The 56,650-nt window shown below is 60.9% G+C and carries 50 protein-coding genes, 1 tRNA gene, 1 pseudogene and 1 riboswitch (2 of these 53 only partly in view); of the genes and pseudogenes, 27 read left to right on the forward strand and 25 right to left on the reverse strand.

Annotated features, from left to right (window positions below; genetic code table 11):
- On the reverse strand, window positions 1–363 hold the 5' portion of the coding sequence (locus ASC90_RS02255) for a MerR family transcriptional regulator (protein WP_056534899.1). The gene continues 444 nt to the left of window position 1, outside the view; 363 of the gene's 807 nt are visible here — the first part of the coding sequence; it begins with the start codon at window positions 361–363; its stop codon lies off the left edge, out of view.
- Window positions 364–562: 199 nt separating this feature from the next.
- Here ASC90_RS02255 and ASC90_RS02260 point away from each other — a divergent pair, with 199 nt between their 5' ends.
- Both ASC90_RS02260 and ASC90_RS02265 read left to right on the forward strand, forming a co-directional pair.
- Window positions 563–1,876 (forward strand): 4-aminobutyrate--2-oxoglutarate transaminase, encoded by a 1,314-nt coding sequence (locus ASC90_RS02260; RefSeq protein WP_056534901.1) that lies wholly within the window; start codon window positions 563–565, stop codon window positions 1,874–1,876.
- A 1-nt stretch (window position 1,877) separates the two neighbouring features.
- On the forward strand, window positions 1,878–3,359 hold the full coding sequence (locus tag ASC90_RS02265) for an NAD-dependent succinate-semialdehyde dehydrogenase (RefSeq protein WP_056534903.1): 1,482 nt from the start codon (window positions 1,878–1,880) through the stop codon (window positions 3,357–3,359).
- A gap of 77 nt (window positions 3,360–3,436) precedes the next feature.
- On the opposite strand, the gene ASC90_RS02270 is transcribed toward ASC90_RS02265, so the two are convergent.
- Together ASC90_RS02270 and ASC90_RS02275 are read right to left on the reverse strand one after the other, a co-directional pair.
- Window positions 3,437–3,880: a PACE efflux transporter gene (locus ASC90_RS02270; protein WP_056535229.1), complete on the reverse strand. Its 444-nt coding sequence runs from the start codon at window positions 3,878–3,880 to the stop codon at window positions 3,437–3,439.
- A 115-nt stretch (window positions 3,881–3,995) separates the two neighbouring features.
- Complete coding sequence (locus tag ASC90_RS02275; protein ID WP_056535231.1) at window positions 3,996–4,205, reverse strand: SlyX family protein; 210 nt, start codon at window positions 4,203–4,205, stop codon at window positions 3,996–3,998.
- A 177-nt stretch (window positions 4,206–4,382) separates the two neighbouring features.
- Here ASC90_RS02275 and uxaC point away from each other — a divergent pair, with 177 nt between their 5' ends.
- Both uxaC and ASC90_RS02285 read left to right on the forward strand, forming a co-directional pair.
- Entirely contained in the window at window positions 4,383–5,798 is a 1,416-nt protein-coding gene (gene uxaC / locus ASC90_RS02280; RefSeq protein ID WP_056534906.1) for a glucuronate isomerase, read from the forward strand.
- Window positions 5,795–7,249 carry a mannitol dehydrogenase family protein gene (locus ASC90_RS02285; protein ID WP_056534908.1) on the forward strand — a complete coding sequence of 485 codons (1,455 nt, stop codon included), beginning with the start codon at window positions 5,795–5,797 and terminating at the stop codon, window positions 7,247–7,249. Before uxaC ends, ASC90_RS02285 begins: the two co-directional genes overlap by 4 nt.
- Window positions 7,250–7,324: 75 nt before the next feature.
- Here the strand turns inward: ASC90_RS02285 and ASC90_RS02290 are convergent, their stop codons facing one another.
- The 7 genes from ASC90_RS02290 to ASC90_RS02320 all read right to left on the reverse strand — a co-directional run bounded on the left by ASC90_RS02290 (window position 7,325) and on the right by ASC90_RS02320 (window position 16,042).
- Entirely contained in the window at window positions 7,325–9,775 is a 2,451-nt protein-coding gene (locus ASC90_RS02290; RefSeq protein ID WP_056534910.1) for an FAD-dependent oxidoreductase, read from the reverse strand.
- A 1-nt stretch (window position 9,776) separates the two neighbouring features.
- Window positions 9,777–10,652 carry a phosphotransferase gene (locus tag ASC90_RS02295; protein WP_056534912.1) on the reverse strand — a complete coding sequence of 292 codons (876 nt, stop codon included), beginning with the start codon at window positions 10,650–10,652 and terminating at the stop codon, window positions 9,777–9,779.
- 64 nt (window positions 10,653–10,716) lie between these two features.
- The gene (ugpC, locus tag ASC90_RS02300; RefSeq protein ID WP_056534914.1) at window positions 10,717–11,796 is read right to left on the reverse strand and encodes a sn-glycerol-3-phosphate ABC transporter ATP-binding protein UgpC; all 1,080 of its coding nucleotides are present in this window, start codon (window positions 11,794–11,796) and stop codon (window positions 10,717–10,719) included.
- Window positions 11,797–11,819: 23 nt separating this feature from the next.
- Entirely contained in the window at window positions 11,820–12,893 is a 1,074-nt protein-coding gene (locus ASC90_RS02305) for a Gfo/Idh/MocA family oxidoreductase (RefSeq protein WP_056535233.1), read from the reverse strand.
- Window positions 12,894–12,916: 23 nt separating this feature from the next.
- Window positions 12,917–13,801: a carbohydrate ABC transporter permease gene (locus tag ASC90_RS02310; protein WP_056534916.1), complete on the reverse strand. Its 885-nt coding sequence runs from the start codon at window positions 13,799–13,801 to the stop codon at window positions 12,917–12,919.
- Window positions 13,794–14,750 (reverse strand): sugar ABC transporter permease, encoded by a 957-nt coding sequence (locus ASC90_RS02315; RefSeq protein WP_056535235.1) that lies wholly within the window; start codon window positions 14,748–14,750, stop codon window positions 13,794–13,796. Before ASC90_RS02315 ends, ASC90_RS02310 begins: the two co-directional genes overlap by 8 nt.
- A 5-nt stretch (window positions 14,751–14,755) precedes the next feature.
- On the reverse strand, window positions 14,756–16,042 hold the full coding sequence (locus tag ASC90_RS02320) for an ABC transporter substrate-binding protein (RefSeq protein WP_056534918.1): 1,287 nt from the start codon (window positions 16,040–16,042) through the stop codon (window positions 14,756–14,758).
- Window positions 16,043–16,241: 199 nt separating this feature from the next.
- On the opposite strand from ASC90_RS02320, the gene ASC90_RS02325 reads away from it, so the two are divergent.
- Both ASC90_RS02325 and ASC90_RS02330 read left to right on the forward strand, forming a co-directional pair.
- A complete protein-coding gene (locus ASC90_RS02325) occupies window positions 16,242–16,919 on the forward strand; it encodes a TetR/AcrR family transcriptional regulator (protein WP_056534920.1) in 678 nt (225 codons plus the stop codon).
- A 158-nt stretch (window positions 16,920–17,077) separates the two neighbouring features.
- A complete protein-coding gene (locus ASC90_RS02330; RefSeq protein WP_056534922.1) occupies window positions 17,078–18,349 on the forward strand; it encodes a Gfo/Idh/MocA family oxidoreductase in 1,272 nt (423 codons plus the stop codon).
- Here ASC90_RS02330 and ASC90_RS02335 read toward each other — a convergent pair.
- The 3 genes from ASC90_RS02335 to ASC90_RS02345 are packed head-to-tail and all read right to left on the reverse strand — an operon-like array spanning window position 18,346 to window position 22,247.
- Complete coding sequence (locus ASC90_RS02335) at window positions 18,346–19,356, reverse strand: hydroxyacid dehydrogenase (protein ID WP_056534924.1); 1,011 nt, start codon at window positions 19,354–19,356, stop codon at window positions 18,346–18,348. The two genes, ASC90_RS02330 and ASC90_RS02335, sit on opposite strands and share 4 nt — an antisense overlap.
- Window positions 19,353–21,209, reverse strand: a complete 1,857-nt coding sequence (locus tag ASC90_RS02340; protein ID WP_056534926.1) for a DUF2264 domain-containing protein — start codon at window positions 21,207–21,209, stop codon at window positions 19,353–19,355. Before ASC90_RS02340 ends, ASC90_RS02335 begins: the two co-directional genes overlap by 4 nt.
- A gap of 18 nt (window positions 21,210–21,227) precedes the next feature.
- A complete protein-coding gene (locus tag ASC90_RS02345; RefSeq protein WP_056534929.1) occupies window positions 21,228–22,247 on the reverse strand; it encodes a LacI family DNA-binding transcriptional regulator in 1,020 nt (339 codons plus the stop codon).
- 141 nt (window positions 22,248–22,388) lie between these two features.
- On the opposite strand from ASC90_RS02345, the gene ASC90_RS02350 reads away from it, so the two are divergent.
- Window positions 22,389–23,681, forward strand: a complete 1,293-nt coding sequence (locus ASC90_RS02350; protein WP_056534931.1) for an ABC transporter substrate-binding protein — start codon at window positions 22,389–22,391, stop codon at window positions 23,679–23,681.
- Window positions 23,682–23,799: 118 nt separating this feature from the next.
- Here ASC90_RS02350 and ASC90_RS02355 read toward each other — a convergent pair whose 3' ends face one another.
- Entirely contained in the window at window positions 23,800–24,549 is a 750-nt protein-coding gene (locus ASC90_RS02355) for a type 1 glutamine amidotransferase (RefSeq protein ID WP_056535237.1), read from the reverse strand.
- Window positions 24,550–24,665: 116 nt separating this feature from the next.
- Here ASC90_RS02355 and ASC90_RS02360 point away from each other — a divergent pair, with 116 nt between their 5' ends.
- On the forward strand, window positions 24,666–24,962 hold the full coding sequence (locus ASC90_RS02360; RefSeq protein WP_056534933.1) for a SelT/SelW/SelH family protein: 297 nt from the start codon (window positions 24,666–24,668) through the stop codon (window positions 24,960–24,962).
- Between the two features lie 2 nt (window positions 24,963–24,964).
- Here the strand turns inward: ASC90_RS02360 and ASC90_RS02365 are convergent, their stop codons facing one another.
- Window positions 24,965–25,327, reverse strand: a complete 363-nt coding sequence (locus tag ASC90_RS02365; protein WP_244480285.1) for a BA14K family protein — start codon at window positions 25,325–25,327, stop codon at window positions 24,965–24,967.
- A 252-nt stretch (window positions 25,328–25,579) separates the two neighbouring features.
- Here ASC90_RS02365 and ASC90_RS02370 point away from each other — a divergent pair.
- The 4 genes and pseudogenes from ASC90_RS02370 (at window position 25,580) to fba (ending at window position 28,364) form a co-directional block, all read left to right on the forward strand.
- Window positions 25,580–25,666, forward strand: a tRNA-Leu gene (locus ASC90_RS02370).
- A gap of 323 nt (window positions 25,667–25,989) precedes the next feature.
- A pseudogene (locus ASC90_RS30330) lies at window positions 25,990–26,181 on the forward strand (sodium:proton antiporter); the annotation flags it as partial.
- A gap of 168 nt (window positions 26,182–26,349) precedes the next feature.
- A riboswitch (FMN riboswitch) is annotated at window positions 26,350–26,494 on the forward strand.
- 117 nt (window positions 26,495–26,611) lie between these two features.
- A complete protein-coding gene (locus tag ASC90_RS02380; RefSeq protein WP_056534937.1) occupies window positions 26,612–27,088 on the forward strand; it encodes a 6,7-dimethyl-8-ribityllumazine synthase in 477 nt (158 codons plus the stop codon).
- Window positions 27,089–27,299: 211 nt separating this feature from the next.
- Window positions 27,300–28,364: a class II fructose-bisphosphate aldolase gene (gene fba, locus ASC90_RS02385; protein ID WP_056534939.1), complete on the forward strand. Its 1,065-nt coding sequence runs from the start codon at window positions 27,300–27,302 to the stop codon at window positions 28,362–28,364.
- A gap of 6 nt (window positions 28,365–28,370) precedes the next feature.
- Here the strand turns inward: fba and ASC90_RS02390 are convergent, their stop codons facing one another.
- The 7 genes from ASC90_RS02390 to ASC90_RS02420 form a co-directional block, all read right to left on the reverse strand.
- Window positions 28,371–30,110, reverse strand: coding sequence for a glycerol-3-phosphate dehydrogenase/oxidase (locus tag ASC90_RS02390; protein ID WP_056534941.1), 1,740 nt, complete (start codon window positions 30,108–30,110; stop codon window positions 28,371–28,373).
- Window positions 30,111–30,155: 45 nt separating this feature from the next.
- Complete coding sequence (locus tag ASC90_RS02395; protein ID WP_056534943.1) at window positions 30,156–31,688, reverse strand: FGGY-family carbohydrate kinase; 1,533 nt, start codon at window positions 31,686–31,688, stop codon at window positions 30,156–30,158.
- Between the two features lie 34 nt (window positions 31,689–31,722).
- Window positions 31,723–32,565, reverse strand: coding sequence for a DeoR/GlpR family DNA-binding transcription regulator (locus tag ASC90_RS02400; RefSeq protein ID WP_056534945.1), 843 nt, complete (start codon window positions 32,563–32,565; stop codon window positions 31,723–31,725).
- Window positions 32,566–32,745: 180 nt separating this feature from the next.
- The gene (locus ASC90_RS02405) at window positions 32,746–33,693 is read right to left on the reverse strand and encodes a D-ribose ABC transporter substrate-binding protein (RefSeq protein WP_056534947.1); all 948 of its coding nucleotides are present in this window, start codon (window positions 33,691–33,693) and stop codon (window positions 32,746–32,748) included.
- Between the two features lie 110 nt (window positions 33,694–33,803).
- Window positions 33,804–34,856: an ABC transporter permease gene (locus ASC90_RS02410; RefSeq protein ID WP_056534949.1), complete on the reverse strand. Its 1,053-nt coding sequence runs from the start codon at window positions 34,854–34,856 to the stop codon at window positions 33,804–33,806.
- 23 nt (window positions 34,857–34,879) lie between these two features.
- The gene (locus ASC90_RS02415; protein WP_056534951.1) at window positions 34,880–36,424 is read right to left on the reverse strand and encodes a sugar ABC transporter ATP-binding protein; all 1,545 of its coding nucleotides are present in this window, start codon (window positions 36,422–36,424) and stop codon (window positions 34,880–34,882) included.
- Window positions 36,421–37,077, reverse strand: coding sequence for a DUF2291 domain-containing protein (locus ASC90_RS02420; protein ID WP_056534953.1), 657 nt, complete (start codon window positions 37,075–37,077; stop codon window positions 36,421–36,423). The genes ASC90_RS02415 and ASC90_RS02420 overlap by 4 nt, the downstream gene beginning before the upstream one ends.
- A 776-nt stretch (window positions 37,078–37,853) precedes the next feature.
- On the opposite strand from ASC90_RS02420, the gene ASC90_RS02425 reads away from it, so the two are divergent.
- From ASC90_RS02425 to ASC90_RS02455, 7 genes are all read left to right on the forward strand, one after another.
- The gene (locus ASC90_RS02425) at window positions 37,854–39,425 is read left to right on the forward strand and encodes an FGGY-family carbohydrate kinase (protein ID WP_056534955.1); all 1,572 of its coding nucleotides are present in this window, start codon (window positions 37,854–37,856) and stop codon (window positions 39,423–39,425) included.
- 36 nt (window positions 39,426–39,461) lie between these two features.
- The gene (locus ASC90_RS02430; protein ID WP_056534957.1) at window positions 39,462–40,973 is read left to right on the forward strand and encodes a glycerol-3-phosphate dehydrogenase; all 1,512 of its coding nucleotides are present in this window, start codon (window positions 39,462–39,464) and stop codon (window positions 40,971–40,973) included.
- Window positions 40,974–40,984: 11 nt separating this feature from the next.
- Window positions 40,985–41,917, forward strand: coding sequence for a TIM barrel protein (locus ASC90_RS02435; RefSeq protein WP_056535242.1), 933 nt, complete (start codon window positions 40,985–40,987; stop codon window positions 41,915–41,917).
- A 72-nt stretch (window positions 41,918–41,989) separates the two neighbouring features.
- Window positions 41,990–42,925: a sugar-binding transcriptional regulator gene (locus ASC90_RS02440; protein ID WP_056534959.1), complete on the forward strand. Its 936-nt coding sequence runs from the start codon at window positions 41,990–41,992 to the stop codon at window positions 42,923–42,925.
- Between the two features lie 102 nt (window positions 42,926–43,027).
- On the forward strand, window positions 43,028–43,804 hold the full coding sequence (locus ASC90_RS02445; RefSeq protein ID WP_056534961.1) for a DeoR/GlpR family DNA-binding transcription regulator: 777 nt from the start codon (window positions 43,028–43,030) through the stop codon (window positions 43,802–43,804).
- Entirely contained in the window at window positions 43,801–44,571 is a 771-nt protein-coding gene (locus ASC90_RS02450; protein ID WP_056534963.1) for a triose-phosphate isomerase, read from the forward strand. Before ASC90_RS02445 ends, ASC90_RS02450 begins: the two co-directional genes overlap by 4 nt.
- A gap of 10 nt (window positions 44,572–44,581) precedes the next feature.
- The gene (locus ASC90_RS02455; protein ID WP_056534965.1) at window positions 44,582–45,037 is read left to right on the forward strand and encodes an RpiB/LacA/LacB family sugar-phosphate isomerase; all 456 of its coding nucleotides are present in this window, start codon (window positions 44,582–44,584) and stop codon (window positions 45,035–45,037) included.
- A gap of 241 nt (window positions 45,038–45,278) precedes the next feature.
- Here ASC90_RS02455 and dhaL read toward each other — a convergent pair whose 3' ends face one another.
- From dhaL to ASC90_RS02470, 3 genes are read right to left on the reverse strand one after another with little or no spacing between them, the layout of a single operon-like run.
- Window positions 45,279–45,914 carry a dihydroxyacetone kinase subunit DhaL gene (gene dhaL, locus ASC90_RS02460; RefSeq protein ID WP_056534967.1) on the reverse strand — a complete coding sequence of 212 codons (636 nt, stop codon included), beginning with the start codon at window positions 45,912–45,914 and terminating at the stop codon, window positions 45,279–45,281.
- Window positions 45,914–46,924, reverse strand: a complete 1,011-nt coding sequence (gene dhaK / locus ASC90_RS02465; RefSeq protein ID WP_056534969.1) for a dihydroxyacetone kinase subunit DhaK — start codon at window positions 46,922–46,924, stop codon at window positions 45,914–45,916. The genes dhaL and dhaK overlap by 1 nt, the downstream gene beginning before the upstream one ends.
- Window positions 46,925–46,976: 52 nt before the next feature.
- On the reverse strand, window positions 46,977–47,681 hold the full coding sequence (locus ASC90_RS02470; RefSeq protein ID WP_056534971.1) for a transcriptional regulator NanR: 705 nt from the start codon (window positions 47,679–47,681) through the stop codon (window positions 46,977–46,979).
- A 149-nt stretch (window positions 47,682–47,830) separates the two neighbouring features.
- On the opposite strand from ASC90_RS02470, the gene oiaX reads away from it, so the two are divergent.
- The 8 genes from oiaX to ASC90_RS02510 form a co-directional block, all read left to right on the forward strand.
- Window positions 47,831–49,102 carry a 3-oxo-isoapionate-4-phosphate decarboxylase OiaX gene (gene oiaX / locus ASC90_RS02475; protein WP_244480276.1) on the forward strand — a complete coding sequence of 424 codons (1,272 nt, stop codon included), beginning with the start codon at window positions 47,831–47,833 and terminating at the stop codon, window positions 49,100–49,102.
- 5 nt (window positions 49,103–49,107) lie between these two features.
- The gene (locus ASC90_RS02480) at window positions 49,108–50,439 is read left to right on the forward strand and encodes a four-carbon acid sugar kinase family protein (protein WP_056535246.1); all 1,332 of its coding nucleotides are present in this window, start codon (window positions 49,108–49,110) and stop codon (window positions 50,437–50,439) included.
- Window positions 50,440–50,531: 92 nt separating this feature from the next.
- Window positions 50,532–51,359 carry a phosphogluconate dehydrogenase C-terminal domain-containing protein gene (locus tag ASC90_RS02485; protein WP_056534973.1) on the forward strand — a complete coding sequence of 276 codons (828 nt, stop codon included), beginning with the start codon at window positions 50,532–50,534 and terminating at the stop codon, window positions 51,357–51,359.
- A 135-nt stretch (window positions 51,360–51,494) separates the two neighbouring features.
- On the forward strand, window positions 51,495–52,436 hold the full coding sequence (locus tag ASC90_RS02490; protein ID WP_056534975.1) for a D-ribose ABC transporter substrate-binding protein: 942 nt from the start codon (window positions 51,495–51,497) through the stop codon (window positions 52,434–52,436).
- 78 nt (window positions 52,437–52,514) lie between these two features.
- Window positions 52,515–53,159, forward strand: coding sequence for a DUF2291 domain-containing protein (locus ASC90_RS02495; protein ID WP_056534977.1), 645 nt, complete (start codon window positions 52,515–52,517; stop codon window positions 53,157–53,159).
- Window positions 53,156–54,703 carry a sugar ABC transporter ATP-binding protein gene (locus ASC90_RS02500; protein ID WP_056534979.1) on the forward strand — a complete coding sequence of 516 codons (1,548 nt, stop codon included), beginning with the start codon at window positions 53,156–53,158 and terminating at the stop codon, window positions 54,701–54,703. Before ASC90_RS02495 ends, ASC90_RS02500 begins: the two co-directional genes overlap by 4 nt.
- Window positions 54,700–55,761, forward strand: a complete 1,062-nt coding sequence (locus ASC90_RS02505) for an ABC transporter permease (protein WP_056534981.1) — start codon at window positions 54,700–54,702, stop codon at window positions 55,759–55,761. The genes ASC90_RS02500 and ASC90_RS02505 overlap by 4 nt, the downstream gene beginning before the upstream one ends.
- 1 nt (window position 55,762) lies before the next feature.
- Window positions 55,763–56,650: the 5' portion of a Gfo/Idh/MocA family oxidoreductase gene (locus ASC90_RS02510; protein ID WP_056534983.1), read on the forward strand. It continues 147 nt past the right edge of the window; 888 of the gene's 1,035 nt are visible here — the first part of the coding sequence; its start codon is at window positions 55,763–55,765; the stop codon falls past the right edge of the window.

Genomic DNA, 56,650 nt, shown 5'->3' on the forward strand with positions numbered 1-56,650 from the left:
GAGCGTGGATGCGGTGATGCCCATGTCGCCGGCGACCTGATCCAGCGTCCTGCTCGCCGCGTGGCGCAGGCTGCGCAGCCGGCGCCCGATATCCGAGATGGCAGTTACTTCGGAATTATCGGGCGGTTCCTCGCCCTCCAGTGCCTCGCGGATCGCCGCCGGATTGAGGCCACGTTCGACGCGGTACCATGAGATTCGCTTCAACCGAGCCACGTCCTCGACGCTGAATTGTCGGTGGCCGGTTTCCGAGCGTCCGGGAACGACGAGGCCCTGGCTTTCCCACAGACGCAAGGTCGAAGCGGAAACGCCGGCCAACCTGGCCGCCTCGGCCACTTTGTAACGCACAGGCGCCTCGTTGCTCATCAACCAAAATTCCCGATTGCGTTTTATCTGGGGCTGCCGACACCCCGTGCGTTTATGTCCTGACCATCGCTGAAAACGACGATGGATTGAAGCGGAAAATCTCGCTTGAATTCTTGCAGAAAAAATGTAGGAGTTTGTATAAATATCTTACAGAAGTAATGCAAGATAGTTTCGAAGCGTCAAGATACAGGAACGCAAAATGACCGACACCGCACTCACTGACCGAAAGAATGCCGCGATCGCACGCGGCGTCGGCGTGACGACTCAGATCTATGCGGATCGCGCTGAGAACGCCGAGATCTGGGACAAGGAAGGTCGTCGCTACATCGATTTTGCCGCCGGAATCGCTGTTCTCAACACCGGGCATCGCCACCCGCGCGTGATCGAAGCCGTGAAGGCCCAACTCGATCGTTTCACTCACACCTGCCATCAGGTCGTCCCCTACGAAAGCTATGTGCATCTGGCCGAGCGCCTGAACGCCCTGACACCCGGCGATTTTGCCAAGAAGACTATTTTCGTCACGACGGGTGCCGAAGCCGTCGAGAACGCGGTCAAGATCGCGCGCGCAGCAACCGGGCGTTCCGCAGTCATCGCTTTCGGTGGTGGTTTTCATGGGCGCACCTTCATGGGAATGGCTTTGACTGGCAAGGTCGTGCCCTACAAGGTCGGCTTCGGCGCAATGCCGGGCGATGTCTTCCACGTTCCTTTTCCGGTCGAGCTTCACGGGGTAACACCGGAACAATCCCTCGCCGCGCTGAAGAAGCTCTTTGCCGCCGACATTGATCCGCAGCGTGTCGCAGCGATCATCATCGAGCCGGTGCAAGGAGAGGGCGGCTTCTACGCCGCGCCGGCCTCGTTCATGAAGGCGTTGCGCGAACTCTGCGACCATCATGGTATTCTGCTTATCGCGGACGAGGTGCAGACCGGCTTTGCTCGTACCGGCAGGATGTTCGCCATGGACCACCACGACGTCGCGCCAGATCTGATGACGATGGCTAAGAGCCTCGGCGGTGGATTCCCGCTCGCCGCCGTCACCGGCCGCGCCGACATCATGGATGCGCCGACGCCTGGTGGCCTGGGCGGAACCTACGGCGGCAATCCTCTCGGTATTGCTGCCGCACATGCTGTTATCGATGTCATCGTCGATGAAGACCTTTGCGGGCGCGCAAACCAGCTCGGTAGCCGGCTCAAGCAGCGGCTGGAATCACTGCGCGAGAAAGCACCCGAGATTGTCGATATCAGGGGGCTGGGCTTCATGAACGCCGTCGAGTTCAACGACAGGACGACGAGGCTTCCAAGTGCCGAATTCGCCAATGCAGTTCGCCTGATCGCCCTTGAGAATGGCTTGATCCTGCTGACCTGCGGCGTCCACGGCAATGTCATCCGCTTCCTCGCCCCGATCACCATCCAGGACGACGTCTTCGGCGAGGCGCTAGACATCCTCGAGGCCTCGATCCTTGAAGCAAGCACGGGCAGCAAGGTCGCACTCGCGCAATCACTTCGGAGCAAATGACATGGCATTCACGACTGCACTGACCAAGCATGTTCCATTTTCCTCGCCCTTGCTGCGCGATACTGGCTACGTCAACGGCGCCTGGACTGTAGGCGGAGCGACCGAAACGTTCGACGTGCTGAACCCGGCGACTGGCGAGGTGCTGGCATCGCTGCCGGACATGGGCGCTGCTGAAACACGGGAGGCGATCGACGCAGCTCACGCCGCGCAGCCGGGCTGGGCCGCCCGCCCGGCCAAGGAGCGCGCCACGATCCTGCGCAAGTGGTTCGATCTGATGGTTGCGAATGCCGATCAACTGGCGGCGATCCTGACCGCCGAAATGGGCAAGCCCTACGCGGAGGCTCGCGGCGAAATCCTCTATGCGGCGGCTTATATCGAGTGGTACGCGGAAGAGGCAAAGCGCATCTACGGCGAAACAATTCCCGCCCCGTCGAGCGATAAGCGCATGATCGTAATCAAGCAACCGGTCGGCGTCGTCGGAACGATCACGCCCTGGAATTTCCCGGCGGCGATGATCACCCGCAAGATCGCACCGGCGCTTGCCGTCGGCTGCACGGTGGTGTCCAAGCCAGCCGAGCAGACGCCGCTTACGGCGCTGGCACTGGCAGCGCTGGCCGAACAGGCTGGCATCCCCGCCGGGGTTTTCAACGTTATCGTCGGCGAAGATGGCCCGGCGATCGGCAGGGAACTCTGCGGCAACGAAAAGGTCCGCAAGATCAGTTTCACTGGTTCGACCGAAGTCGGCCGCATCCTGATGCGACAGTGCGCCGACCAGATCAAGAAAATCAGCCTCGAGCTTGGCGGCAACGCGCCGTTCATCGTTTTTGACGATGCCGATCTTGATGCAGCCATCGACGGTGCTTTGGCCTCCAAGTACAGGAATGCCGGCCAGACCTGCGTCTGCGCCAACCGCCTCTACGTCCAGTCCGGCGTCTATGATGCTTTCGCTGCCAAGCTGGCGGCAAAGGTCGAGGAAATGTCCGTCGGCGACGGCTTCAAATCGGGCGTGACGATCGGACCTCTGATCGACGCACAGGGCGTTGCAAAGGTCGAGGATCATGTCAAGGATGCGCTCTCCAAGGGTGCTACGGTTCTGACGGGCGGCACACGCATCGAGGGCGCCGGCACTTTCTTTGCCCCGACGGTTCTAACGGGCGTGACGCGTGGCATGAAGGTGGCGCGTGAGGAAACCTTCGGCCCGGTGGCACCGCTCTTCCGTTTCGATACCGTCGAGGACGTGATCAGCCAGGCCAACGACACGGAGTTCGGCCTTGCCGCCTATTTCTTTGCCGGCGACCTGAAAAAGGTCTGGCGCGTGGCCGAGGCGCTGGAATACGGCATGGTGGGCATCAATACCGGCATCATGTCCACGGAAACGGCGCCCTTCGGCGGCATCAAGCAATCCGGCCTCGGCCGGGAAGGCTCTCGCCACGGTGCGGATGATTACCTGGAAATGAAGTATCTCTGCATCGGCAATGTCTAAGCCAAAGCGATCAACAGCTGAGCAATGGACCGCCGGCAGCCGCGGTCCATTGTTGGTGGGGATGTACGAACAGTTTTCTAGGCTTGCGACGCTTCGGGCGTCTGCTGCCACTCAGGGAGCGGAAAGATCCGGTCGTAAGCCCAGTTGAAGACGAAGGCGTACACCAGGTAGAAGAGGGCGAAGGACACGTCCATCATGAATGCCTGCAGCAGGCTGACGCCAAGATACCAGGCAATCAGCGGCAGAAGGGCGACCAGCAGCCCTCCCTCGAACAGCACGGCGTGTGCGACACGAATGGCAACAGTCTTCCGTGTACCGCCTGTGAGGCGTTGCATGGCATTGTCGAATCCGAGATTGTAGAGATAGTTCCAGCCGGTCGCAATCGTGGCGCTGGCAATCCCCACGACGCCGATATCGCTCATTGACATGCCGAATGCCCACGCACCCAGTGGCGTAATCATTGCAAGTCCGATGAGTTCGAAGCTGATCGCGTGACGAACACGGTCTGAGGTGGATCGCATGTTCAAAACCCCTATGGGAAGGTCGGGTCGTCCCGAGTTCATGCCCATACGGGGGAGGTCGTCCTCGCAATCCTCATATAGGGGTGCTGATTGCTTCTAGCAAGACCTTCCGATGTCAGTAGTGGGGCGGTCGGGTATTGGCAGGCGCCTCAAGCGATTGCTCTTCCATGGAGAGGAACCGTTCAGTCAGTCGGTCGAGCTTGGCCCGGGTCTGCTCGACGACCTTCCATTGTTCAGCCAGTTGGTCGGATAGATCTTCGATCGCCCTTGCCTGGTGGGCAATGGTTTCCTCAAGCTGGGTGATACGGCTCGTTTCATGGGACATCGTGTTCTCCTGGCCACCACCGGCCATTCCTATGCTCTCAAAAGCGGAAATAGGCCACGAGGTCAATCATTTCGAGACCCGGAAAAACCACCGACAAAGTGAACTGTTTGGTTACTAAAAGCCCTTGCCGCAACTTTTGTTGTGCGGTAGGCCGGTATACCTCAGGGAGGAATTCTGATGGAAGTTGGAAATGGTTTTCTTCATCCGGACCGGCTCTTTCCCGCCGATCCGGCCACGCGCAGCATCGCGCGGGACCTTTACGAGACTGTGCGCAGCCTGCCGATCGTAAGCCCGCACGGGCACACGGAACCCGCCTGGTTTGCCGACGACAAGCCATTCGAGGATGCGTCCTCGCTCCTCGTCATCCCCGACCACTATCTTTTCCGCATGCTGCACAGCGTAGGCGTCGCCCTCGACGATCTGGGCGTGCCGCGGCTCGATGGAAACACCGTTGCCTCAGGCCGCGCGATCTGGCGTACCTTCGCGGCCCACTACCACCTCTTCCGCGGCACACCGTCCAGCCTTTGGGTGGACCACGCCATGTCTGCCGTGCTCGGATGCACCGAGCCGCTGACGCCTGAAAATGCCGATGCGCTCTACGATCACATCAATGCGCAACTGGCGTTGCCCGAGTTCAGCCCGCGTGCCCTGCACAAGCGTTTCGGTATAGAAACGATCGCCACGACAGAAGGCGCGCTCGATCCGCTGCTGCATCACCAGAAGATGGCGAAGGACGGTTGGATCGGCCGTGTGCGCACGACCTATCGCCCTGATGGGGTTACCGATCCGCATGCCGTTGGCTTCCGCGAGAATCTTGTTCGCCTGGGTGAGCTCGCGAATTCCGATGTGACGACCTGGGATGGCCTGATCGACGCCCATCGCAAGCGTCGCGCCTACTTCCGTCAATACGGCGCGACGGCCACCGACCACGGTGTGCCGACCGCTTTCACCGCGGACTTGCCACGTGGCGACAGGCAGCGTCTGCTCGACAAGGCACACCAAGGTACGATGAGCGACGCAGAAGCAGAACTTTTCCGCGGCCAGATGCTGACGGAAATGGCCGGCTTGTCTGCCGAGGATGGCATGGTAATGCAGATCCATGCCGGCTCGCGCCGCAACACCGACCGTGACCTGTTCCGGACCCGCGGTCCTAACATGGGTGCCGATATCCCGACTCCGACCGACTGGGTCGGCGGCCTCGGCGCACTGCTCTCGAAATATGGTCACGCCGCCGGTCTTCGCGTGCTGCTCTTCACGCTCGACGAAACCACATACGCACGCGAGCTGGCACCGATGGCTGGCCATTGGCCCTGCCTGATGATCGGCCCGCCATGGTGGTTCCACGACAGCCCTGCGGGCATCCGGCGCTACCTTGACGAGGTGGTTGAAACGGCAGGCTTTGCCAACATGGCGGGTTTCAACGACGACACGCGTGCATTGCTGTCGATTCCCGCTCGCCACGATGTCTGGCGACGAGAGGTGTGCGGGTTCCTCGCCAAACTCGCCGCTGAACACCGCATCTCCCGCAAGGACGCGGAGATCGTCGCCGGTGAGCTCTCTTATGGCAACGCGAAGAAGGCCTACAACCTGTGACCGAACGACTGAAAACCCTGACCGGCCTCGCCTCGACCGCCAAGCTTCCCGCCTACGACCGCGATGCACTGAAGGCAGGCATCCTGCATCTCGGCCCCGGTGCCTTTTTCCGTGCCCATTTCGCTCCGTTCACCGATGCCGCGCTGGCCGTTGCGGGCGGCGATTGGGCAATAGAGGTGGCGAGCCTACGGACTGCCGATGTCGCCGACCATTTGAACGAACAAAACGGCCTTTATACAATGCTGGTGCGCGATACGTCAGGCACCGAAGCGCAGGTCATCGGTCCGATCCTGCGCGCCCATGTGGCGACCCGCAATCCGGCTGATTTGCTGGAACGGCTGGAAGATCCGGCAATCCGCATCGTCAGCCTGACAGTGACGGAAAAGGCCTACGGTTTCGATGCTGCCACCGGCGGGCTCGATCTCAAGCACGCCGACGTTGCCGCCGACCTTGCCGACCCGCAAGCACCGCGCGGTGTCATCGGCTATCTCGTCGAGGGCCTGTCCCGCCGCCGCGCCAAGGGCATTGCGCCGTTCACGCCGCTGAGCTGCGACAACCTCCCAAGCAACGGCGCCGTCCTGAAGCGTCTGGTGCTCGATTTCACCGAACGCGTCGATCCCGCGCTTCGTTCGTGGATCGAACAGAACGTCCCGTTTCCATCGACGATGGTCGATCGCATCACGCCGGCCAGTACCGACGCGACCTATCGGGATGCGGAAGCGCTCACCGGGAGGGTGGACCTAGCCGCAATCGAGACGGAGCCCTTCACGCAATGGGTGATCGAGGACCATTTCGCCGATGGCCACCCGCAATGGGAAAAGGCCGGCGCCTTGATGGTCGGCGATGTCTCCGCTTACGAGAAGATGAAGCTGCGCATGCTGAACGGTGCGCACTCCTTGCTTGCCTATCTTGGATACATAGGCGGCTATGAATTTATACGCGATGCGATGGACGATGCCGGCCTGGCAGCCCTCGCACGGCGCCACATGAATGCAGCCGCCGCTACGCTCGACCCCTTACCTGGCATAAATCTTGACGCCTATGCCGATGAGTTGATAGCACGCTTTGCAAACAAGGCGATCGCTCACCGCACCTATCAGATTGCTATGGATGGCACGCAGAAACTGCCGCAGCGCCTGCTCGAGCCCGCAACCGAAGCGATCGCCGGCGGCGGTAAAGCGGAAACCTACGCAATCGCTGTCGCTGCCTGGATGAGATATGCGCTCGGCGTCGATCGCAACGGCAGGCGCTACGAACTCCGCGATCCCCGCGCCGCTGAAATTGCTGCACTGCTGGCAGATGTTCCACGCAGCGGCGGTTCTGTTTCGACCGCCCTGTTCGCGCTGCCGGGGCTCTTTCCTGCAGCGCTTGCCCGCAACCCGTCGTGGACAGATGATGTGGCGAACAAGCTCGAGATCCTCATCCAGGACAGCAAGCTGCCGTTGTTTTGAACCTCGGCCGGGTCCACGCGCCTTGGGACCGCGATGAGCGGAGCTTGAGGCGTGCACGCACTGATCCGATGCGCGCTACGCCGTGATCCGCCTCATCTCAGGATCATACAGTGGCTTCAGGGAGACCCGGCAAGGAACACGCTGCCGGGCAACATCAAGTTCATACTCGCCCGAAAGCACGAGATCCTTCGTCACGCCGTCCGCGTCGCGCACATAACCGTAGCCGATGGACTTGCCGATGGTGTAGCCGAAGCCGCCACTGGATAGCCAGCCGACACGCTTGCCATCGCGATAGATCGTTTCGCGGCCAAGCAGCACGACCTCGGGATCATCAGGAACGAAACAGGCGAGCATCTTCTTGACGCCTGACGCCAACTGGCGCTCGATTGCCTCGCGACCGCGGAAGGGCGTGGCCTTCTTCGTTTTCACAGCCCAGCCGAGCCCCGCCTCGATGGGCGTATGATCGGGACCGATATCCGAGCCCCAGGCGCGGTAGCCCTTCTCCAGGCGGCAGCTTTCGATCGCGCGATAGCCGGCATTGATGACTTGGAACGCACCACCCGCCGCCATCAATGCGTCGTAGACGGTCGTCGCATATTCGACCGGCACATGAAGCTCGTAGCCGAGTTCTCCGACGTAGGTTATCCGCAGGGCCCGAACCGGGCAGCCTGAAATGCCGATCGTCCTGACGCTGCCAAACGGGAAGGCAGCGTTGGAGACGTCGCTGCCCGTCACCGTCTCCAGCACGGCACGGGCGTGTGGACCCATCAGGGAAAGGACCGAGTGGGCCGAGGTCACGTCGATCAGTTCAGCGTGCAAGTCGACCGGGATGTTGCGTGCTATCCAGTCGAAGTCATGCGTGGCAAAGCCAGTACCTGTGACGATGTAGTATTCATCCTCGGCAATCCGCGCACAGGTGACGTCGCATTCAATGCCACCCTTGTCGTTGAGCATTTGCGTGTAGATCAGCGAGCCGGCAGGCTTGGCCACATCGTTGGAAGCGATCCACGACAACGCCGCTTCCGCGTCGCGTCCTTTCAAGGTGAATTTGGCAAAGGAGGTCTGGTCGAAGACGACAGCCGCCTCGCGCACCGCCTTGTGCTCGCGACCGACGGCATTGAACCAATTCTGCCGGCCATAGGTATAGATGTCCTTCGGCTCCTCATTCGCGAAGAGGTCGGCAAACCAGTTCGGCCGCTCCCAGCCGAGCTTTTCACCGAAACACGCCCCCTGTGCCTTCAGCCGATCGTAAAGCGGCGACTTGCGGCACGGCCGGCCGCTCGCATATTCCTCGAAGGGGAACGCCAAGGTGTAGTGCTTGCCATAGGCCTCCAACGTGCGCGTGCGCACCCAGTCGGTGTCGAAATGCGGGCGGCCGAAACGGCGGATATCGACCGGCCACAGATCGTAGGGCGGCTCGCCCTTGGAGACCCATTCCGCCAGCGCCATGCCGGCACCGCCGCCTGACGCGATGCCGAAGGCGTTGAAGCCGGCGCCGACGAAGAAATTCTTCAGCTCCGCCGCTTCGCCGAGGATGAAGTTGCCGTCGGGCGTAAAACTCTCCGGACCGTTCAGCAGTTGCTTGACGCCGACATTTTCCAGCGCCGGAACGCGGCCGAGCGCCTGTTCCATGATCTGTTCGAAATGATCGAAATCGCTGTCCAGCAGACTGTAGTGAAAGCCTTCCGGGATGCCATCCTTCGCCCAAGGGATAGGGTTCGGCTCATAGCCTCCCATGACGATCCCACCCACCTCCTCCTTGTAATATGTGAGGCGATCGGGATCGCGCAGTGTCGGAAGGTTCGAGGGCACACCGAAGGACTCGGTGATGATGTACTGGTGTTCGACGGAAACGAGCGGCACGTTGACACCGAAGCGCGCCGCAAACGCCCGTGTCCACTGTCCGGCACAGACCACGACGCGCTCACATTCGATTCGACCATGCTCGGTAATGACGGCGCGGATTCTGCCGCCGTCGATCTCAATATCCATTACCTCAGTGTCCTCGAAGATCGAGACGCCTGACATGCGTGCGCCCCGCGCCAGAGCCTGGGTGATATCGGAGGGGTTGGCCTGGCCGTCGGTCGGCAGGTACGCGGCGCCGACCAGATCGTCGATTGTCATCAACGGCCAGAGATCGAAGGCTTCCTGCGGTGTCAAAAGCTGCATGTCCAGGCCGAAGGACTGCGCCGTCGTCGCCTGTCGCTTCACCTCGGTCCAGCGCTCGTCATTGCAGGCAAGCCGCAACCCGCCGTTCATCTTCCAGCCGGTGCCAAGCCCGGTCTCGGCTTCCAGCTTCTTGTAGAGATCGACAGAGTAGCCGAGCAGCTGCGTGATGTTGGCGCTGGTACGCAGCTGGCCGACCAGGCCGGCCGCATGAAAGGTCGTACCCGACGTCAGCTTCTTGCGTTCGAGCAACACCGTATCCGTCCAGCCGAGTTTACCGAGATGGTAGGCGGTCGAGCAGCCGATGATACCGCCGCCGATAACAACAGCCTTGGCGGTCCTGGGCAATTCCTTGGTCATGCTATGTGTCCTGTTCAAAGGCTTCGAATGCACGCTCGAAACGCGCGCGGTTCTCGGCGGTATAGCCGGCATAGTCGAAATCGATGGTGGAGTGAATTTCGGACACCATGCTCCAGAGCGTTTCACGGAGCAACGACGCGCACTTCATCGCGGAATACCGCCGCCAGAGATCCGGCGTCAGCGACGTCTGATAGTAGGCTTCGAGCATCTGGCGTTCGGCGCTCTCGGAAAACTCATTGTTGGAGGCGAGACCGCCCAGATCGAAGAGTGGGGTGTTAAACCCGGCATAGTCCCAATCGATCAACCAGAGGCGCTTGCCGTCGTCGAGGAAGTTGGCGGCCAGCATGTCGTTGTGGCCGAAGGCGATTTCGAAGGGACCCGCGGCAATTTCCAGCAGTGCGGCCCTCGCCTGCATATCGGCAAAAAGGGGTTGGTAGGAGCTGCCAGCTGCTTCCAAATGCGCGATGTAATCGCGAATGACATGAAACACCCAGAAGATCGCCGCGGCTCCGCGAAACTCGCGGGCGATGTCGTGGTGGCAGGCGCGGACCAGCGGAATGACGCGCGACAGCGTTCCGGCATCCCGCAGATCCTCCGGCGAAAGTGCCCTTGCCTCGATATAGTCGAGAACCAGCACACCCGGCGCATGGTGGATGACGGCGGGCGACAGTCCGGCTGCGTGCGCGGCCCGGCTCGCAGCAAGCTCGTTCTGCCGGATGATGTGATGGACCGAGATGTCTTCGCCCAGCCGCACCACCCGCCGGACGCTGCCGTCGCGCACCAGGTAGTTCCGGTTGGTGATGCCGCCGGTGATCGGTGTGATGTCGATCGGACCCTGCCATATGCCAAGCGAATGAATCCGATCTTCAGGCGTCACGCTTTTCCCCTCGCGGCCTATCCTATTGAAATCATGGCCAGAGGAGGATCGGCTGTCAAGCGCGCTAGATGGAAGCGCCGGAGGCGTCGAAGACGTGACATCGAGCCGGGTCGAACGAGGCCTTGACGTTGGCGCCGCGCTCCACCTTCTGTTGTCCGTCGAGTGCCACGGTCAGTTGCTGCGCATCCGGCGTCGTCGTGTAGAGCATGGTGGCGCCGCCAAGGTTTTCGACGAGGTCGATATTGACGGTGGCCAGCCCGACGCCGCTGGTTTCGAGCACCGAGAGATGCTCGGGGCGAATGCCGAAGGTGACGCTCTGGCCCGCTTCCGCCTCAAGCCGGCGCGGCAGGCGGACGGAATTGCCACAGACATTGATCGTGGTTTCGCCCTCGCCAACCTGCTCGACGCGCGCCCGAAGGAAATTCATCTTCGGGCTGCCGATGAAGCCGGCGACAAAACGATTGGCCGGAGTGTTGTAGAGATCGAGCGGCGCGCCGATCTGCTCGATGCGCCCGGAGTTCAGCACCACGATCTTGTCGGCCATCGTCATGGCTTCGACCTGGTCGTGGGTCACGTAGATCATCGTATTGCCGAGGCTGCGGTGCAGCCTGGAGATTTCGACGCGCATCTGCACGCGCAGTTCCGCATCGAGGTTGGAGAGCGGTTCATCGAACAGGAAGATGCGCGGCTCGCGCACGATCGCGCGACCAATGGCCACGCGCTGGCGCTGGCCACCGGAGAGCGCCTTTGGTTTACGCTCCAAGAGCTTTTCGATCTGCAGGATCTCGGCGGCGCGCTTCACCTTTGGCTGGATGTCGGCCTTTTTGTAGCCGGCCGTTTCCAGCCCGAAGGCAAGGTTCTTGTAGACCGACATGTGCGGGTAAAGCGCATAGGACTGAAACACCATGGCAATGCCGCGCTTGGCAGGCGCCACCTCGTTCATCCGCTCGTTGTCAAGCATCAGCGCGCCGCCGGTGATCTCTTCCAGGCCGGCGATCATCCGCAGCAGCGTGGACTTGCCGCAGCCGGAAGGGCCGACGAAAACGACGAACTCGCCGGGTTCGATTTTGAGGTCGATGCCATGGATGACATCCAGCGCACCATAGCGCTTCTCGACCTTCTGAAGAACGACGCTCGTTGCCATCTTCTCAATTCCTCTCTGGTCCGTTATTTCGTTCTGGCGCGCCAATCGGCGTATTTGGGGCTGTCCGGTCCGACTGGCAGCACCACTTCGCTGCCGCTGTCGGACGACTGGTAGATGGCCGTGACGAGTTCGAGCGCGCGCCGGGCATCCCGCGTCGTCACCGGCAGCGGCCCCTTTCCGCTGAGATAGGCGTGGAAATGCTCCATCTGGGTGGTGAAGCGCGGCGCGACCGGCTGCCAATCTCCGATGACGGCGTCGATCTTCGCCTGCACGTCGTCATTCGCGGCAATGATCTTCCACGGATCCTTGCCCGGCGAATAAGGCTCGTGGTTGCTTTCGAAGGTAACATTTTCGAAGTGCAGCCGCAGGCGGCTGATCTGCTCCTGTGAGCCGAGCGTGCAGGACAGCGAGGCGAACGCTCCGCTTTCCATCAGCAGGCTTGCCGATGCACAATCTTCGACCTCGATATCGTTGACTCGAGTGGCGACGCGTCCAAACACTCTGGAGGCGGGTCCCATCAGATGCAGCAGCATGTCGTGCAGATGGAGCGCATGGGTCACAAGCACGCCGCCAAGCTCGGTCGCCCACTTGCCCCGCCACGGAACCGAATAGTACTCGGAGGTCCGCAGCCAGAACGTTTCAACCGAGCCCATGTAGGCCTTGCCGGCGATACCAGCCTCGATGATCCGCTTTGCCTTTTCGACGCCGTCGCCGTAGCGATACTGGAAGATCGGCATCAGCACGCCCTTGGCCGCTTTTTCGGCTTCCATGATCTGGTCTACGCCGGCGAGCGAACCGGTCAGCGGTTTCTCGCAGATCACATGCTTGCCGGACGCAAGTGCCGCGAGGACCTGTTCCAGGTGGATGCCCGGTGGTGTGCAGATATCGACGATATCGATACTCTCATCCGCAAGCACGTCCGCAAATGATGTCGTGCGCTTTTCGATCCCGAACTCGTCACCGACTTCCTTCAGGCGTTCTTCATTGAGGTCGCAGAGTGCGACGACGTTGAACTTTTCGGGATGCGGCAGATAGCCCTCGACGATATGGGAGCGGCCGATGCCACAGCCGATGATCGCCACAGTCTTGATACTCATGTCATTCATCTCGCGAGTTGCCATCAACGCTTCATGCCGGTCGTGGCAATGCCTTCGATGAGCAGCCGCTGGAAGAACAGGAAGAAAATGAAAACCGGCACCAGCGTCAGCGTCGACATGGCGAACAGCCCCCCCCAGTCCGAAGCGCTTGTCGAGTCGACGAAGGTGCGCAGCCCGAGCTGGATCGTGTAGGTGTTCATGTCGTTGAGGTAGATGAGCGGTCCGAAAAAGTCGTCCCAGGTCCAGATGAAGGAAAAGATGGCAGCCGTAGCCAGGACCGGCAACGACAGCGGCAGCATGATCTTCCAATAGATGCGCCAGGCGCTGCAGCCGTCCATCATCGCGGCCTCATCGAGTTCACGCGGGATGCCTCGGAAGAACTGCACCATCAGGAAAATGAAGAAGGCATCGCTCGCCAGGAACTTCGGCACCACAAGCGGCAGGATCGTATTGACCCAGCCGAGGTTGAGAAACAGGACGTATTGCGGGATCAGCGTCACGTGGTACGGGATCATCAGCGTGCCGAGCATGATCGCGAACCAGAAGTTCCGCCCGGCAAAGCGCAGGCGGGCAAAGGCGTAGGCGGCCAGCGAACAAGCGACTACGTTGCCAATCACCGTCAGCACCGAGATCACCAGCGAGTTCCAGAAAAAGCGGCCAAAGGTAATATCGAGGCCCACCCATCCGCGCAGATAGGACGAGAAGTCGATCGACGAGGGGATCAGCGATGTTGACGAGAAGATCTCGTTCTCCGGCCTGACCGATGCGGACACCATCCACAGCAGCGGATAGAGCATGAGAAGCGAAGCAAGGATCAGCAGCGTGTGAATGATCATCGACGCTGGTCGGCTGCGCCTGGTGATATCGGAGGGGGGCGCCGAGACGGCGGTGGTGATTCCGTTAGTCATCGTAGTGCACCCAGTAACGCGAGGTCAGGAACGAGAAGGCCGTGAAGACCGCAATGATCAGCACGAGAATCCAGGCGAGCGCCGAGGCGTAGCCCATGCGGAAGTTGCCGAAAGCCTCCTGGTAAAGGTAGAGCGTATAAAACAGCGTCGAGTTGATCGGGCCGCCGGTTCCACCGGAGATGATGAAGGCCGGCGTGAAGGCCTTGAAGGCGTCGATCGTCTGCACCACCGCGTTGAAGAAGATGACGGGCGTCAGCAAAGGCAGGGTGATCTTGTAGAACTGCCGGAACTTCGAGGCGCCGTCGAGGCTCGCCGCCTCGTACATGTCTGTCGGAATCTGGCGCAGCCCGGCGAGGAAGATGATCATCGGCGAGCCGAACTGCCAGACGCTGAGCGCGACAAGCGTATAGATGGAATAGCTCGGATGCGAGATCCAGCTCGGTCCCTCTATGCCGAACTGCGCCAGCGCAGCATTAACGAGGCCGTCGCCGGCAAAAAGCTGCCGCCAGAGCACGGCGATCGCCACGCTGCCGCCAAGCAGGGACGGCAGGTAGAAGATGGCACGATAGACCGGCAGCCCGCGAACACCCTTGTTGAGGGCCATTGCGACGAGCAACGCAAACGTCAACTTGAAAGGCACCGACAGAGCGACATAGGTGAGTGTCACGGTCATTGCGGCGGCGAACTTGGAGTCGGCGGTCGTGATGCGCACGTAGTTTGCCGCTCCCACCCACTCGGCCGACCGGATCATGTCGAAATCCGTGAACGAGAGGTAGAGCGAGATCAGGGCTGGTCCGAGCGTCAGCCCGAAAAAGCCGATGAGCCATGGCAGAAGAAAGAGGTAGCCGGGGCCGTTGGCGGTCCAGAGGCGTTTCAAACGCCCCTTGGCCGCCACGCTCTGACGACTTTCGACGGCTGTTGCGGCTGTCGTGCGCATCACATCACTCATCCGCATCAGCCTCGCGCGAGGAGCCTGGTGACCTCGTCGACGAGCTGCTTGCCGGCATCCGACGGCGAGAGCTGGCCGAATGCGACCTGCTCGGAGATGGTGCGAAGTACCACCTGGCCTTCGCCGGCGCCTGACGGTGGTGGCGGCGGCAATTTGCCTGCGAGGTCGCCAAGGCCGCTCACATACTCGAGCGGAATCTTGCCGGTTTCGTCGAGCTTGGCTGCCACGACATCGCGCATTGCCTTCGATTCCGGGATGCCACGCTCCACGTCGAGCACCAGAGCGGCATCGGGGTTGGTCACGAAGAAATTCACGTAGTCAACCGCATGATCGAGCACCTTGGATTGCGCCGACACCGAGAAGAACATCGACGGCTTGCGATAGTGACCACCCTTCGAATCCGCCGTGATCCGTGGATAGTTGTTCAGCGCAAGCTTGTCCTTGCTGATTGCCTGGAAGCCGACGAACTGATTGCTGTGCGCATAGTCAGCAGCGGCCTTGCCAAGTGTCAGTGGGCTGGTGTCGATCGAATCCTTATAGAGCGCCTGCACATCAGGTGGAACGCAGGCGCCAGCCTCGCGGAATTTGCTCCACATGTCGAACCATTCAGAGGCGTCGTCGGCACCGAAGGCAATCTTTGAATCAGCCGTATAGAGCGCCTTGCCGCGTTGGCGCAGGTAGTTCTCGATCAGCGGTTCATTGCCGCTGCCATCCGCAAAGCCGGCCATGCCCTTGCGCTTGCCTGCCTTGCTGATCTCGGCGCCGATCTTGCCGAACTCTTCCCAGGTGGTTGCCTGGTTCGGCAGGTCGATGCCGGCCTCCTGAAAAGCCGTGGTGTTCAATACGGCTGCAGCCGCATTGGCGCCAAGGCTGACCCCGTAGAGATGACCGTCGACGCTGCCACCCTCGATCTGCGCCGGGTCGAAATCACTAAGGCCAAGCTTGGATGGCATGTAGGATTCGAGCGGTGCCAGAGCGCCGCGCCGCGCATACTCAACGATGTAGCGGTAGTCCATCTGGATGACGTCAGGGGCATTGCGGCCCGCGACCTGGGTGGCCAGACGCGGCCAGTAGTCAGCCCAGCCGAGGAACTCCCCGGTGATCGCTGTCCCAGCATTTTTGGTCTGATAGAGTTGCGAAACCTTGTTGGTGCGGTCAGCGCGCGGCTGCGATCCCCACCACAAAAGACGCAGGCGGGTATCTTCGGCAAAAGCCTTGGAACCCAGTGCGGACAGCGAAAGAAGCGTTGCCCCTCCCGCAACGAAGTTACGTCTGCTCACGCGTAGTGTCATCTGTTTTTCTCCTCCCTTGGGGAGCGCCTCCACACGCTCCTTGCTGGTTTCCCTTGCAACAAATAACTAATTGGTTACAAGCTATGGACAAGCACCGGGCCTGTCAAGCGCTGATGTGGCGGCCTCCTTGTGGATTTCATTTTTACAATCTGTTCCCAAACCACTATGAGCGCAATGGGGACACAAGAAAGGTAAGCCGATGGAAAGCGCCGGCGGTAGCGGGGAAAAGAAGAAAGCCAAGCGTCGTTCGCCGGAGCGCGTCCTGCAGCGCGATCCAGAGCGAACCCGCGCTGCCATCCTCGAGGCGGCGACGAAGGAATTTGCGGAAAACGGTATCGGCGGGGCGCGTGTCGACGCGATCGCGGAGCGTGCCGGAACCAACAAACGCATGCTCTACCACTACTTTGGCGACAAGGAGCAACTCTACCTGCATGTGCTGGAAGAGGCCTATGTCGGTATCCGGACGGCCGAGCGCGCGCTCAATATCGGAGACCGAACGCCTCAGGAGGGCATCGGCGAACTGGCGTTGTTTACCTGGCGTTATTTTCTCAGGCATCCCGAATTCCTGAGCCTGCTCGGCACGGAAAATCTGCATCGTGCCCGCTGGCTGCGGCAGTCGGTGCGGCTCAAGGAATTACATTCACATCTGATCGTAGAACTCTCCCAGGTACTGGACCGGGGGAAGAAGACCGGCGTGTTCATAGCCAGCGCCGATCCGTTGAACGTCTATCTGACGATCGCGTCGCTCGGATATTTCTATCTCTCCAACCAGTACACGCTCTCGACGATCTTCGGCCGCGATCTCATCGAGCCCACCAATCTAGACGCCTGGGAGCGACACATTGTGCATGTGACGCTGTCGTCCATCACGGTTTGAGTTCTGCAAGAGCGAGATCGGTTATTGACAGTCATGCACGCCTGCCATCATGTAACTGTTTAGTTACAGTCTGCGGCGGAACGCGTATGAGGACGCGCATCCTGCATCGTCAGGCATGCATCGACATCGTTTCATGACATGTGAAGGAGGATCATCCGATGGAGAAACGTCGCTTTGCCCTAATCGGGACGGGAAATCGCGGCACCACCATGTGGGGCAAGGAACTGCTTGCCGGCTGGCGCGAGTACGTGGATCTTGTTGCGATCGTTGACACAAACTCGCTGCGCGCCGAGCGGGCGCGCACGATGATCGGCAGCAATGCGCCGATCTACGAGAACATCGACGCCATGCTTGCCGAGCAGCAGGTCGATCTCGTAATCGTCTGCACGCCGGACTACACCCACGACGATATCGTCGTTCGGGCACTGGAAGCCGGCATAGACGTCATCACGGAAAAACCGATGACGACGGCAGTCGACAAGATCCGCCGGATCCTTGACGCCGAGAAACGCACCGGACAGCGCGTCGACGTTTCATTCAACTACCGCTATTCTCCGACAGCCGCGAAAATCAAGGAATTGCTGAACGCCGGCGAGATCGGCCGCGTCACCTCCGTGGATTTCCACTGGTACCTCGATACCAAGCACGGCGCAGATTACTTCCGCCGCTGGCACGCCTACACCGAGAATTCCGGCAGTCTGTTCGTTCACAAGGCGACCCACCATTTCGATCTGCTGAACTGGTATCTGGACAGCGATCCGGACGCTGTCACATCCTTTGCCGACCTGCAGAACTACGGCCGCAAGGGACCGTTCCGCGCTCAGCGCTGCAAGCTCTGTCCGCACACGCAGGACTGTGACTACTATCTCGATCTCGAGGCTGATCCTTTCCTCGACTCGCTCTATGAGGATCCGTCGAAGATCGATGGCTATTTCCGCGACGGCTGCGTCTACCGGGAAGATATCGACATTCCGGATACGATGGTCGTCAGCATCCGCTACAAGAACGATGTCCATGTCTCCTATTCCCTGAACACCTTCCAACCGATCGAGGGGCATCACATCGCCTTCAACGGTACCGAGGGGCGCATCGAACTGCGCCAGTATGAAAAGCAGCCTTGGGAAACGCCCGACGAGGATACCATCCTGCTCGTTCGCAATTTTCCCAAGGGCAAGGCTGCGGTCGAGCGAATCGTCGTCCCGCGCGCCGAGGGCGGCCACTACGGCGGCGATAACCGGATGCGCAACATGATCTTCAAGCAGGGTATGGAAGACAAGCTTGGACAGCGCGCCGGAACACGCGCCGGCGCCATGTCGGTACTCTGCGGCATCGCGGCCCTGACCAGCTCAAAAACCGGCAAGGTGGTGAAGATCTCGGACCTGATGCCGGAGATCGTCGGCGCGGCGATGCCGAATTTGAAAGCCGGCTAAGCGATAAAGGCCAGGTCGCGCCACTGAACGTGATAGAGGAGTGGCTGGCCTTTGGCGAACCGCTCGATCTCATCGACTGCCATCTCCCCGAGACGGCCACGCTCCAGCCCAACGGCGCCGGCAATGTGCGGCGTGAGGAATACATTGGGAAGATCGTAGAAGGTGGACGCCGCCTCCGGCACCTCAGGGTCGGTGACATCAATGATCGCATCGATCCTGCCGGTCGCGAGTGCCGCCAGCAACGCCGCTTCGTCGATCAAGGCTCCGCGTGCGGTGTTGATCAGCGTAGCGCCGTCCTTCATGAGCGACAGCTCCGCTTCGCCGATCATATGTTGCGTCGACGGCAGCGACGGCGCGTGCAGCGAAATGATATCCGAACAACTCATCAGGTCAGCAAGCTCTACCTTTTCGGCGCCGAGACCAATCGCTCCCGCTGCATCGACCGTCGGGTCGAACAGAAGCACCCGATAGCCGAAGGGTCTCAGCAGCTCAATCACCCGGCGCCCTATTCGCGACGCGCCGACGATGCCGACCGTGCGGCGATAATTACCGATTGGCTGGCGCTGCATCAGATGGGTCCTGCTGCGATTGCGATCGGCGACATAGAGATCACGGAAGCGGAAAACCTGTTTGCCTGCGAAGATAATCCCAGCCATCGTGAATTCCGCTACGGGCAGCGAGTTGGCCTCGGCCGCATGAGTGACGACGATACCGGCGCCGAACACCTGCTCGTCGACGATACCCTTCACGGTTCCTGCCGCATGGGCAACCAGCCGCAGATTGGGGGCGGCCCCGAGAACGTCGGGTCCAAGATAGGGCGAACCCCAGCCGGTAATGAGGACGTCGGCCTCCGCCAGAATGCGCCTGGCGCGACCATCGTCGAAACGCTCGAGCGGTACGGTATCGAGCAGGTTACCGATCGCGCCGAGCCGATCCAGCGCCTCGACGTTCAGCACGTGCTCCGTCCGCGACGACTGCATGGCGAGCGCAATGGAGGGACGCTTCATGGCATTTGCCCCGGAGCCTCGATGGCACTGACACGCACTCCTTTTCTCTTCACCAGCGCCTCGAGTTCGGCAATATCGGGAACCGCGGGTGGATTGGTCCACACGCGTGTTACTACGCCTGTGTCACCCGTCGCCAGCACAGCCGTAAAAAGCACGGTTTCGCCGGCCGAAACCTCGCCGCGCAATTGCGGTACCAGCGTCTTGGCCACGATCATGTTGGTGTTCGGTGGCGCTTTCTGCATGAGGCCGGTGCGTCGAATCGACGAACCGAGATCGACAATACCACTGAAATCCGCTTCGCCGATCGCATAGGCCCGGCTGCCATCCGCGACCAGCTGATCGAGCTCGAAATCCCGGCGCGCGATTGCAAAGCCGCCCTCCGCCGTTCGCAGCGGTCGCGGCGTGGTGATCCTGTGGACGCGCACATGCCACGGCGCGGTCGGAACCAGCCAAGTCTCGACCTCGACGTCCTGGTATGGCGACCATTTTGCATAGAGCACGTCGCCGGCGAGTTTGGCCTCGCTGTTGGTCTCGCGAACCCGGTAGTGCAGACCGTCGTCGCTGAAGGCGAGCGACGAGTCAAAAGCCGCACCGGCGAATCCGCGCTCATCGGATTCCACGCTGAAGCCGTATCGGCTTGAATAGGCAAATTTCGCGTATTTTTCCGTACCGAAACGCATCTGCAGATTCTCCTGGCCGGACGACAGTGCGATGACGTCGTCCCCGACATGCATCATGACCATGCCTGGATGTTTCTGCGGGACGACTGACGGCGGTTGCGGTGGCGGGGTCTCGGCGGATGTCCAGAAAGGATGATCGTCGGCGATGGCGAGTGGCAGGAACGCCTTGAACGCCCAATAGGGTGACCCTGCCGAATTGTAGTTCTCAGACATCAGGAGGTTGGGATAGCCGAACCCAATCGACAGCACCCCCTCGCGATTGGTCATCGGCTTGTCCTTCCACCAGCGTAGATGCTGGAGGCAGAGGCTCTTTACTTCGCCCCAGGGCAGCGCTTCCAGGTCCGCAAACGCAAGCGCGGACCAGAATCCGGCGCAGGCAAAGCGATAGGTCAGGCTGCGGCCAAAGGGAACCGCGGCGCCGTCGGCGCCAAACCAATGCCGGAAATCCCGTGCGAAGAGAACGGCGCGCTCGCGGTATCGTTTCGCATATCCGTCATCAACGAGCTTGGAGTAGATGAGCCCGTAGAAATGCATGGCGAAGGGGATGTAGTGGTCGATGCGGCGCACATTGCCGTCGCGATACCAGCCGTCACCGATGTAGAAGCCTTCGAGCTCTTCAAGATATTGCCTGGTGAGGCTACGGTCGAAGTCAGCGCCGATCCGGTCGAGCGCGATGTCTACGAAGATGCGGAAGAATTTCCAGTTATTGTCGGCGTAGTCGAACTTTCGGGCGTGCTTCAAATAGGCAACGACGTTGTCGCGGGCGCGACCACCCAATGGCTCCCAAATCTTTTCGGGAACAAGCGCCAGGGCAAAACCGAGCGCTGCGAGCTCGACCATGCGTTGGTCGCGGCCGTTGACCGCACCCCAGTATTCAGGATGTTTCGGATCCGTTCCGTTGGCAATGCCCTCGGCGAAGCGATGCCATTCCGCGAAATCGCCACCACCGGCACCCAGAGGCGCCAATCCCCAGAGCGGTCTGGCGAATCCCTCAAGATCAGCTGCCGCCCGGTCAAAATGGGCGGCGGCACCGTCCAGGCGCACACGCGCGTTGCCATTGGAAAAATACGGGAGCAGCGGATCGAACAGATCGCGAAGCGCGCGAGCCATATCGTCGCGGGTGTTGAGCGGATTTTTGGAAAGCGGGTTTGCACTGGCGGGATCATAGGTCATCGATATTGCTCATGAATGTCAGGAGTGCGAAACGGTGCCGCCGGAAATGGGTACGACGGCATGGCAAATCTGGCGCGCGGGGGCAGATCGATCTCTGAAGCGCGCAGCCATGAGGCTGGTGGCTTCCTTGCCAAGAGAAGTACGGTCAACCCGCATCGTGGACAGCGGCGGATTTGTCATCATCGCGCAGGGGAGATCGTCGAAGCCGACAATCGCGAAATCCTCGGGAACCCGCAGGCCCGCCTCGTTTGCCGCCTCGAGGACACCCACAGCGATAAAATCGTTCATGCAGAACGCAGCCGTGAAGCCGGGTTCCTCGGCGAGTATGGCGGCAGTCAATTCGTGTGCCTCCAGACTTGCACTGCCTTGAAAGGTCATCGACACCAGCCTTCCCACCGCACCGTCAACCGCCGCGATGGCCGCTTGGAAACCGCGCACACGCTCGCGGATCGTGTGGCGATGCGAACCTGTCAGATGCAGTATGCGCCGGTGGCCGGCTTGCAGCAGGCGGCTGGTTGCTTCGTAGGCGCCGAAGAAATTGGAGGGAGAGACGCCATCCAGCCGGAGCTGGGGATCGGTGCCGTTGACAAGGACCGTGGGAACCGCGCCTGTCTCGAGCCAGCCACGCAACTCAGCGCTCGGATCAATGCCGACGAGGAAAAGTCCCTCGGCATTGGCCGTACGCATGTAGTCACCCACTACCTCCGGGGTTGCTCTGTTCTCACGGATCAGCCTCACGTCGAATGGTATGCCGGCGTCCGCCGTTCCGGTCCGCAGTCCTTCGACGATCCCTTCGTAGAAGACGCTGAGGCCACCGGTTACGCCGTCGCTTGCAATCAGTGCAAGACTGCCCGGCAAAGCGCCGGCTGCACTCCGTGCCGCGTATCCGCTTTCAGCCGCAACCCTGAGAATGTGTTGGCGCACGCTGTCGCTGATACCGGGTTCGTTGGCGAGGACGCGGGACACGGTCGATATCGATACGCCCGCGATCGTTGCGATGTCTGCCTGCCGGAGCCGTTTGTTTTTTGTCTCGTTCATGGAAAGAAGATTATGCAAATCACGCAAATTTGCAAGAAAAAGATAAATTGTTGCGTTGAAGATTTTTTTGCGTAATCTAATCGCCACAAAGCCCGTGAAGCTGTTGGAGGATGGCAGGGCAATGACAAAGGAGGATTAGTCATGCAGGTGAATCGCCGTTCATTTCTGATGGGCTCGGCAGGTGTGGCCGCCGGCCTCGCCATGGGTGCCGGAAGCTCGATTCCAGCGTTTGCGGACGATGCCCAGCTGCGCGCCATGTGGTGGGGTTCCAACGATCGTGCCAAACGCACGCTCGACGTCGCCAAGCTGTACGAGAGCAAGAATGCCGGAACCACCATTGTCGGCGAGTCGCTAAGCGGAGACGGCTACTGGACGAAGCTAGCCACACAGATGGCAGGCCGTTCGATCGCTGACGTCTTCCAGCTGGAACCGGGGACCATTTCTGACTACTCAAAGCGCGGCGCCTGCCTTGCGCTCGACGAGTTCGTACCGTCGACGCTGAAAGTCGATACCTTCGGCAAGGATATGCTGAAGCTGACGACGATCGACAACAAGCTCTATGGCATCGGCCTCGGCCTCAACTCCTTCGCCCTATTCGTCGATGAATCCGCCTTCGAAAAAGCCGGCATCAAGGCGCCGGCTGCCGATATCACCTGGGCGGAATATGCCGATCTGGCGGTCGAGCTGACCAAGGCCAGCGGCAAGGTCAACTACTGGGGCGGACCTTATGGCGCCCGCTACAACTATGTATTCGATGCCTGGCTGCGTCAGCGCGGCAAGAGCCTCTTCGCAAGCGAGGGCGGTCTTGGCTTCGACGTCGAGGATGCCAAGGAGTGGTTCAGCTTCTGGGAGGAGCTTCGCAAGAAGGGCGGTACGGTTGCCGCCGACGTGCAGACGCTGGACCAGAATACGATCGACACGAATTGCCTTGCGCTCGGCAAGTCAGCGATGGGTATGGCATACTCCAACCAGCTTGTCGGCTACCAGCTGATCTCCAAGAACAAGCTGGCCATCACGCTGCTGCCGCGCGAAAAGAAGGGAGGGCCATCGGGTCACTACTACCGCCCAGCCCTGATCTGGAGCGTAGGAGCAACAACCAAGAATCCCGAAGCAGCCGCCAAGTTCATCGATTTCTTCGTCAACGATGTCGATGCGGGGAAGATCCTCGGCGTCGAGCGTGGCGTTCCGATGTCGCCGACGGTGCGCGAGGCCCTCCTGCCGCAGCTCAATCCGACTGAGCAGGCCACAATCAAGTACATCAACCTGCTCAAGGATCAGGTTGGCGCGTATCCGGCTCCGGTGCCCATGGGTGCAACGCAGTTCGATCAGCGTGTATTGCGCCCGCTGGCCGACGAACTGGCCTTCGAGCGCACAACGGTGGCTGAGGCCGCGGCGCGGCTGGTCGAAGAAGGCAAGGCGACGATCAAGGGTTAGGTCGCGGCCACAGTCCGCGGCATGGAAAACGCGGCGCCGGTCCGGCGTCGCGATTTTTCGTTGTGTCGTTCTCCACTCGGCTGCCGCCGCGTTGAAGACGGTGGCCGGCCGTGAGAGCCTACGAAGATGACTGGCCGTAGATCGTCTGTTTTTCCTGGCGCGGCACAGCTTCGATCATCCGGACCCAGTTTCGGGCGATGGCAAGGCCACTCGCATCCGCCTTAGCGGCATGCGCTGCCGCAAGCGCCGGATAACGGTCGAGCCACCCCGGCTCCATGCGTTCGATGGTCGCCTGAAACTCCACTTTCCAGCTATCGACGACCGCGGAACTGGCCTCGAAGTGGAACTGCAGGCCGTACGCCGCCCGCCCCACGCGAAAGGCCTGGTTCTCTGCAATCGAGCTTGTGGCAAGCCTGCTGGCACCCGCCGGCAGCGTGAATGTGTCGCTGTGCCACTGAAACGTCGTGAACACCGGGCCAAGTCCGGCCACAAGCGGATCGGTCTTTCCTTCCTCTGTCACTTCGACCGGCTTCCATCCGAATTCCAGGCCCGCATCCAGAAGGTTCTGCGCATCATACCCGCGTGCCAGGATTTGCGCGCCGAGACAGATGCCGAGGACGGCCTTGCCTGATTCCGAAAAGCGGTGCATCAGCCGCACAAGTGCCGGCAAATACGGATAGTTCTCGTCGTCGAGGGCATTCTGCTCGCCGCCAAGGACAACCAGTGCGTCATGGTCGAATACGCCGTGCGGCAGGCCTCCGTCGACCCACGGCCGAAAATGTTCGATTTCGGCATTCGCTTCTGCAAGTGCGATCCCGAGCGACCCTAGCGGGGTGCTTTTCATGTTTTCGACAACGGCAACCCGCATGAACGACTCCTGTTTGACCTGCTGTGAAAGCAAGAACACCATGCCCTTCGCCATTGCAATAAGCATTGCATCGTGCATTGGGACTTCCTAAATCCTGACGTCGAAAGGAATCCGACATGAGTGACCGGAAGGCCCGCGTAACAATTCTCTATTGTACCCAGTGCAACTGGCTGCTGCGCGCCAGCTGGATGGGGCAGGAACTGCTTCAGACCTTTGGCGACAGCCTGGGAGAAGTCGCGCTCATTCCCGGGACCGCCGGCAACTTCGAGATCCGCGTCGATGATGAACTGATCTGGGAGCGCAAGCGTGACGGCGGCTTTCCTGGTCCCAAGGAACTGAAGCAGCGGGTGCGCGACATTATCGAGCCCAACCGTGATCTGGGACATGCAGACCGCGCCTCGCTGGAGAGCTGACCCTAGTCGTAGGGCGAATTGCAGGTTTTGTAGATTCCCTCGAAAGTTACGAAACGGTCGGTCTTCGGATTGTAGGACCGGTATTGATTGCGGCACCAGTCGACGTGGAAACGCTGGTTCGTCGCCTTTGGCCGAATGTTCTGAACCGGCGGCGGATCGTAGTACAGTGGCGCCTGCCCCTGGGTACTCGGCCGGTAATACGTCGGTCCCGTTGCTGTCGGCGGGCGATAGTTTGGTTGCACGTAGGCTGGCCGGAACGATTGCGTCGGGCCAAAGGTGAAGCAGCCGCGATAGTCGCACATCGTCGATTGGACCTTGACGAGGTTAGGGTCGCTTGCCGTTTGCCGCACGGGCGCGAGCGGCATTGCCGAAAGGTGGCCCACAGGTACAAGCGACAAAAACACCATCAGGGAGAGGTTCTGAAAAACGGACATCATGGCAATCCTTCTGCACGCTCAAACATATAGTGCAGTGCTCGTCGATCGGCACCATGCACTCACGCAATCGTGCCGGGAGCGCCCACCCTGCATTCTCCCACGACTTTTTTGCCGACTGTCGGGAAAACTTCAAAAACCCTGTTGACAGCAAGAGGCCACCCCCGTACATGGCTCTCCGTCGCCCAGATGGCGGAATTGGTAGACGCGCCAGCTTCAGGTGCTGGTACCCGAAAGGGTGTGGAGGTTCGAGTCCTCTTCTGGGCACCATTCCATTGCAAATCATTGAATTAACTCAATGATTTTATTGCTTTCAAATGATGTCTCAGCTGTAGCAGTGTGTGTTATAGTGGACGCATTGAAAGCATTAGAACGCTGCCCAGCGGCTTATGGTGCGCAACGGCACCTCCTATTGCCGAATGTGGATACCGTGTGACCTTGCGCCAACCTTTGGTCGGCAGTTGGTTGTCATCTCCTTGCGGACAAAAGATCTCACGACAGCGAAATCAAGGCTGGCGCGAAAAGCCGTCGAGTTGGAAGATCCGTTCATTGCCGCAAGGGCGAGCTCCGAAGCAATCTGGGCGGCCTACACAGATCATTGGATGGGGCCAAGCGACGCTATCAGGACCTCGCCGCTTGAAAGGCGCCGTGAATTGACGATCGCGGTCGTTCTCGCCCAACGCCAACGCCTTGATGAATTGCGTGACGCCGACCAGATCGGCCCAACGCAGTATCTTGAACTGCAGGAAGACCTGGATTGGAAGCAACTCACTGTTGCCTCCGAAAGACCGGCGCGTCACCGCGAGTTGGATCAGATAGGCATGAACGGCGAGAGAAAGCGGCGTGGAGGCCGCCTATTCTGCTCCTTTGGTTCAATGGGTGGGCGCAGGTCGCGTGCCGCCTGAATCCGAACCTTATGCCGTTGCGTTGGTTTAATTTTCGACCTATGTCACTCTTGTTCTCAGGGCGGGGCGCAATTCCCCACCGGCGGTATCGGGATCGTCCCCGGAGCCCGCGAGCGCTTCCAGAACATGGAAGGTCAGCAGATCCGGTTAGATGCCGGAGCCGACGGTATAGTCCGGATGGAAGAGAGCATGCAGGCAGACACCTTTCCCGGGACAGGTGTCTGATGCTGTTCGCCCAAGGGAGAATTGGGCCGCTTTCGGCGGCTCGAAACAAACGCCATCCAACTGGCAACCCTTGAAAGGCAGAGACATGACTATCGCAACCAAACCACACAACAACCGGATCGCCGTCATCCGCGCTCGCTGGCACGCAGCCATCGTCGACCAGAGCGTGACCTCTTTTGTCGACACTTGGCAAGAGCAGGGCGGCCACCCACAGGACGTCGATATCTTCGATGTTCCGGGTGCACTGGAAATCCCGCTTCACGCACAGACGTTGGCGAAGACCGGCAAATACGCCGCCATCCTTGGCTGTGCTTTCGTCGTCGATGGCGGAATCTACCGGCATGATTTTGTCGCCCGCACAGTGCTCGATGCGCTGATGCGCGTCCAGCTGGATACAAGCATTCCCGTGCTGTCGGCAGTGCTGACGCCACATCATTTTCAAGAGAGCGACGCACACATCGCCTTCTTCAAGGATCATTTCGTCATCAAGGGCCAGGAAGCGGCCAATACGTGCCGCGCCATACTCGAAGCGAGAAGTAGTCTCGCCCGGGCAACACTCTGATGTTCGGGTGCGTCGATGCAATCACATCGGCGCATTCACAACCACTGGAAAGTATCATCATAATTGTGATGTTGTGATTTTTTCTTGTTCCATTTGCTCTCCCGTGCGATCTTGCCTTTGGAAATTAAGGGCTCGACGTGCGGTGCCCGCCGGGTTCTACTGGCGCCAGCACGCAGGCATTTCGTTCGACATCAAACGGGGGAGATCTTAGATGGCACGCATTACACTGAGGCAGTTGCTCGACCACGCCGCCGAAGAGGGCTACGGCGTTCCCGCCTTCAATATCAACAACATGGAACAAGCGCTTGCGATCATGGAGGCCGCCGACGCGACACATGCGCCAGTTATCATGCAGGCGTCGCGGGGCGCCCGCGCGTATGCCAACGACATCATGCTGAAGCACATGATGGACGCCGTCGTCGAAATCTACCCGCATATTCCGGTCTGCGTGCATCTCGACCATGGAAATGATCCGTCGAGTTGCATGACGGCAATCCAGGCGGGCTTCACGTCAGTCATGATGGACGGGTCACTGAAGGCCGATGCAAAGACGCCGGCCGACTGGGGCTACAATGTCGGGGTCACCAAGATGGTGACCGACATGGCGCATCTGGGCGGCATCTCCGTCGAGGGCGAACTCGGCGTTCTCGGCTCGCTGGAGACCGGCATGGGCGAGGCCGAAGATGGCCACGGAGCCGAGGGAAAGCTGTCGCACGACCAGCTACTAACCGACCCGGATGAAGCGGTGAAATTCGTGCGCGAAACCAAGGTCGATGCACTCGCGATCGCCATGGGGACATCACATGGCGCCTTCAAATTCACGCGGCGGCCGGATGGTTCGGTACTGGCTATGAACATTATCGAGGAAATCCACCGTAAGCTGCCGAACACCCACCTCGTCATGCACGGCTCATCGTCGGTTCCGATCGAGCTCCAGGAAATCATCAACAAGTATGGCGGTGAGATGAAGCCGACATGGGGCGTGCCGATCGAGGAAATCCAGCGCGGTATCAAGAACGGCGTGCGCAAGGTCAACATCGACACCGACGGGCGCATGGCGATGACCGGCCAGATCCGCCGCGTGTTGCAGGAAGATCCGAGCGAGTTCGACCCGCGCAAGTATCTGAAGCCGGCGATGGCGGCACTGACGAAGCTTTGCAAGGAGCGCTTCGAGCTCTTTGGCACGGCAGGAATGGCCGGCAAGATCGTTCCGCTCAGTGTCGCCGAAATGGCCAAGCGTTACAAATCGGGCTCACTCGATCCAGTGTTCTCCTAACTCGGCTCAGCCCGATACCGGGCCTGGCGCCTTTGCCGCCCCGGTGAGCTTGCCGTTCAGAAACTGGCCGTGGAGCCTGCTGAGCTGGCTGACAACATCCTCAATCTCGGCTGCGACGCGCTCGGCGCTCCAGCCGAGCCCGGAAGCGGCAATTCCGGCGATCTCGTGCAAGCCCTCCAGGGTCAACCTGCCTTCGATCGCCAGCGTTGTGCGGCGTAGTACGATATCCGACAGATGGACGACGAGTTCGTTGCGGACGATCCAGTCGATTTCCCGACAACTGCAATCCGGCGCGCCCGTCAAGCGCTGCTCGTCGGAATAGCCTGAAGGTGACGTGAGCAGTGCTGAAGCCGTCGTCCCGTAGCGGCCCAGCAACTTATCAGCACGCTCGATGGTAACGCTGCGGTGGGCTGCGACATCCCTGATCCACGCGTCGCGCTGTCCCGCATCCGCCGGGAAGGTCTTGCCGCCGCCGATTGCGAGGTAGCGTGTCGATTGCTTGCGGTTGCGCTGAAGTCGAGCAAGAACCGTGTCGGCCACCTCTTCGGCAAACCCACGGAACGTGGTCCATTTGCCGCCGATCAGAGATACGATCGGAAAGGGGCGTCCGTTCGCCGGTTCATTCACCGGCGCGGAGTGGTCGCGGCTGATCAGGCCCGGTGCGGTCGCATCCGATGCTGGAAGAGGACGGATGCCGCTGTAGCTGTAGACGATCTGATCGCGATCGAAGCGTAGTGTCGGCAGCAGCGAACTGACGCTTTCGAGGAAGTAGTCTGTCTCCGGCTCCTCGCAGCGCACATTGTCGGGGTCATCGGCCGGAATGTCGGTCGAGCCAACCAGAGCCAGGCCGAGATAGCTGTAGACCAGGCAAATGCGCCCGTCGTCGGCCTCGAAATAGATCATGTGGCCGTTCAGGCTGCGCACGAGCTCGGGATGGTCGAGCAGGATGTGCGACCCCTTGGTACCGCCGATCATCTTTGACGGAGCGCCGAGTGCCGCGTTGACGTGGTCAATCCAGGGGCCGGCGGCGTTGACGACCAGCTTGGGCTTGACGAAGAACTCACCGCCATCGGCTTTGCGGAACGTGAGACGTTCCCCGGAAACAGCAGCCAGTGTTGTAAAATTTGCGGCCAAGCTCTTCGGATTGGCATCGAGGCCATCTCTCACCAGCTCATAGACAAGCCGCTCCGGCCCGCTGATCTTGGCGTCGTAGTAAATACCGCCAGCGACAATGTCAGGAGTGACGTGCGGCATTTCCCTGCGTGCCTGCTTCTTCAGGATGAAGCGATGCTTCGGCATCACCTGGTCGCGCGAACCGAAGAAATCATAGAGCCGCAGCCCGATCTTGATCAGAACCGCACCACGGCTGCGCGGCGCCGTCTTGGAGCCGAAGAGCGTCCGGATCGCCGCCCAGATGCCCCGCGTCCAGGAGAAGACCGGGATGAAGGTCGGAAGCGGCTCGACGCAATGTGGCGCGTTCTTGAGCAGGAGGTTGCGCTCCAGCGTCGATTGCGCGACAAGCCCGAACTCACCTGTCTCCAGGTATTTGAGGCCGCCGTGTATGAGACGCGACGGCGCGGCACTCGTGCCGGAGCCAAAGTCAGCCTTGTCGACTATCACGCAATTGACGCCCTGGATCGAAAGATCGCGGAATAGTCCGGCGCCATTGATACCGGCCCCGATGATCAGAACGTCGATATCGCCTTCGCCAAGATCGGAGAAGCGGTGCTGCAGGTCGGGAGTCATGATTTCATCGTCCTAAATTGCCTGCCGCAGCAGGCACATGTCACTTCAGTTCACGGTCTGGTCGGGTGCTGCCAGCGCCGCGATTCTCGGCCACAGCGGCGTCATCGCATCGGCAATCTCCCGGAACACCCGGTAGCGCTTTTCATAGGCCGCGCTGCGGGCCGTGTCCGGCTGACAGGTGCTCTCCATTCTTTTGGTATCGCGCGGATCGCTCTGCGGATCGGCATAGATTCCCGCGCCCGAGCCGGCACAAAGTGCCGCTCCCCAGGCCGCCGCTTCGTCGGTCTCGGTCACCGTGACCGGCATGTCGAGGATGTCGGCAAACATCTGCACGACAGTGGGGTTGCGCGAGATGCCGCCTGCGAGCCGCGCCCGGTCGAATGAAAAGCCGTCGCGGAGGGCATCGACATGGATGCGGTGATTGAACGCAATGCCTTCGAGCACCGCGCGCAGCATGTCACCGCGATCGTGCCAGCCGCCAAGACCGAAGAACCCGGCGCTCGCCGCCGCGCCGTAGGGCGATCCGAACAGATAGGGATGGAAGAGCGCGGTCGACGGGCGCTCGAAAGCGGCATCAATCTCCGGCGCCAGCAGCGTATGGATCGATGCTCCCTGCGCTTCGCCACCGTGACGTTCGGCAGCACAGAGTGTATCGAGAAACCAGTCGTAATTCGCCGTCGAAGCCGGCGAAATCGACATGCTGTTCCAGATGCCGGGCGCGATCCCGTTGCGACAGAACCAGCGCCTGTCAACGCGAGGCTCGGACGACAGCGTTTCGTTGATCGAATAGGTGCCGGCGATGATGGCAACGACGCCCTTGCCGTAGCCGCCTGCCCCGAGTGCCGAGGCAGTCACGTCATGAAGACCGGCCACGACAGGCGTTCCTTCGGCAAGTCCCGTCATGCCGGCGGCCTCCCGTGTCACATGGCCGACGATCTGGTCGGAGCGCGAAACCGGCGGGAGCGCGTGCGCCAGATCCTGCAGCCCGAAGAGCCGCAGGGCATCCTGGCTGTATTCCTGCGTCTTCACATTGGTGAAGGAGGTGCTGGCCTCCGTGCGGTCCGTGCCGATGATGCCTGTCAGACAGAAGCTCAGCCAGTCCTTGCAGCCGATGAAATGGCCGATGCGTTTGTAGCGTTCCGGCTCCATCTCGCGAATCCAGGCGAGCAGCGCTGATGGTGCAGAGACATGCGGAACTTGACCGGTGAGATCGATGGCGCGCGCTGCGACATCGCTGTCCGTCCACGCACTCACCGTCGCCCCGGCGCGACTGTCGAGCGAAAGGATGGCGCGGCCGAGCGGTTTTTGATCGCGGTCGAGCAAATAGATACCGTCGCCATGCGCGGTCGCGGCGATGCCCTGGATGTCGCTTGCCGGGCGTTTACTGAGCGCAATTGCCTCGCGAATGGCATCTGCCGTCGCGCTCCACAGTTCTCCCATGTCGCGCTCGATGTGGCGCGCCTTTGGAATGAACTGCGTGACGCGGCGCCTTGCAACTGCGAGTGGTGTTCCGTCGATGTCGAAAATGACGGCCTTGGTGACCGTCAGGCCACTATCGATCCCGAGCAGACTCGGCATTACCATTCCTCACTGTCAGCAACGGGTGGTCCGGCTACGAGCGCCCTCCGGCGCTCTTGGCGACCACCACGTTGATATCCTTGGACCGCATGCGGTCGATGTGCACCGCGTCGGTCTTGTCGTCGACGATGACGACATCGAACTCGTCCAGTGCTGCGAAACTATGGAGCGCCCGCCGCTCGAACTTGGTGTGATCGGCGAGCAGAATGCGTTTGACGGAACACTCGAACATGGCGCGCTTGGCATCCACCGTTTCGGGAGACTGGTGCAGCACCGTCCCGTCGCAGATCGCCGACATGGAGATGAAGGCGATGTCGGCCCTCAGTCCCCTGATTTCGCTAATCGTCATCGGCCCCATGAATGCGTTGCACCAGTTGTAATACTGCCCGCCGAGTGCCAGCAGCGTCACGTCATGCATGCCCGTGAGCGCGTTCATCAGCGTCAGCGAATTGGTGATTGCCGTTACCGGCACTTTCGACGGCAGGTGAGCGGCCATCTGAAGAACCGTGGTCGAGTCGTCGAAGAAGATTGCCTGTCCGGGCTCGACGAATTGCATCGCCGCCCCTGCAATCAACTTCTTCTCCGCCGCCTGGCGGTTCGAGCGGTAGACGTCGCTGGATTCGATCAGGTTCGTTGCGGCGGCAGTGACGATGCCGCGCGTCTTACGGAAAAGCCCACGGCTGACGAGTTCGTCGACGTCTCGATGGGCCGTCATCAGGCTGATCCCGAAACGATCCGTCAGGTCTTCGATCCGCATTGAGCCTTCACTCATTACTGCCTCTGCAATCATACGGCGTCGCGCGATCTGGCGCGTCTGCCGGCTGTCACTCGTAAGCTCTTCCAACAGATCTTCGCCCTGGCTCGTCTTCTGTGTCACGGGTCACCCTTGTCGCTGAATTCTGAATCCCAGCTTCGTACAGCGATTGCCGCGCCAAGGCAAAAAGGTGAAACGGAACGGGCGGTTGCGGCCGTAAGCTTCGTTTCCAGCATGCAAAAGCGAGCGGCCGGAGCCGCGCGCCTGAGAGGGGGCGCGCCCTTTGGAGCGCCCCTTCGATGGTTACTGCGACAGAACGAACGGACCGGTGTACTTGTCGACATTGTCTTTGGTGATCAGCAAGCAATCAAAGAGCTGCTTTTCGCTCTTGGCACCCGTGCTGCCGGTCTTGATCACATTGTCGGCCTGCTTCACCGCTTCTTCCGAAAACACGGCAACCGGCTGCAGCACGGTGTACTGAAGCTCACCGGCCGTGATGGCCGCAACGGCATCAGGAGAGCCGTCGAAACCGCCGACCTTGATGTTGGCGAGCTTGCCCGCCTCCTTCAGAGCGGCGATGGCACCGAGCGCCATTTCATCGTTACCGGAGATAACGCCGATGATGTCGGGGTTTGCCTGCAGCATGGACTGCATCTTGTTGTGGCCCTGGGTACGGTCCCAGTTAGCGACTTCCTGCGCAACCTTCTTCAGATCCGGATACTGTGAAAGCACGGTCTCGTAGCCATTGGAACGCGTAGCCGCGTTGTTGTCAGACGGAGCACCGAGCAGTTCGGCATAGTTGCCCTTGTCGCCCACCGCTTCGACCCACTGCTGAGCGCCAAGTGCCGCACCCTGTGCATTGTTCGAAACGAGCTGCGCCTTCGCCAGACCTTCCTGGTTGATTTCAGCGTTGACGAGGATCACCGGGATACCAGCGGCAACGGCCTTCTTGACTGCCCCGACCGAACCATCGGCGTTGGCTGGGTCGAGAATAATGGCAACTGACTTGTTGGTGATTGCGGTATCAATCAGGTTGCTTTCCGTGTTCGTGTCGCCCTTGTGAGCGCTGACCGAGGCCGTGTAACCGAGCTTCTCGGCGGTTGCCTTGGCGACATTGCCTTCCGTCAGCCAATACGGATTGGACGGATCGTTGACGATGATCGTCATCAAACCTGCCGCCCAAGCCGAAGTTGCAAGCAATGGCGCCACGGTCGCGGCGGCTAGAAGAATGCGCATACCTCTTTTAAACATAGTCTCTCTCCCTTTGATGAGCTTGGTATACCGGAGACCCGGCCGTTCTTTCCGCAATCGGCGATGGGTTCAACCGAGGGCGCCGTTGCGGATAAGTTCACTTGCGGTCGTCAGCCCGACTTGACCCGACGTCCGTATTGAATGCTGTTCATGAGGACCGCGAGAACGATCACCGCGCCGGTAAAGACTGTCTGCCAGTAGGCAGAGACGCCGATGATCACCAAACCGTCCGACAGGAAACCGATGACGAAAGCGCCGAGCATCGTTCCGCGCACCGTACCGCGCCCACCGGTGAGAGCGGCGCCACCGATGACCACCGCGGCGATGGCAGTCAGTTCATAGGTCGTGCCAGCGGTCGGACCGGCCGAAGTCAGCTGCGACGACAGGACGAGGCCGGCGATTGCTGCGCAAATGCCAGACAGGACATACACGGCGATCTTAACGCGCTTGACCGGGACGCCCGACAGATCGGCTGCGCGCTCGTTGCCGCCGGAGGCGTACAGCCAGCGGCCGAAAGCGGTCTTGCTCAGCACGATGCTGCAGACGATTGCGAGAACGGCGAGCACTATGACACCAATCGGGACCCCTCCCAGACGGTTGAATCCGAGCCAGCCAAATCCGGTATTGCCGAGTTCAGGAAGACCGCCGAGGTTGTTGTAGGTCAGACCATTGGTCATCAGCAAAGCGATGCCGCGCGCCACGTAAAGGACGCCGAGCGACGCGACGAAGGCCGGCACCTTAAGGTAGGCAATCAAAACACCGTTGACCGCCCCCACGAGCGCGCCGACCACGCAGGTGATGACGACGACGGCCCAGACTGGCGGGTAGAGGATGACGCCGAAATAACTGAGCGTGACGCCCTGCATCAGGAAACCGGCAATGCAGCCGGCGAGCCCGAGCGTCGAGCCGACCGAAAGGTCGATGCCCCCGTTCAGGATGACGAGCAGCATACCAATCGCCAGAATCCCGAAAATGGCAACGTGAGAAGCCATGATCAGGAAGTTGTTCAAGCTGAAATAGTAAGGCGACAGGAAGGAGAAGACCGCGATGATGACGATCAGCGCAAAGAAGGCCCGGCCTTCCAGAATAAGACGCACGATGTTGGTATTGCGCTTCTGCCCGCTTGGAACTGTTTTCTTTTCGGTGACATCAGTGACTGACATAATCAGTGCTCCATAATTCCGGGCTAGTGCGCGACCACGGCTTCGCCTGACGCGGCCATGATCTTTTCCTTGGTGACGTCAGAACCGAACTCGGCCGATATCCTGCCGCGGTGCATGACGATGATGCGATGCGCGATGCTCAGGCATTCGTTGACTTCGGAAGTCGAATAGACGACCGCGAGTCCCTGCTTGGCGCGCTCGGCAAGCAGCTTGAAGACCTCGGCCTTGGCTCCAATGTCGATGCCGCGGCTCGGCTCATCGAGCAGGATGACCTTCGGCTGCGTGGCCAGCATCTTGCCGATGACGACCTTCTGCTGGTTGCCGCCGGAGAGCGAACCGATCGGCGCCTCACCGCCGTCGGTTTTGACGTGAACGCGGCGGATCGCGTCATTGACGAGGTCCCGTTCGCGGCGGCTTGAGGTGAACAGCCCCTTGGTGAAGGCGCTGATACTGGCCAGTGAAAGGTTCGTGCCGACCGTCATCGTCTGAACAAGGCCATCGCGCTGGCGGTCTTCGGGAACGAGGACGAGGCCGCTTTCTATGCGCCCGGCAATGCTGAGTCCGCCGACATCGCGCCCTTCAAGCAAGACCTGCCCACCGTTCGAGCGCAGGCGCCCGGCGACGCATTCCAGGAGCTCGGTGCGACCGGCACCCATCAAGCCGTAGATGCAGACCACTTCACCGGCGCGAACCTTCAGCGACAGGCGATCGACCGCGTTGTAAGCAGCGCCCGAGGGCCCGGGGACGCTCAGATTCTCGATCGACAGCGCGAGCTGGCCGAACTGATGGCCTTCGGGCGGGCTGCCGAGATCGAAGTTGTCGCCGACCATGTTGCGGACGATCCATTCGAGATCGATGTCCTTGCGCTCGGCGTAGGCAGTCATTGTCCCGTCGCGGAGAACGACGGCATGATTGGTGATCTGCAGCGCCTCTTCGAGGTGATGCGAGATATAGACGATCGAGACGCCGCGGCTCGTCAGGTCGTGGATGACCTTAAAGAGCACTTCGACTTCAGTGGCGCTCAGTGCCGAAGTCGGCTCATCCATGATGAGGATGCGCGAATTCACGGAGAGAGCGCGGGCGATCTCGACGATCTGCTGCTGGCCGAGGCGAAGATCCTCGACGCGCGTCAACGGATCGATGTCCTCTTCGAGTTCTTCCAGAAGCGCGCGCGTCTGGCGCTCCTCTTCGGCGAAGTCGACGACACCGCCCTTGATGATCTCGCGGCCCATGAAGATGTTGTCACGAACGCTGAGATTGGGCGCCAGGCTGAGTTCCTGGTGAATAATCGAAATCCCATGGTCACGGGCATGGGTCGATGAGACAAAGCTGATCGGCGAACCGTCGAGAATGATCTCGCCGGAACTCGGCTGGACGACACCGGACAGGATCTTCATCAGCGTCGATTTGCCCGCGCCGTTCTCGCCGAACAGCGTCGTCACCTGACCGCGATGGATATCGAAGTTCACCCCCTTCAGGGCGTGAACATTGCCGTACGACTTGGCGATGTTGCGAGCAGCGAGAACGACCTCACCCGGGGCTCCGGTAATGCGCAGCGGCTGGCTCATTTGACCTCGACCTTAACCGGCGTGACCAGCCAGTTCTTCGGGTTGATGAGTTTGAAGACGCCGACTACCGTCGCCGACTTTCCGTCCAGTTTCTCCGGATCGAGACCCGCGAACACTGTCTTCTTCATCTCATTGTTGATGGCCGATCCCGCATCCTGATACTGGATCTGGTTGGTGAACTGACCGAACTCGATGGCGCCGGTGGCGTCGCGGAGGTCCGTGCCGTTGACCGCGGGACCGGTCTGGACACGGACCACCGTCTCGGGAGGCAGTCCATCGACTTTCAATTCATTGGTATTCGACTTACGGGCACCGAACGTCCCCGTCAGCGTAACCGGAATGACCGGACCGGTGCCCGTCGCGGTGCCGTATTTCTCAGCCGCGGCCTTCTTGTCAGTTGCGATGGCGGCGGCCAGCTCGGCCGCTGGCACGGCGCGCTGCTCTACGTTGGCCAGAATCTTCGGGAATTGTTCGGCACCAAAGATTTCCGGCGAGAACACCTGCTGCCGAACGTCGTTTGCAGAGCCTATCTTGATAACCGTCGTGTCGAGTGCGATCGCACCGACTACGGCGACGGCGAACACTGCACTTAGGATGAGCTTCAGATTGCCGCTGCTCTGCTTGGGCGCTGCGTAATCGGGCTGTGTGGTCATGTCGGGCGGCCTTTAACTGGGAGACGGCGGGGCGGAGGGGCTGGCGACAACTACGATCGCAGACGCGCCACGGCACGACGGCACGCCAGACCAGAACCCGACAGCCAGCACCCGAGAGCGCAACTCTGTACGAAAATCCGCATTGGAAGCCTCCTATTCAGGGACCGGCACCTGTCTCCTCCGACCGCCCAATCCCGCAATCACCTATCTGGAAGCGTGCTTCCGTGATAGAACTGTGTTATTTATGCCGTAAATGATGTTATAAGTTTCCCAAACTGTCAACGGCAGTTTTACGATAACTGACGCATCACGATCGAGCTCACGCGTTGTTTATCACGCTGCAATGCAGCAACAAAAGCGAGCAAACGCACAAATCGATACCTGAATTCAATACCCGTGTATTTCTATAAACTATTGTTATATCAACAAAATATAGAGACACGCACGCGTCCGCCAGGAGCTATCGACGTCGCGACGCCCAACACCCAACATCAGCGCTCACCAAACTCGGCAGTCATCATTTTAACTGAAAAAAATTTCAGTACTAGAAAAATCTTGCTAGCCTTGTGATATCTTTGTGTTATATTTTGAACTGAGGTTTTGACTAGCATTCGGTCATATCCGGCGGCAGCCTCACGCCTGCGGCTGGGTGTTGCCGGATCGATCATATGGCTGAACCGGTGTTTCGGGTTCGGCCGGCCGGGAGGACTGCAAGATGAATTGGACACGTGTATTGCCCGCCACAGTGTTGGCAGCATTGGCGAGATAGCTCCACGATGATATCGACCCAGAACATCATCATCGGGATCGACGCGGGGACGTCCGTCATCAAGGCGGTTGCCTTCGATCTTTCCGGACGGCAGATTGCCTCCGCATCCGTACGCAACAGGTACGCGACCGGCGACGACGGTTCGGCGACCCAGTCTCTCGGCCAGACCTGGGCGGATTGCGCCAGCGCACTTCGCGGCCTCGGTCAGAAAGTGCCGGATCTCGCCGTGCGCACGGCTGCCCTGTCGGTGACCGGGCAAGGTGATGGGACTTGGCTGGTCGGCCCCCAAAACGTCCCCGTCGGCGACGCCTGGTTGTGGCTCGATGCAAGGGCGGCATCTACCGTGACGTCGCTTGCGGCCGGACAGAACAACCGCGCGCGCTTCGAGGCGACCGGCACCGGTCTCAATACCTGCCAGCAGGGCGCGCAGCTTGCGCATATGGACCGCTTCGCACCTGATCTTCTCGATCGCGCCGAGACCGCGCTGCACTGCAAGGACTGGCTTTATCTCAATCTCACCGGCATCCGCGCGACAGACCCGTCGGAAGCCAGCTTTACCTTCGGCAATTTCCGTACCCGGCAGTATGATGACGTCGTCATCGACGCCCTCGGCCTCGCGCAGCGGCGCAAGCTCTTGCCTGAGATCATCGACGGCACGGAAGTCAGCCACCCGCTGACACCAGACGCCGCCGATGCCTGCGGGCTGCTTGCCGGAACGCCCGTCTGCCTCGGCTATGTCGACATGGTCATGACCGCGCTGGGTGCGGGAGTGCGCAGCGGCGGCCGTAATGCCGCCTGCTCTACGATCGGTTCGACCGGCGTGCATCTGCGCGCCAAACCGGTCGCCGATGTGCACCTCAACAGCCAGGGCACCGGCTACGTCATCGCCCTGCCGATCCCAGGCATCGTCACCCAGGTGCAGACGAACATGGGTTCGACGCTCAATATCGACTGGATTCTCGATATCGCCGCCTCGTTCATGGCCGATGCCGGCAAGACCGTTTCGCATGCCGACCTTATCGCGCGCATTGACGGATGGTTTGCGGAAAGTAAGCCCGGTTCGGTGCTCTACCATCCCTACATTTCCGAGGCCGGGGAGCGCGGTCCCTTCGTGAACGCAAATGCGCGTGCCGGCTTTGCCGGATTGTCCACCCGTCACCGTTTCCCGGATCTCGTAAGAGGTGTCGTGGAAGGTCTGGCACTTGCGACCCGCGACTGTTACGCGGCGATGGGCGCGATGCCCGACGAGCTACGCATTACCGGCGGCGCCACGCGTTCGCCAAGCTTGCGCCGCTCGCTGTCTGCGGCGGTCAATGCGCCGGTCTGCCAGTCACAGCGCGAGGAGACGGGTGCGGCCGGCGTCGCGATGATGGCGGCCGTCGCCGTCGGCGTTTACTCGAGCATGGACGATTGCATTGCGGATTGGGTGTCGCCGCTTCTCGGCGAACCCGAGGTTCCCGATGCGGCGGAAGCTGCTCGGTTCGATCGGCTCTTCTCCGCCTATACCGACATCCGCCAGGCTATGGCGCCTGCCTGGGAGAAGCTGGCCGCAGCCGCGGCAGCGACGCCGGGCGCGTAACCCACGTTCTGATGCACTGGCATCGAAGGAGCAGACATGACCGAACCCGAAACCCTCGACCTCTTCGTCATCGGCGGCGGCATCAACGGCGCAGGGATTGCGCGCGACGCCGCCGGCCGCGGGCTGAAGGTGGCGCTCTGCGAAAAGGACGACCTGGCACAGGGAACGTCCTCGCGGTCGGGCAAGCTCGTGCATGGCGGGCTGCGCTACCTCGAATACTACGAATTCCGGCTGGTGCGCGAAGCGCTGATCGAGCGCGAAGTGCTGCTGAACGCTGCCCCGCACATCATCTGGCCGATGCGCTTCGTCCTGCCGCATAGCCCAGAGGACCGCCCCGCCTGGCTGGTCCGGCTTGGCCTCTTCCTCTACGATCATCTCGGCGGCCGCAAGAAGCTGCCCGGCACGCGCACGCTCAACCTGCTGCGCGATCCCGAGGGTGCGCCGATTCTCGATCAATACAAGCGCGGTTTCGAATATTCGGATTGCTGGGTCGATGACGCCCGCCTCGTGACCTTGAATGCCGTCAGCGCTGCCGAAAAGGGCGCGATCGTGCTCACCCGGTCGCCCGCCGTGTCGGCGCGCCGCGAAAACGGCAGCTGGCTCGTTACCACGAAGAACAGCACGACCGGCGAGACGCGTACCTTCCGTGCGAAATGCCTCGTCAATTGTGCCGGCCCTTGGGTGACGGATATTATCAACCGTGTCGCGGGTTCGAACTCCGCCCGCAACGTGCGCCTCGTCAAGGGTAGCCATATCATCGTGCCAAAATTCTGGGCCGGGTCGAATGCCTATCTCGTGCAGAACCACGACAAACGTGTCATCTTCATCAATCCATACGAGGGCGACAAGGCGCTGATCGGCACGACCGACATCGCCTATGAGGGTCGCGCCGAGGATGTTTCCGCCGACGAGACCGAGATCGACTATCTCCTGAAAGCCGTGAACCGCTACTTCAAGGAGAAGCTCCGCCGCCAGGATGTGCTCCATAGCTTCTCCGGCGTGCGGCCGCTGTTCGACGACGGCAAAGGCAATCCATCCGCCGTTACCCGCGACTATGTCTTCGATCTCGACGAAACGGGCGGTGCACCGCTGCTCAATGTCTTCGGCGGCAAGATCACCACCTTCCGCGAACTCGCCGAGCGTGGCCTGCACCGGCTGCGGCACATCTTCCCCGGCATGGGCGGCGACTGGACGCAGACAGCGCCTTTGCCCGGCGGCGAGATTCCCAATGCCGACTATGAGACCTTTGCCAACAGCCTACGCGACGCCTACCCGTGGATGCCGCGCAAGCTCGTACATCACTATGGCCGCCTCTACGGTGCGCGCACCAAGAACATCATTGCCGGAGCAACGAGCATCGACGCTCTCGGCCGCCATTTCGGCGGACAGTTCTACGAGGCGGAGGCCCGCTATCTCGTCGCCACAGAATGGGCCGAGACCGCAGAGGACATCCTCTATCGCCGCACCAAGCACTATCTCCACCTGAGCGAAGCCGAGCGCACAGCCTTTGCCGAATGGTTTGCCTCGTCCCGCCTCGCCGCCGCCTGAAGGAGGCTTCGATGCCGCTGACGCTTTCGCTGAATACCAATCCGCTGGTCAACCGCTTCGCCGATCCTGACGACCTGATCGACACGGTGGCGCACGAGCTGAAAATCCGCGACCTGCAGCTCACCCACGAGTTCATCAATCCGAGCTGGCAGGCGCCGGTCATTCGTCGCCTCACGCGCAGCATGAACGCGGCCCTGAGACGCACCGGCGTTCGAGTTACCTCCGGCATGACCGGGCCTTACGGTCGCCTCAACCATTTCGGGCACCCGGACGCCGATGTCAGGCGCTACTATGTCGACTGGTTCAAGACCTTCGCAGACATTACCGCCGATCTGGGCGGCGATTCCGTCGGCACGCAATTTGCGATCTTCACGTACAAGGATTTCGACGATCCGGTGCGTCGGGAAGAATTGATCAAGATCGCAATCGATTGCTGGGCCGAGGTCGCCGAGCATGGTCGCGCTGCAGGCCTTTCCTACGTCTTCTGGGAGCCGATGAGCATCGGCCGCGAATTCGGCGAGACAATTGCCGCCTGCCTGTCGCTGCAGGAACAGCTGACGGCTGCCAAGATGGCGATCCCGATGTGGATGATGGCGGATATCGACCATGGTGACGTGACCTCCGCCAATCCTGACGATTTCGATCCCTACGCCTGGGCGCGCGCCGTACCACCGGTCTCGCCGATCATTCACATCAAGCAGAGCCTTATGGACAAGGGCGGTCACCGGCCCTTTACGGCAGAGTTCAACGCGAAGGGCCGGATCCAGCCCGCGCCCCTGCTTCAGGCCTTTGCCGAAGGTGGAGCAAGGGACAATGACATCTGCTTGGAACTCTCCTTCAAGGAGCGCGAGCCAAACGACCGCGAGGTCATTCGGCAGATCGCCGAAAGCATCGCATTCTGGGCTCCTTACATAGACACCGGCATCGACGACTTGAATATCTGAGGTGGAGCCCACTAAAAGGCAGCACCGCGGCGCGGCGGAATCACCGCACGGGACCTTCGAAAGGAAGCGGCAATGACGGATGCCGATGACACACTGGCCGTGCGTGCCGCCTGGCTTCACTATGCCGGAGGTCTGACACAATCCGAGGTCGCCCGGCGTCTTGGCGTGCCCTCGGTCAAGGCGCATCGCCTGATTGCACGCGCTGTCGCCGATGGCGTGGTGAAGGTCACGATCGACGGCGATATCGTCGAATGCGTTGAGCTGGAGATGCGGCTTTCGGAACGCTTCGGGCTGCAATACTGCGAGGTGGCGCCTGATCTCGGCGAAGAAGGCCTGCCGCTTCGCGCGCTCGGTCATGCCGGAGCGGGATATCTGAAGCGGGAGATCGAGCGCGGCGACAACAAGGTCATCGGCCTCGGCCACGGGCGTACGCTTTCGGCCGCCGTCCAGTACATGCCGCGCATCAGTGCCAAGGATTTGCGCTTTGTCTCGCTGCTCGGCGGCCTGACGCGGAACTATGGCGCCAATCCCTATGACGTAATGCATCGCATCGCCGAAAAGACCGGCACGCATGCCTATGTGATGCCCGTGCCGTTCTTCGCCAACACCGGGGAAGACCGCAAGGTTCTGGAGGCGCAGCGCGCCGTCAAGGAAGTCTTCGATCTCGCCAACAACGCCGACCTGAAACTCGTCGGTCTAGGAACCGTCGATGCCGAAGCCCAACTCGTGCTGTCAGGCATGGTGGAGCCCAGCGAGATTCAGGCTATCGCAGCAGCTGGCGGAGTCGGCGAAATTCTCGGGCATTTCTTCGACGCAGATGGCCAGGTGCTGGATACGGCCCTGAGCGCACGCACCCTTTCGGCCTCCTTTCCGAAGTCGAAGAGCGAGCGCCTGGTCGCACTTGCGGGCGGGCAGCCGAAAGTCGCCGCGATCCGGGCAATCCTGAACAGCCACCGGCTTTTCGGCCTCATCACCGATGAGAAAACGGCGCAGACGTTGCTGAAATGACAAAGTGCAAGCAACAAAACTTGATCGCAAAATCACACCATTTATGTTGATTATAACGAAATTTGCGTTATTTTAACATCTTGCGCTGTGATGGAGACAGGAATGAAACGGGAAGAGCGGCAGCAGCTGATCGTTAATCTGCTCGTCGAGAACAAGACCGTCGATCTCGACGATCTTGCGGACCGTTTTACCGTGTCGAAGATGACGATCCACCGAGATCTCGACGATCTCGAACAGTCCGGGGTGTTGCGGAAGGTCCGCGGCGGCGCGACGATCGACGCCGGCACGCAATTCGAAAGCGACTTCCGCATCCGCGAGCGCCAGGGCGGCGAAGCCAAGATCGCTATGGCACACGAGGCACTAGACCTGGTCGAGCCCGGAATGACGGTGATGGTCAATGACGGATCGATGGCCGCAGTTCTCGGCGAAATGCTTCTGCAGAAACGTCCGCTGACGCTGATCACCAACAATGCTGCGATCATGGAGCGGCTGCAGGGCGAGAACGGCATCACGTTGATCGCGCTCGGCGGTATCTACTCCGCGAAATTCAACGCCTATCTCGGCGTCGTCACCGAGGAGGCTCTTTCGAAACTGAGGGCCGACATCGCTTTCATCTCGACACCCGCCGTCAGCGGCAGACTTGCCTATCATATGGACGACAACGTCGTGCGCGCCAAGCGGGCGATGATTGCCTCTTCTGCCAAGAGCTGCCTGTTGGTTAACCACGAACGCATCGGTCACACTGCCCTGCATGTTATGGCCGATCTTGCAGACTTCGACGCCGTTATCACCGACCGAGCGCCAGATACGGCGGTTCTCGGGGAATTTGACCAGGCGGGTATCAAGCTCACCATCGCATCAGAACAGGATCCGACATGACCGAACAGCCGCGCTTCTGGATCGGCACCAGCTGGAAGATGAACAAGACGCTTGCCGAAGCCCAGCATTTCGCCCGCGGGCTGGAGGCCGCCGATGCGGTGCGTGACCCGCGCATCCAGCGTTTTGTGATCCCGCCCTTTACCGCCGTGCGTGAGATCAAGGCGATGCTGGCCAAGACCTCGGTCAAGGTCGGCGCCCAGAACATGCACTGGGCCGATCAGGGCGCCTGGACCGGTGAAGTCTCGCCTGTCATGCTTAAAGACTGCAATCTCGACATCGTCGAACTCGGCCATTCCGAGCGGCGGGAGCATTTCGGCGAGACCGACGAGACGGTCGGGCTGAAAACCGAGGCCGCCGTGCGCCATGGCCTCGTTCCGCTGATCTGTATCGGCGAGACGCTGGCCGACCGCGAGAGCGGCAAGGCGGCCGACATTCTGGCCACCCAGGTCCGCGGTGCGCTTTCCAAACTCACGGGTGAGCAAAAGGCTGCCGAAATCCTGCTTGCTTACGAGCCAGTCTGGGCGATCGGCGAAAAGGGCATCCCGGCTTCCGCCAACTATGCCGATGCGCGCCAGGCCGAAATCATTGCCGTGGCAGAACGGGTACTCGGCCGCAAGATCCCCTGCCTCTACGGCGGGTCGGTCAATCCCGATAACTGCGAAGAACTGATCTCGAGCCCACATATTGACGGGCTCTTCATCGGCCGTTCCGCCTGGAACGTCGAGGGATATCTCGACATCCTTTCGAAATGCGCCGCCAAACTCTAGGAGAAAAACAATGAAGCTTGCCATAGCAGGAGACAGTGCCGGCGAAGGCCTCGCCAAGGTTCTGGCCGATCATCTGAAGGATCGGTTCGAGGTGCATGAAGTCTCGCGCACCAATGAAGGCGCGGATCCGTTCTACGCCAACCTGTCCGACCGCGTCGCATCGGGCGTCATCGACGGCACCTACGACAAGGCGATCCTCGTCTGCGGCACCGGCATCGGCGTCTGCATCTCGGCCAACAAGGTTCCGGGCATCCGTGCCGCGCTTACACACGACACCTATTCCGCCGAGCGCGCCGCACTCTCCAACAACGCCCAGATCATCACCATGGGCGCCCGCGTCATCGGAACCGAGCTCGCAAAGTCGATCGCCGATGCGTTTCTTGCCCAGACGTTTGACGAAGGTGGTCGTTCGGCCGGCAACGTCCAGGCGATGGACGAGCTCGACGCGAAATATAACGCACGCTGAAGGATGCGTCCGGATGGTCCCGGCCGTTTGCTACTACGGTGCGGGACAACGCGCCCTGATCTCCGTGGTTGTCACAGAGATCCAGCAGCCGCGTGTCCGCACGGTGCGAAACTCTTGCGGATCGCTCGATAATCATTCACCGGGCGGACGCGCTTTGCCTGGATTCCTGTGACAAGCATAGGAGAGAGTGGGTTACGCCCATAGCCGCGGCGGTGTCGGCTCCGGACAACCCGCCACATCGTCACCCAAGGCTCTCAGCCATCGTCCCGACAATCAAAGCCGCAGACACGGCCCCAGGATCGGCATGCCCAAGGACGCGCTCGCCCAGCCGGGACGCGCGGCCCTTGGTTGCGAGCATTGCCTTGGTCGATTCAGCACCAGCATTCGCCGCTTCAGCGGCAGCCTTGAGGCAAACGGCGAGCGGCGATCCCTTGGCGCGTTCCGCTTCCGCCGCATCTGCCGCCGGATGCCAGGCATCGACCATGGTCTTCTCGCCGGTCACGGCCTTGCCGCGATCCTCGATACCCTTGGCCATGGCAGTGAGGGCCGCCACCATGTCGTCAGCGCCAGCGGATGTCTTTCCCTTCAAAACAGCACCGGCGCGCATGAAAGCCGTGGCATAGAGCGGTCCGGACGAAGCGCCGACAGCGTTCAGGAAGGACTTCGCCGCGATGTTGAAGATGGCGCCGAGATCGGCCTCTGCATCGTTCGACGCAAGAGCCGTCTTCACCGTCGAAAAGCCAAGCTCCATGGTGATCCCGTGGTCAGCGTCTCCTATCACGCCGTCCAGTTCGCTCAGGCGGTCGCGATGTTCGGTGACGGCATCGGCAATCGCCGAGAACATCGAACGCAGTTCGTTTGCCGTGACCTCGCCCATCAGCTGCCGCTCCTGAACATCGCGCAATCGCAGGGATGATCGAGCAGTGTCTGCAGCTCGTCATCGAGATGAATCAGGGTGACCGAAGCACCCATCATGTCGAGGGAGCTGCAGTAGTTTCCAACGAGCGCCGAGTGGATCACGAGCCCTTCGCTGTCGAGCCGTTCATTGACCCGCGCCATCATGACGTACAGCTCCATCAACGGCGTTGCGCCGAGGCCGTTGACGAGAACGGCGACACGGTCGCCGCCAGCGGCCTTCATCTCCGGCAGGATCGTGTCGAGCAGTTGGTCGGTGATTGCGTTGGCGCTTTTCAGGGGCCCGCGCTCAACGCCGGGCTCGCCATGAATACCCATACCGATTTCCATCTCATCGGCGCCGAGTTCGAAATTCGGCTTGCGCGTCTGCGGCAGGGAGCAGGGACCAAGTGCCACGCCCATGGTGAAGGTCCGGTCGTTGGCCTTGCGGGCGGCCGCCTCGCAGGCGTCGATATCCATCATCCGGTCGGCTGCCGCACCGGCGATCTTGAAGATGAAGACGTTCCCCGCGACGCCGCGGCGGTCCGAGCGCCGGTCGCGCGGCGCGGATGCGACGTCATCCGTCGTCAGCACTGTGCGAACCTCGATGTCATCCATCGCCGCCATTTCGGCTGCCATGTCGAAGTTCATCACGTCACCGGCATAGTTTCCGTACATGAAGAGCACGCCGGCGCCGCCATCGACGGCCTTGGCGCATTCGAGGATCGGGTCCGGCGGTGGCGAAGCGAAGACATTGCCGATCACCGCGCCATCAGCCAGGCCACGCCCGACGAAGCCAACGAAGCTCGGCTCATGGCCGGAGCCTCCGCCGATGACCAGCCCGACCTTGCCCTTGCGCGGGCCATCAACGGCAACGACGGAACGCGTCGTTCCATCCACGCGTTTCAGATGATTGGGATGGGCGGCTAGGATGCCTGCCAGCATTTCGTCAACGGCATCCGCGCCATTGTTGATGATCTTCTTGACGGTCATCGATCCTCCTTTGATGCACACTGACGCCCCTCGTCCCGGGCGGACGGCATGCCTATTTCGTATAAAGTGCCCTCGATCGCTCGAGGTGTTTCAGGACGGCCGATTCTGCACCGTCGGCGTCCTTGGCTGCAAGCCGTTCGACGATCTCTTCATGCTCGACCAGCGTGAACTTTTCCTTGCCGGTCCAGATCAGCATTTCGGTATGATATTCGCGCAGCCAGGCCAGCATCGCCTCGCTGACGGCGCCAAAGATCGGGTTGCCTGATATCTGCGCAATCCGCGTGTGAAACTTCATGTCGGCCGAGATAAAGTCTTCGGCGTTGCCGAGCGACTGGCGCTGGTGATCGATGATTGTCTTCAACTCCTCGATATCTCCTGACGTCGCGCGCTGCGCCGCTTCCCGCGCCATGCCGCGCTCGAAGAAAATGCGGGCACTCTTCAGGTTTTCGAGACTGTCGTTTGATTGGGACAGCATGATCTTTGCGGTCAGATCCACCTGCCGGAAGATCGATTGCGCGGTGAGTTTCAACACCTTGGCACGTTCGCCATGGGAAATGTTGACGAGCCCCATCGCGGCCAGCGACTGCATGGCCTCGCGGATTGCCGGCCTGCCGACGCCAAAGCGCTCCATGAGCACACGCTCCGAGGGCATCTCGTCACCGGGTTTCAATTCACCCGATGTGATCATCCGTTCGAGCCTGTCGAAAACCTCGTCGGAAAGCTTCCGGCGAACGATCTGCTCGATTGGTTGGGTCATAGTGTCTCGCTGGCTCAGAACTCCCTCCCCTTAGCACTTTGCAAAGCGGCGACAAAGGCCGCAACAGAATTTTCCAATTGCGAAAATTGGAATACTCATTATACCAGTTAATGAGTTGATGCCAAGTTGGAGCTCTTGGCAAGAGGAGCATGACAGAATTGACGATGATCACCCTTACCTATCGCATCGAAACCGCCGGCAGCGTCGAAGCCATGGCCGACAAGATCGCCAGCGACCAGTCCACCGGCACCTTCGTGCCGGTTCCGGGCGAGACGGAAGAGTTGAAGTCACGGGTTGCCGCCCGCGTCCTGGCGATTCGGCCTCTGGACGACGCCCGGGCGCCCGGCTGGCCGGAAGTTGCGGACGGCCACGGCCCGCTGCGCCGTGCCGATGTCGATATCGCCTTTCCGCTGGACGCGATCGGCAACGATCTCTCTGCGCTGATGACCATCGCGATCGGCGGCGTCTATTCGATCAAGGGCATGACCGGCATTCGCATCGTCGACATGAAGCTGCCCGCTGAATTCAAGGGTGCCCATCCCGGACCGCAATTCGGCGTCCCGGGCAGCCGCCGGCTGACTGGCGTCGAAGGCCGCCCGATCATCGGCACGATCGTAAAGCCGGCGCTGGGTCTGCGTCCGCATGAGACGGCCGGACTCGTCGGCGAGTTGATTGCTTCAGGCGTCGATTTCATCAAGGACGACGAGAAGCTGATGAGCCCTGCCTATTCGCCGCTCAAGGATCGCGTCGCCGCCATCATGCCGCTGATCCTCGATCACGAGCAGAAGACGGGCAAGAAGGTTATGTATGCCTTCGGCATTTCCCATGCCGATCCCGACGAGATGATGCGCAATCACGATCTGGTGCTGAAAGCAGGCGGCAACTGCGCCGTCGTCAACATCAATTCGATCGGCTTCGGCGGCATGAGCTTCCTGCGCAAACGCTCCGGACTGGTGATGCATGCCCATCGCAACGGTTGGGATATTCTGACCCGTCATCCGGCAACAGGCATGGATTTCAAGGTCTACCAGCAGTTCTGGCGGCTGCTTGGTGTAGACCAGTTCCAGATCAACGGCATCCGCGTCAAATACTGGGAGCCGGACAGCAGCTTCGTCGAATCGTTCAAGGCCGTCAGCACGCCGCTCTTCGATGCAGCCGATTGCCCGCTTCCGGTTGCAGGCTCCGGCCAGTGGGGCGGACAGGCGCCGGAAACATATCAGCGGACCGGACGCACTACCGACCTTCTCTATCTGTGCGGCGGCGGCATCGTCAGCCATCCGGGCGGTCCGGCCGCAGGCGTGCGTGCCGTGCAGCAAGCCTGGCAGGCGGCGGTCGCCGACATCCCGCTTGACACCTACGCCAAGGACCATCCGGAGCTTGCCGCCTCGATTGCGAAGTTTGCTGACGGCAAGGGCGCGTGACCGTCATGGGCAAGCTGCTTCTCAGCTATTACGGCGATGACTTTACCGGCTCCACGGATGTCATGGAGGCGCTGGCGTCGAACGGCGTAAAGACAGCGCTGTTTCTCGGCATTCCAAGCGATGAGACGCTTGCGAAGTTCGACGACTGCCGGGCGATCGGCATTGCCGGTACCAGCCGCAGCCAGACGCCGGCATGGATGGCAGAACACCTTTCACCCGCCTTTGCGTGGCTCAAAAGCCGCGATGCCGCAATCTGCCACTACAAGGTCTGCTCGACTTTCGATTCCAGTCCTGACATCGGCAATATCGGCAAGGCCATTGAGATCGGCAGGGACATTTTCGCGCAGGATTGCGTGCCGGTCGTCGTCGGCGCACCGGAACTCAAGCGCTACACCGCCTTCGGGCACCTCTTCGCGGCTTATCAGGGCAAGGTTTACCGCATCGACCGGCATCCGGTGATGAACCGCCATCCGGTAACGCCGATGGCCGAGGCAGACCTGACTGTCCACCTCGCAGCACAGACCGAACTGCGGATCGCGCTCGCAGACCTTACAATGACCGTCGGCGATGCAGCGCAGCGGATCGATGCGCTTCTCACTGAACACCCCGGCATCCTGCTGATCGACGTCGACGGCTCCTGCTCCCAGGTGATCGCCGGAGAGCAGGTCTGGAGGCTACGCAGCGGTCGTAACCTCTTCGTCGCCGGTTCTTCGGGAGTGGAGTATGCGCTGCTCCATGCCTGGAACCGCGAGGGTCTCACAGCCGGCAAGGGTGACTTTCCGCTGCCTGGCGCCGTCGAGCGCCTCGCGGTCGTCTCGGGAAGCGTTTCGCCGACCACCGAGCGTCAGATCCGTCACGCCACCGAAAACGGCTTCGACGGTGTTCCACTCGATCCACTCGCCCTCGTCGGAGATGACGCCGAATCGGCGATCGATACCGCGGTCGCATCAGGTATCGCCGTGCTCAGGTCGGGCCGAAGCGTAATCCTCCATACGGCCCTTGGCCCCTCCGCCGACCGTGGCATCGAGATCGACCGCATCCCCGAAGCCCGCAATCGTGTTGGAACAGGTCTGGGCATCATTCTGCGCCGTCTGGTCGAAGCCGAAGCGCTGAAACGCGCCGTGATCGCTGGCGGTGACACGTCGAGCCACGCCTTGAGCGAATTGCGAGTCGAGGTGCTGACGACGCTGCTACCCCTGCAGCAGACGCCGGGTTCGCCGCTCTGCACTGCTCATGGCAATTATGCAGCGACAGACGGCCTGCAAATCGCCCTGAAGGGAGGTCAGGTCGGCGCCGACGGCTACTTTGCACAAATCCGTGACGGACAGCGCTCCTAGACAGGTAGCAAATTATCGATATCAACTGCTATGGTGATTGACTCATCATACCAGTTGAGGTAGCTGATAGAAAAATCGAAAGGCGAGAAAACATGACTGCAATTGCCCTCTTCGGCGCCGGCGGCAAAATGGGTTACCGGCTTGCCAAAAATCTCAAAGGCTCGCGTTTTGATGTCCGCCACGTGGAGGTCAGCGACGGTGGCAGGGCGCGCCTGAAGCAAGATCTCGGTATCGATTGCGTCGGTGCAGACGAAGGTCTTGCCGGCGCAGATGTCGTTATCCTGGCGGTACCGGATACGGCGATCGGCAAGGTCGCTGCCGGCATCGCCGACAAGCTGAAGCCCGGCACAATGGTCGTAGCGCTCGACGCCGCCGCCCCCTTTGCGGGTCACCTGCCCGAGCGCGCCGACCTCACCTATTTCGTGACTCATCCCTGCCATCCGCCGATCTTCAACGACGAGACGGACATGCAGGCCAAGAAGGACCATTTCGGCGGTCTCTTCGCCAAGCAGCACATCGTCTCGGCGCTGATGCAGGGCCCGGAAGCCGCCTATGACCTCGGCGAGGAAATCGCCAAGGTGATCTGGGCGCCGGTCATGCGCTCGCACCGCGTCACCGTCGATCAGATGGCGATGCTGGAACCGGGCCTGTCGGAAACGGTCTGCGCCTCGCTGCTGGTCGTCATGCGCCAGGCGATGGACGAATGCGTTGCCCGCGGCGTGCCTGCGGAAGCCGCCCGTGACTTCCTGCTCGGCCACATGAACGTGCTCGGCGCCGTCATTTTCAAGGAAGTCGATGGCGTGTTCTCAGATGCCTGCAACAAGGCGATCGAATTCGGTATCCCCGCGCTGATGCGCGACGACTGGAAGAAGGTCTTCGAACCTCAGGAGATCGCCGAAAGCATCCGGCGCATCACCTGACAATACGGCGGCAGGGTTTCGGCCTTGCCGTTTCGCCGGCCCGGTGGGGAGTCACGGTCCGGCAATTGAACTTCGCATGAATTCTGGTTGGGCCGGGGTGGCCCAGCCCATGCGTCAAACTCGGGAGGAGAAACCATGACTTTTACACGTAGACTGATCCTTGCCGCCTTTGCGGGCGCTCTTTCGCTCGGCGTCGCCATGCCGGCATTTTCGGCAGACCTGATCGCCATCATCACGCCGGCGCATGACAACCCGTTCTTCAAGGCCGAAGCCGTCGGCGCCGAAGCCAAGGCCAAGGAACTCGGCTACGAAGCGCTCGTCATGACCCATGACGACGATGCCAACAAGCAGTCGGAAATGATCGACACCGCAATCGGACGCGGCGCCAAGGCCATCATCCTCGACAACGCTGGCGCCGACGCCTCCGTCGCCGCCGTCAAGAAGGCCAAGGATGCGGGCATCCCGTCCTTCCTTATCGACCGCGAAATCAACGCCACCGGCGTTGCCGCCGCCCAGATCGTTTCCAACAACTATCAGGGTGCACAGCTCGGCGCGCAGGAATTCGTCAAGCTGATGGGCGAGAAAGGCAATTATGTCGAGCTCGTCGGCAAGGAATCCGACACCAATGCCGGCATCCGCTCGCAGGGCTACCATGACGTCATCGACGACTATCCGGATCTGAAGTCGGTTGCCAAGCAGTCGGCCAACTGGAGCCAGACGGAAGCCTATTCGAAGATGGAAACCATCCTCCAGGCGAACCCCGACATCAAGGGTGTCATCTCCGGCAACGACACGATGGCCATGGGCGCGATCGCGGCTCTTCAGGCTGCCGGCCGCAAGGACGTGATCGTCGTCGGCTTCGACGGTTCGAACGACGTTCGCGACTCGATCAAGGCAGGCGGCATCAAGGCCACCGTTCTCCAGCCGGCATACGCCCAGGCACAGATGGCCGTCGAACAGGCTGACGCCTACATCAAGAACAAGACGCTGCCGAAGGAAGAGAAGCAGCTGATGGATTGCGTCCTGATCAACGCCGACAATGCGTCCAAGCTCGAAACCTTCGCGATCGCCAAGTAATCGGCATAAAGCACAGCGCAGGGGGTTCGGGAAGCCGCGCCCTCTGCGGTCTATTTCACGTCATATCGAGGTTACAGCATGATGAGGATCAGGGGCGCCCTGATCGCCGCTCTCGTGGCGGCGGCATTGCCTGGCTGCAAGATCGTCAAAACGCCGACGGCCGAGGAAAAGGCCGCAGCGGCCGCAAAGAACGCGTTCGACCCGATCGCCAAGGTCGAGGCCATCTGGCAGCCGCAGCTGATCCCCTATTTCGAAAAGCGCGCCGGTGATCTCAAGGACGTCGTTGCGGCTGTTGCTGCAGGCTCCGACCAGGCGGGCGAGAAATACGGCAACCCGAAGAAGCAGGCGAGCTCGCCCTGGACCTATGCGGTGAAATTCACCGGCAAGGTCGTGGCCGAAGACACCCAGTCGCGCGCCGCCACTCTGGATGTCGATGCCGATGGCGACGGCAAGACGGATGCCAAGGTGCAGATCGGCCCGGCGCTGCGCGGCACCGCTCTGCGCGATACGCTGGATTTCGTCAATTTCAACGAATTCAAGAACCAGATCGAATGGGCCCAGTTCGGCAAGGCCTTTAACGAGAAGGCCAACACCGCCTTTCTGTCGGCCATTCCGCGTGACGGGCTCACCGGCAAGACGGTGACCGTCATCGGCGCCTTCCCGCTGCCATCGAGCGGCGATCTGCCGCTGATCACCCCTTCGGAACTGACGGTGACGCCATGACCGATGACGCTACCAGCAACGATATCATCCTGCGCCTTGACGATGTCTCGAAGGTCTATTCCGGCATCGTCGCCGTCAAGCGCGCCAATCTCGAACTGCGCCGCGGCGCGGTAAATGTTCTCGTTGGCGAGAACGGCGCCGGCAAGTCGACGCTGATGAAGATCATCGCCGGCGTCGAGCGCCCGACGCTCGGCAAGATCATTCTCGAGGGCAAAACCGTCTCCTTCGACAGTCCGGCCGAGGCACAGGCACATGGCATCGGCATGATCTTCCAGGAGCTCAACCTTTTCGCCAACATGACGGTCGCCGAAAACATCTTCGCGACCCGCGAGATCACCCGCGGGGTGCTTGGCATCGACCACAAGGCGCAGGTGGAAAAGGCCAATGGGTTCCTGAAGCGGCTGGATGCCGGCATCGATGCGGAAACCATGGTCGAAGACCTGCCGATCGGCCAGCAGCAGCTGGTCGAGATCGCCAAGGCGATGTCGCTCGATGCCCGCATCCTGATCATGGACGAGCCGACCTCGGCGCTTTCGGCAGCCGAAGTCGAAATCCTCTTCAAGGTCATTGCCGAGCTGAAGGCGCAGGGCGTCGCCATTGTCTATATCTCGCACCGCCTCGAAGAGCTGATGCGGATCGGCGACTACATCACCGTGCTGCGCGACGGCCAGATCACCGGTCAGGCGATGGTGAAGGATATCGACACCCGCTGGATCGTCCGCTCGATGATCGGCTCGGATGCCAAGGATTTCGCCAAGGCCGACAATCACGCATTGGGTGGCGAGATGTTCCGCGCCGAGGATATCACCCTCCCCCGCCCGACCGGCGGGCTTGCCGTCGATCACGTCTCGCTCTCGGTCAAGTCTGGCGAGATCCTCGGCATCTACGGCTTGATGGGCGCCGGACGCAGCGAATTCTTCGAATGCGTCATCGGCCGCCACATGCATTCGACCGGCAAGATCTTCATCGACGGCCAGGAAGTGCGCGCCCGCGATACGACACGGCGCATACGTCGCGGCCTGGCGCTGATCCCGGAGGACCGGCAGCGCGAGGGTCTGGTGCAGGTACTGTCGATTGCCAGCAACCTGACGCTTGCCAGCCTCGGCCGCTTCGCCCGCTTCTTCCATATCAACGCTTCGGCCGAGAAGAACGCCATCGGCGAGGCGATCAAGGATCTCGCCATCAAGGCGCCCAATCCGGATTTCGAGGTCACCTCGATGTCCGGCGGCAACCAGCAGAAGGTGGTCATCGGCAAGGCGCTGATGACCAATCCGAAGGTTCTGCTGATGGACGAGCCGAGCCGCGGTATCGATGTCGGCGCCAAGGCCGATGTCTTCAGAACCATGCGGCGGCTGGCAGCCAACGGGCTCGCCATCCTGTTTTCGACTTCTGACCTCGAAGAGGTCATGGCGCTTTCCGATCGCATCGCGGTGTTGAGCAACGGCAGGCTAACTGCCGTGTTCGATCGCGACGAGGCGACGGAAGATGCCATTATCGCGGCTTCGGCCAAGGGACACGGACACCAGGGGAAAATCGCGTCATGACGGCGGCTACTTCAACTCTCGCGCCGAAGGGCGCCAACGGCTCCGCACTTCTGACGCTGATGAAGCTCAGAACCTTCATCGCGCTGTTTGCGGTCATCATCTTCTTTGCGATCTTCGCGCCGAATTTCACCTCGACGGCGAACATGATCCTGATGTCGAAACATGTGGCGCTGAACGCCTTTCTCGCCATGGGCATGACCTTCGTCATCATCACCGGCGGCATCGACCTGTCGGTCGGCTCGATCGTCGGCCTCTGCGGCATGGTCGCCGGCGGGCTGATCCTCTACGGGATCGAACTGCCGATCGGCTACACGATCTTCTTCAATCTCTTCGAGATCGTGCTGATCACGCTGGCGGTCGGCCTCGCGATCGGCCTGATCAACGGGCTGCTGATCACCAAGCTCAACGTCGCGCCGTTCATCGCCACGCTCGGCACGCTCTATATCGCCCGCGGCCTGGCGCTGCTCTCCTCCGACGGCCAGACCTTCCCGAACCTCGTCGGCCGCCCGGAATACGCAACCACCGGCTTCGATTTCTTCGGCGCCGGGCGCATTCTCGGCCTGCCGGTGTCGATCTGGATACTGATCGCGCTGGCGCTGATCGCCGCCTATGTGGCGCGTTCGACGCCGATCGGCCGCCACATCTTCGCCGTCGGCGGCAATGAGCGGGCAGCCCGCATGTCCGGCATCCGGGTCGATCTGGTGAAGATCTTCGTCTACATGTTCTCAGGCCTGTGCGCGGCGATCGTCGGGGTCGTCATCTCCTCCGAACTGATGGCGGCGCATCCGGCGACCGGCGAAAGCTTCGAACTGAACGCCATCGCCGCAGCCGTTCTCGGCGGCACCTCGATGTCGGGTGGACGCGGCACGATCGGCGGCACGATCATCGGTGCCTTCGTCATCGGCATCCTGTCGGACGGGCTGGTGATGATGGGCGTTTCGTCCTTCTGGCAGATGGTCATCAAGGGCCTCGTCATCATCATCGCCGTCGTCGTCGATCAGGCACAGCGCCGCCTGCAGCAGCGCGTTACCCTCATGCAGATGGCAAAGGCAGGTTGAGATGAGCGAATTGAAAGGTGCCCTGATCGGCTGCGGTTTCTTTGCGGTCAACCAGATGCATGCGTGGCGCGATGTCGTGGGTGCCCGTATCGTGGCGATCTGCGATAGAGATCCGGCCCGGCTGAAAGCAGTCGGCGACCAGTTCGGCATGGAGCGCCGCTATTCCGATGCTGCCGAACTGTTCGCTGCAGGCGGCTTCGACTTCGTCGATATCGCCACGACCGTTCCGAGCCACCGGCCGCTGGTCGAGATGGCGGCGAGGCACAAGGTGCCTGTGATCTGCCAGAAGCCTTTCGCTTTGTCGCTGGCGGATGCCAAGGCGATGGTGGTGGCGTGCCGTGATGCTGCAATCCCGCTGATGGTGCATGAGAACTTCCGCTGGCAGACGCCGATCCAGGCGGTGCGTCGCCTGCTCGACAAGAGGGCGATCGGCACGCCCTTCTGGGGGCGCTTCTCCTTCCGCTCCGGCTACGACGTGTTTTCGGGACAGCCCTACCTCGCCGAAGGCGAGCGCTTCATCATCGAGGATCTGGGTATCCATACGCTGGATATCGCCCGCTTCATCCTCGGCGACGTCCGGAACCTGACGGCACGCACCAAGCGGGTCAATCCGAAGATCAAGGGCGAAGACGTCGCGACGATCCTGCTCGACCACGAAAGCGGCGCCACCTCGATCGTCGACGTCAGCTACGCGACAAAGCTTGCCAATGAAACTTTTCCTGAAACGTTGATCGAACTCGACGGCACCGATGGCACGATCCGGCTGTCGGCAGGCTACCGCCTCGAAGTGACCAACTCGACCGGCACGATCGTTTCAGACGCCTCGCCGCAACTTCTCGGCTGGGCCTCCCGCCCCTGGCACAGTATCCAGGAAAGCGTGTACGCGATC

Origin of the sequence: Rhizobium sp. Root1220, from assembly GCF_001426265.1 — a bacterium.
In the GTDB taxonomy this organism is placed as follows: Bacteria; Pseudomonadota; Alphaproteobacteria; order Rhizobiales; family Rhizobiaceae; genus Rhizobium.

What these genes read in the sequence shown, in the direction of transcription:
- ASC90_RS02260 (WP_056534901.1), top strand. Translation starts at nt 563, where the DNA reads ATGACCGACACCGCACTCACTGACCGAAAGAATGCCGCGATCGCACGC.
- ASC90_RS02265 (WP_056534903.1), top strand. Translation starts at nt 1,878, where the DNA reads ATGGCATTCACGACTGCACTGACCAAGCATGTTCCATTTTCCTCGCCC.
- ASC90_RS02270 (WP_056535229.1), bottom strand. Translation starts at nt 3,880, where the DNA reads ATGCGATCCACCTCAGACCGTGTTCGTCACGCGATCAGCTTCGAACTC.
- ASC90_RS02275 (WP_056535231.1), bottom strand. Translation starts at nt 4,205, where the DNA reads ATGTCCCATGAAACGAGCCGTATCACCCAGCTTGAGGAAACCATTGCC.
- uxaC (WP_056534906.1), top strand. Translation starts at nt 4,383, where the DNA reads ATGGAAGTTGGAAATGGTTTTCTTCATCCGGACCGGCTCTTTCCCGCC.
- ASC90_RS02290 (WP_056534910.1), bottom strand. Translation starts at nt 9,775, where the DNA reads ATGACCAAGGAATTGCCCAGGACCGCCAAGGCTGTTGTTATCGGCGGC.
- ugpC (WP_056534914.1), bottom strand. Translation starts at nt 11,796, where the DNA reads ATGGCAACGAGCGTCGTTCTTCAGAAGGTCGAGAAGCGCTATGGTGCG.
- ASC90_RS02305 (WP_056535233.1), bottom strand. Translation starts at nt 12,893, where the DNA reads ATGAGTATCAAGACTGTGGCGATCATCGGCTGTGGCATCGGCCGCTCC.
- ASC90_RS02310 (WP_056534916.1), bottom strand. Translation starts at nt 13,801, where the DNA reads ATGACTAACGGAATCACCACCGCCGTCTCGGCGCCCCCCTCCGATATC.
- ASC90_RS02315 (WP_056535235.1), bottom strand. Translation starts at nt 14,750, where the DNA reads ATGAGTGATGTGATGCGCACGACAGCCGCAACAGCCGTCGAAAGTCGT.
- ASC90_RS02320 (WP_056534918.1), bottom strand. Translation starts at nt 16,042, where the DNA reads ATGACACTACGCGTGAGCAGACGTAACTTCGTTGCGGGAGGGGCAACG.
- ASC90_RS02325 (WP_056534920.1), top strand. Translation starts at nt 16,242, where the DNA reads ATGGAAAGCGCCGGCGGTAGCGGGGAAAAGAAGAAAGCCAAGCGTCGT.
- ASC90_RS02330 (WP_056534922.1), top strand. Translation starts at nt 17,078, where the DNA reads ATGGAGAAACGTCGCTTTGCCCTAATCGGGACGGGAAATCGCGGCACC.
- ASC90_RS02335 (WP_056534924.1), bottom strand. Translation starts at nt 19,356, where the DNA reads ATGAAGCGTCCCTCCATTGCGCTCGCCATGCAGTCGTCGCGGACGGAG.
- ASC90_RS02340 (WP_056534926.1), bottom strand. Translation starts at nt 21,209, where the DNA reads ATGACCTATGATCCCGCCAGTGCAAACCCGCTTTCCAAAAATCCGCTC.
- ASC90_RS02345 (WP_056534929.1), bottom strand. Translation starts at nt 22,247, where the DNA reads ATGAACGAGACAAAAAACAAACGGCTCCGGCAGGCAGACATCGCAACG.
- ASC90_RS02350 (WP_056534931.1), top strand. Translation starts at nt 22,389, where the DNA reads ATGCAGGTGAATCGCCGTTCATTTCTGATGGGCTCGGCAGGTGTGGCC.
- ASC90_RS02355 (WP_056535237.1), bottom strand. Translation starts at nt 24,549, where the DNA reads ATGCGGGTTGCCGTTGTCGAAAACATGAAAAGCACCCCGCTAGGGTCG.
- ASC90_RS02360 (WP_056534933.1), top strand. Translation starts at nt 24,666, where the DNA reads ATGAGTGACCGGAAGGCCCGCGTAACAATTCTCTATTGTACCCAGTGC.
- ASC90_RS02365 (WP_244480285.1), bottom strand. Translation starts at nt 25,327, where the DNA reads ATGCCGCTCGCGCCCGTGCGGCAAACGGCAAGCGACCCTAACCTCGTC.
- ASC90_RS02380 (WP_056534937.1), top strand. Translation starts at nt 26,612, where the DNA reads ATGACTATCGCAACCAAACCACACAACAACCGGATCGCCGTCATCCGC.
- fba (WP_056534939.1), top strand. Translation starts at nt 27,300, where the DNA reads ATGGCACGCATTACACTGAGGCAGTTGCTCGACCACGCCGCCGAAGAG.
- ASC90_RS02390 (WP_056534941.1), bottom strand. Translation starts at nt 30,110, where the DNA reads ATGACTCCCGACCTGCAGCACCGCTTCTCCGATCTTGGCGAAGGCGAT.
- ASC90_RS02395 (WP_056534943.1), bottom strand. Translation starts at nt 31,688, where the DNA reads ATGCCGAGTCTGCTCGGGATCGATAGTGGCCTGACGGTCACCAAGGCC.
- ASC90_RS02405 (WP_056534947.1), bottom strand. Translation starts at nt 33,693, where the DNA reads ATGTTTAAAAGAGGTATGCGCATTCTTCTAGCCGCCGCGACCGTGGCG.
- ASC90_RS02410 (WP_056534949.1), bottom strand. Translation starts at nt 34,856, where the DNA reads ATGTCAGTCACTGATGTCACCGAAAAGAAAACAGTTCCAAGCGGGCAG.
- ASC90_RS02415 (WP_056534951.1), bottom strand. Translation starts at nt 36,424, where the DNA reads ATGAGCCAGCCGCTGCGCATTACCGGAGCCCCGGGTGAGGTCGTTCTC.
- ASC90_RS02420 (WP_056534953.1), bottom strand. Translation starts at nt 37,077, where the DNA reads ATGACCACACAGCCCGATTACGCAGCGCCCAAGCAGAGCAGCGGCAAT.
- ASC90_RS02425 (WP_056534955.1), top strand. Translation starts at nt 37,854, where the DNA reads ATGATATCGACCCAGAACATCATCATCGGGATCGACGCGGGGACGTCC.
- ASC90_RS02430 (WP_056534957.1), top strand. Translation starts at nt 39,462, where the DNA reads ATGACCGAACCCGAAACCCTCGACCTCTTCGTCATCGGCGGCGGCATC.
- ASC90_RS02435 (WP_056535242.1), top strand. Translation starts at nt 40,985, where the DNA reads ATGCCGCTGACGCTTTCGCTGAATACCAATCCGCTGGTCAACCGCTTC.
- ASC90_RS02440 (WP_056534959.1), top strand. Translation starts at nt 41,990, where the DNA reads ATGACGGATGCCGATGACACACTGGCCGTGCGTGCCGCCTGGCTTCAC.
- ASC90_RS02445 (WP_056534961.1), top strand. Translation starts at nt 43,028, where the DNA reads ATGAAACGGGAAGAGCGGCAGCAGCTGATCGTTAATCTGCTCGTCGAG.
- ASC90_RS02450 (WP_056534963.1), top strand. Translation starts at nt 43,801, where the DNA reads ATGACCGAACAGCCGCGCTTCTGGATCGGCACCAGCTGGAAGATGAAC.
- ASC90_RS02455 (WP_056534965.1), top strand. Translation starts at nt 44,582, where the DNA reads ATGAAGCTTGCCATAGCAGGAGACAGTGCCGGCGAAGGCCTCGCCAAG.
- dhaL (WP_056534967.1), bottom strand. Translation starts at nt 45,914, where the DNA reads ATGGGCGAGGTCACGGCAAACGAACTGCGTTCGATGTTCTCGGCGATT.
- dhaK (WP_056534969.1), bottom strand. Translation starts at nt 46,924, where the DNA reads ATGACCGTCAAGAAGATCATCAACAATGGCGCGGATGCCGTTGACGAA.
- ASC90_RS02470 (WP_056534971.1), bottom strand. Translation starts at nt 47,681, where the DNA reads ATGACCCAACCAATCGAGCAGATCGTTCGCCGGAAGCTTTCCGACGAG.
- oiaX (WP_244480276.1), top strand. Translation starts at nt 47,831, where the DNA reads ATGACAGAATTGACGATGATCACCCTTACCTATCGCATCGAAACCGCC.
- ASC90_RS02480 (WP_056535246.1), top strand. Translation starts at nt 49,108, where the DNA reads ATGGGCAAGCTGCTTCTCAGCTATTACGGCGATGACTTTACCGGCTCC.
- ASC90_RS02485 (WP_056534973.1), top strand. Translation starts at nt 50,532, where the DNA reads ATGACTGCAATTGCCCTCTTCGGCGCCGGCGGCAAAATGGGTTACCGG.
- ASC90_RS02490 (WP_056534975.1), top strand. Translation starts at nt 51,495, where the DNA reads ATGACTTTTACACGTAGACTGATCCTTGCCGCCTTTGCGGGCGCTCTT.
- ASC90_RS02495 (WP_056534977.1), top strand. Translation starts at nt 52,515, where the DNA reads ATGATGAGGATCAGGGGCGCCCTGATCGCCGCTCTCGTGGCGGCGGCA.
- ASC90_RS02500 (WP_056534979.1), top strand. Translation starts at nt 53,156, where the DNA reads ATGACCGATGACGCTACCAGCAACGATATCATCCTGCGCCTTGACGAT.
- ASC90_RS02505 (WP_056534981.1), top strand. Translation starts at nt 54,700, where the DNA reads ATGACGGCGGCTACTTCAACTCTCGCGCCGAAGGGCGCCAACGGCTCC.